Genomic DNA, 41,308 nt, shown 5'->3' on the forward strand with positions numbered 1-41,308 from the left:
CTCGAAAGCCCGGATGGCATCCCGGGAGGTCTCGCGGAGGGTCACGAAGACCATCGCCCCGAACCCCAGGCCGACCTTGCCCGGGTCCACCTCTGCCCGATAGCCGCGGATCACCCCGCTCGACTCGAGATCCTTGAGCCGGCGGTGGCAGGGCGCGACCGTCAGGCCGACCTCCGAGGCGAGCGCCGTCGCCGTCATCCGCCCGTCCTTCTGCAGGGTGCGCAAAATACTTCTGTCGAGAGCATCGATCACTCTCAGAATCTATCTCACAAGGGCCGCCAAGCACGATAATCGGCGAGCACTTCTTCCCCGATTCTCCGTACTCTTGCTGGCATGGACCTGACCCCGTTCCTCGGCTTCGCCGGCATCTCGCTCACCCTCGCCCTCACGCCCGGGGCAGACTGGGCCTACACGATCGCCGCCGGCCTCCGCCCGGGATCGCCGGCGCCGTCGGTCGCGGGGCTGTGCGCGGGCTACATCGTCCACACCGCGCTCGTCGCAGCAGGCCTCGGGGTCCTGCTCGCGGCCCGTCCGGATCTCGTGGCATGGCTCTCTGTCGCCGGAGCGGTCTACCTCCTCTGGCTCGGGGCGACGACGGCGCGGGGCTGGCGCCGCGCAGGCTTCACCGGAGGCGAGGCCACCCTGCCGTCGGGGGGATCCCTCGGCGACGCCGTGGACACCCGGGGCGGCGCCGCAGGCACCCGCGGCCCCGTGCTCGACTTCCTCAAGGGCCTGGGCACGAGCGGGATCAACCCGAAGGCGCTGCTGCTCTTCGCCGCCGTCATGCCGCAGTTCATCCGGACGGACTCCCCGCTGCCGGTCGTCGCCCAGACGACCACCATGGGACTCACGCACCTGGCGTTCACCGTGGTCGTCTACAGCCTCGTCGCGGTCGCGGCGCGGCGCCTCCTGGCCGCCAAGCCGAAGCGCGCGCAGGCCGTCACGCTCGTCAGCGGCGTCCTCATGCTCGGCATCGGCGGACTGCTCCTCGTCGAGCAGGCCGTGGGCCTCGCAGCCGCCGTCGCCTGACGCGCGGCGCGACGCCGCGCAGCAGCCCGCGCTACGCCCCCGGGAGCGCCGCCGCGGCTGCCCTGGAGGCCGCCGGGAGGGCCTCGATGATCCGGTTCATCGCCGCGTCGTCGTGCGCGGCGGAGAGGAACCACGCCTCGAAGACGCTGGGCGGCAGGTACACGCCGGAGTCGAGCATGGAGTGGAAGAACGGCCTGTAGCGGAAGGCCTCCTGGGCCTGGGCGTCGGCGTAGTTCGCGACGCCCCGCTCTGAGGTGCCGAACGCGACGGAGAAGAGGTTGCCGGCCCGCTGGATCGTGTGGTCCACGCCCTCGTCGGCAAGCGCCTTCGAGAGGGCGTCGGAGAGCTCGAGGGAGCGCGCATCGATGTGGGCGTACACGGCGTCCGTCGCGAGCCGGAGCGTCGCGACGCCGGCTGCCATCGCCACCGGGTTCCCGGACAGTGTGCCGGCCTGGTAGACGGGTCCGAGGGGGGCGAGGTAGTCCATGATCTCCGCGCGGCCGCCGAGCGCAGCCACCGGCATCCCGCCGCCGATCACCTTGCCGAACGTGAACAGGTCCGGGGCCCAGCCCTCCCGCTGCCCCGTGAGGCCCCAGTACCCCGCGGGGCCGGTCCGGAAGCCCGTGAGGACCTCGTCCATGATGAACAGGGCACCGTGCTCTGCCGTGATGCGCCGCAGGCCCTCGTTGAAGCCCTCCCCCGGCGTCACGACCCCCATGTTGGCCGGAGCCGCTTCGGTGATGACCGCAGCGATGCGGTGGCCGTGGTCGGCGAATGCGGCCTCGACCGCGGCCAGGTCGTTGTACGGGAGCACGAGGGTCTCCGCCGCCGTCGCCGCCGTGACGCCGGCCGAGCCGGGCAGGGCGAGGGTCGCGACGCCCGACCCGGCGGACGCGAGCAGGCCGTCGACATGGCCGTGGTAGCAGCCCGCGAACTTCACCACGAGGTCCCGGCCGGTGAAGCCCCGCGCGAGCCGGATGGCGGTCATGGTCGCCTCCGTGCCGGTGGAGACCATGCGCAGGCGCTCGACGGCCGGGACTCGCCCGATCACGAGCTCGGCCAGGGCCGCTTCGTCGGGGGTGGACGCGCCGAAGGAGAGGCCGCGGTCAACGGCGGCGTGGACGGCTTCGAGCACCTCGGGGACTGCGTGGCCGAGCAGCGCCGGCCCCCACGAGCACACGAGGTCCGCGTAGTCGCGGCCGTCGGCGTCCGTCACGTACGCGCCCTTCGCGGAGACGAGGAAGCGGGGCGTGCCGCCTACCGAGCCGAAGGCGCGCACGGGCGAGTTCACCCCTCCCGGCATGAGCGAGCGGGCGCGGGCGAAGAGGTCCTCGGACGTGGTCATGCCCCCCATTCTCTCGCACGCCAGGCGGTGGGCCGGAACCGGGAGGGGCGCACCCGCCGTCGTCCGCGCCACACGGACGACGGCGGCGCGGCGCCTACGCGAGCATGTCCGCCACGAGCGGGGCGACCTTGGTGCCGAAGAGCTCGATGCTCTTCATCATCGCGCTGTGCGGGAGGGTCCCGTTGGAGTACTTGAGGTCGAAGCGCTCCGTCCCGAGGGCCCGATGGGTGTCGGCGATCTTGCGGGCCACGGTCTCGGGCGAGCCCACGTAGAGCGCGCCGGGCCGGGATGCCTGGGCGTTGAACTCCGTCCGGCTGCCGGGGCCCCAGCCGCGCTCCTCGCCGAGGCGGTTGCGCATGGCGAGCCAATGCGGGAAGAGCTCTTCACGGGCCTGCTCGTCGGTGTCGGCGACGTGCCCGGGCGAGTGGGTCGCGAGCATCGTGTAGGGCTTGCCGAACTTCTCGAGGGAGCGCTTGTACAGCTCGACATAGGGCGCGAAGCGGGCGGGCTCGCCTCCGATGATCGCGAAGCTCACGGGGTAGCCGTAGTGCGCCGCGCGCACGACCGACTGCGGGGTCCCTCCGACGCCGATCCAGGCAGGCAGCAGCCCGTGTTCGAGGTGAGGGTAGGCGGTGAGGCCGTTGATGGGCCCGCGGTGCCGGCCTTCCCAGCGGACCGGATTCTGCGAGCGGACGCGGTCGAACAGCTCGAGCTTCTCCTCGAAGAGGGTCTCGTAGTCCTCGAGGTCGAAGCCGAACAGCGGGAACGACTCGACGAAGGACCCGCGGCCCAGGATGACCTCGGCGCGCCCGCTGGAGACGGCATCGAGGGTCGAGAAGCGCTGGAAGACGCGGACCGGGTCGTCGGACGAGAGGACGGTGACGGCGGACCCGAGCCTGATGCGCTCCGTCCTGGACGCGATGGCCGCCAGGACCACCTCGGGCGCCGAGACCGCGAAGTCGCGCCGGTGGTGCTCGCCGACATCGAACGAGTGGAGGCCGACCTGGTCGGCGAGCACCGCCTCGTCGACGATCTCGCGGATCACCTGCGCGTGCGGCTTGGGCGCACCGTGCTCGTTGAGCCCGACGTCGCCGAAGGTGTTGAGGCCGAGGAGGACGGGAGCACCCGGATCAGTTCCATGCATATGCATTCAAACCCCGGCCGCTCCGCCTTCATTCCCTCGACACCGGAGCGGTCAGGCCTCCGTGAGCCAGCGTGCGATCTCGGGGGCCCAGTAGGTCAGGACCATGTTGGCCCCGGCCCGGCGGATGCCGAGGACGGACTCGAGGATGGATGCCTTCCGGTCGATCCAGCCGTTGGCGGCTGCAGCCTCGATCATCGAGTACTCGCCCGAGATCTGGTACGCGGCCACCGGCACAGGACTCATCGCGGCGACGTCGGCGAGGATGTCCAGGTAGCTCATCGCCGGCTTGACCATGACCATGTCCGCGCCCTCCTCGAGGTCGAGTTCGACCTCGAGCAGCGCCTCGCGTCGGTTCGCCGCGTCCATCTGGTACGTGCGGCGGTCGCCCTGGAGCTGCGAGTCCACCGCCTCGCGGAAGGGCCCGTAGAACGCGGAGGCGTACTTCGCGGCGTAGGCGAGGATGGAGACGTCCTGGTGCCCGGCGGCGTCGAGCGCCTGCCGGATCACGGCGACCTGGCCGTCCATCATGCCGGAGGGCCCCAGCACGTGGGCGCCCGCCTCCGCCTGCGCCACCGCCATCCGGCCGTAGACCTCGAGCGTCGCGTCGTTGTCGACGCGGCCCTGGGCGTCGAGGACGCCGCAGTGGCCGTGGTCGGTGAACTCGTCCAGGCAGACGTCGCTCATGACCACGAGGGAGTCGCCGACCTCGTCGCGCACGGCCCGGATGCCGGCGTTGAGCACGCCGTTCGGGTCGAGGCCCGCGGACCCCTCGGCGTCGCGCTCCTCGGGGACGCCGAAGAGCATGATGCCGCCGAGGCCCGCCTCGGCCGCCTCGGCGGCGGCGCGGCGCAGCGTGTCGGTGGTGTGCTGCACGACGCCGGGCATCGCCTGGATCGGCTGGGGCTCCGTGAGGCCCTCGCGGACGAACGCGGGCAGGATGAGCTCAGCCGGGTGCAGGCGCGTCTCGGCGACGAGCCGGCGCAGGGCCGGGTTCTGGCGGAGCCGGCGGGGCCGGTGCTGGGGGAAGCTCACGGTGTCTCCTTCGGGACGGTTGGATGGGAGGCCAGTGCGCGGGCCACGGCGTCCACGATGCCCTCGGGAGTCGGGGTCGCGGCCGTGGCGCCGACGGCGAGGCCCAGGCGGTTCAGCTCCCCGGCGGTCGGCTCGCCGATCGCGATGAGGGCGGTCGCGTCGAGGGGACTCAGCACGGCGTGGATGCGCCGGGCAGCGCTCGGGGAGGCGGCGACGACGGCATCGAGCCGGCCCGCCTGCAGGTCCGCGTTGGCCTCGTCTGGGGCGAGCACGACGGCGCGCGCCTCCTCCCCTGCCGGCTCGCCGGCCGCGAGGCTCGCGACAAGCCGGAGGTCGGGGTCAGCGGGGTAGTCCACCGTGCGGTAGGCCGTGACGGTCTCGACGTCCCAGCCGCGAGCGTCGAGGCCCTCGGCGAGCGTGGGGGCGGCGATGTCGCTCTGGGGGATCAGCACGCGGACGGTTCCAGCGCCGTCGGCACCGGAGGCGCCGGAGTCGTCGGCGTAGGCCCAGAGCTCGACGAGTCCCTCGGCGGACTGCTTGCCCTCAGGGGCGAGGTCCACGCGGAGCCCTTCGGCCTCGAGGACACGGCGCGAGCTGGGCCCGATGGTCGCGACGTGCACACCGGGCGGGACGATGGCTGCGAGCTCGCGGCCCTGGGCGGCCGCGACCTCTTTGAGCGCGCGGACCGTGGTGATGCTCGAGATGACGAGCCAGCCGTACTCTCCCGCGGCGAGCCGGTCCAGGGCCGCGGACAGCGCGGTCTGGTCGGGGGCGCGCTCGAAGTCGATCACGGGAAGGAGCAGCGGTTCGGCGCCCGCGTGGGCGAGGGCCCGTGCCATGGCACCCGCGCGGTCGGGGCTGCGGGTCAGGAGCACCCGGCGGCCGGCGAGAGCCGCGCCCTCGACGCCGGGATGCGCCCCCTCGGCACCGGAGGCCATCAGGCGCCGAGGTCCGCGAAGTCGGCCACGCCCTGGGCGAGGAGTTCCTCCGCGAGCTCGATGCCGAGGAGCGTCGCGCCGACCTCGGTGAGCCCGTCCGTGGCCTTCGCGAGGCGGACGGACTTGGTCCCGTCGACCGCGCACACCACAGCCTCGAGCCGCAGCATGCTGCCCTTGCGCCGTGCGAGCGCGCCGACCGGGGCAGCGCAGCCTGCCTCGAGCCGGGCCAGGAGGGCGCGCTCGGCGGTCACGGCGAGGCGCGTGTCGGCGTCGTCGATCGCGGCGAGCGCCTGGGCGAGCACGCCCTCGGCGCTGGCGGCCGCTCCCCCGGCGGGGCGCTCGGGCGCGTCCTCGAGACGGCACTCGACCGCGAGCGCGCCCTGCCCCGGGGCGGGCAGCATGACCTCGGGCTCGAAGTACTCGGTCACGACCTCGGTCCGGCCGAGCCGGGCCAGCCCGGCGGCCGCGAGGACGACGGCGTCGAGGTCGCCGGGTGCCTCGGGGGCGTTCCCGGGGAGGCCGGGAACGCGGCCGAGCCGCGTGTCCACGTTGCCGCGGATGTCCAGGACCTCGAGGTCAGGGCGCAGGGCGCGCAGCTGGGCCGCCCGGCGCGGCGAGCCGGTGCCGACCTTCGAGCCCGCCGGGAGCCCGGCGAGGGTCAGCCCGTCGCGGGCGCACAGGACGTCCCGCGCGTCGGCCCGGACCGGGATGGCCGCGATGGACAGTCCGGGCTCCCCGGAGGTCGGGAGGTCCTTGAGCGAGTGGATGGCCACGTCGCAGCGGTCGGCCAGGAGCGCCTCGCGGAGGGCAACGACGAACACGCCGGTCCCCCCGAGTGAGGCGAGTGAACCGGTCTTGACGTCGCCCTCGGTCTTGATCCGGACGAGCTCGGTGGCGAAGCCTCCCACAGCGGCCAGGCGGTCCGCCGTCTGCTGGGACTGGGTCAGGGCGAGCGCGCTGCCGCGCGTGCCGATGCGCACAGACATGCTCAGGCCTCAGCACCCTTCCCCGCAGCCGGGGAGCGGCCGTCGTGGGCGGTCCCCAGCTGGACGCCCTCCTCGGCGATCACGGGCTTCGCACCGCGGAAGTTCTCGCAGCAGCCCGGACGGCACACGTCGTACCACGGGCCGAGCTCGGTCACGTGCGGACGGTCCGTGACGGTGCCCTGCGCAGTCCGCTCGCGGATGAGCTCCACGAGGCCGGCAACGAAGTCGCGGTGGACCCCGGGAGTCGGGACACGGACGGCCTCGACGCCGAGCTCCCTGCAGGTTTCGAGGGCCTCGGTGTCGAGGTCCCAGGCGACCTCCATGTGGTCGCTCACGAAGCCGAGCGGGACGATGACCGCGCCCTTGACGCCTTCTCCGTCAGCTCCGGCGATGGCCTGGAGACGGTCGTTGATGTCCGGCTCGAGCCACGGGATGTGCGGGGCGCCGGAGCGGGACTGGTACACGAGGTCCCACTTCACCCCGGGGGCGACGGCCGCCATGATGGCGCGCGCGTTCGCGAGGTGCTGGGCCACGTAGGCAGAGCCGCCCTCGAAGGAGCGCGGCTCGGCCTCGGAGCGCCCGGCGGCCTCCGCGTCCCGCGTGGGGATCGAATGGGTCGAGAAGAGGACGCGGATCTCTGCGTCGCGGGAGCCGTCCGCTGCACCGAGCGCCTCGCGCACGGTCGCCAGGCCGGCGGCGGTGCCCTCGACGAATGGGGCGACGAAGCCGGGGTGGTCGAAGTACTGGCGGATCTTGTCGACCCGCAGCCGCCCTGCGAGTCCGGTCTCGGTCAGCGCGACGCCGATGTCCTCGCGGTACTGGCGGCAGCTCGAGTAGCACGAGTACACGCTCGTGGTGAGCATCAGGACCGTGCGGTGCCCGGCGTCGTAGATCTCCTGCAGCGTCGCGGGGATGTAGGGCTCCCAGTTCCGGTTGCCCCAGTACACGGGGATGTCGATGCCAGCGGCGGCGAGCTCGGCTTCGAGGGCCGCCTTGAGCTGGCGGTTCTGCCCGTTGATGGGGCTCACGCCGCCGAAGGCGCGGTAGTGGTGGCTGACCTCTTCGAGGCGCTCGTCGGGGATGCCGCGCCCGCGGGTGACGTTGCGCAGGAACGGGATGACGTCGTCCTGTCCCTCCGGGCCGCCGAAGGACGCGAGGAGGATCGCGTCGTACCCGGTCGGCGCCACGCGGCCCGCGGAGGTGACCGGGTTGGGAGCCGTGCTGACCGCGAGCGGCGCGACGGCGCCGTCGACCGCGGTCTCGGGGCTGCCGGCGTTCACGCGAGCACCTCGGCGATCTCTGAAGCGGTGATCCGGCGCCCGGTGTAGAAGGGCACCTCCTCGCGGACGTGGTTGCGGGCGTCGGTGTAGCGCAGGTGGCGCATCATGTCGACGAGGTCCACGAGCTCGGGAGCCTCGAGCGCGAGGATCCACTCCCAGTCGCCGAGCGCGAACGCGGAGACGGTGTTGGAGAGGACCTGCGGGAAGTCGCGGCCGAGGATGCCGTGGTCGCGGAGCATCCGCCCGCGCTCCTCCGCCGGGAGGAGGTACCACTCGTAGGAGCGGACGAACGGGTAGACGGTGAGCCACGTGCTCGGCTCGACGCCGCGGGAGAACGCGGGCGTGTGGTTCTTGGCGAACTCGGCCTCGCGGTGCACGCCCATCGCGGACCAGACGAGCTCGGTGCCCGAGAAGAGCGCGGTGCGGCGCAGGTCGCGGACGGCCTGCTGCAGGGCCTCGGGCGCGGCGCCGTGGAACCAGACCATGACGTCGGCGTCGGCCCGCATGGCCGAGACGTCGTATGCGCCGCGCAGGGTCACGCCGGAGTCGCCGAGGCGGGCCACGAAGGCCTCGAAGTCGGTCACGGCGTCCTCGGTCGGGGCTCCGGCCCCGGGGACGCGGCGGAACACCGTCCAGAGCGTGAAGTACAGCGTCTCGGCTGCCTCCTCGCCCGTCGGGCTTTTGGTGACAGATTCGGCGGAAGTGTGGCTCATGGTCTCCAGTGTGCTCCTAACGCATCGGCAAATCGAAATCAGATTCTTCTACGAAGTGTAGAAGTGCTGAAGATCACCCGTCCGCCTCGCGGGCGAGTGCGGCAGCCAGGGCGATCGCCTGCGCCCGGGCGTCGGGGATGACGGCTGCGAGGCCGTTCCCCGCGGCCCATCCGCCCACGACAGCGAGCCCCGGCCGCGCGGCGACGAGGCCGCGGATCGCGGTCACGCGGTCGCGGTGTCCGACAGCGGCGAACGGCAGCGACCCTTCCCAGCGGACCACGTCCCACCCCAGCACGTCCTGCGGGGTCAGCACGACGCCGAGGAGCGTCGACGCGTCCCCAAGCGCGGCCTCGAACAGCTCGTCGTCCGACTCCGGGTCCCAGCGCTCCGGGTTCTCGCCACCGTCCGGCTCGCCCGCGCGCCCATAGGAGAGGCGCACAACGTGGGTGCCCGGTCCCGCCGCCGCCTGGACCCACTCCCACTTCGCGCTCGCGTGCGTGAGGGCCTTCGCGGCCACGCCGGGGACCTGGGGGGCGACGAGGATTCCCGTGCCGCGCGGGCGCGCATCCAGAGCCGGGCAGTCGATGACGAGGGTCACGAGCTTGACCTCCGGGCCGGGGATCGGCTCGTGGCCTGCGAGCTCGGGCACGGCGTCGGACAGGAGCTCGACGGCGGCGGGTCCCCCGAGCGCGACGACGACCACCTCGGCGTCGTAGGTGCCACCGGACCCGCCGACCGTGCCCGGTGTGGAGCCGACGCGCCAGAGGCTCCTGCCGGCGTCGTCCGTGGTCCGCTCGAGGCGCTCGGCGCGCTCACCGAGCCGAAGCCGCACCTGCTCGCGCTCGAGCCGATCCACGAGGGCGCCGACGATCCGGTGCAGGCCGCCGCGGATCCCGGCCACCGCGGAGCCGGCCTTGGCCCCACGGGACGCACCGCGCTGGGCGGCGACGGCGGCGGCGAGCGAGCCCTTCTCCCCCATGAGCTGCCTCAGGCCCGGCGCCACCATGTCGACGTCCAGGAGGGCAGGGTCGGCCGAGTGCACTCCGCCGACGACGGGCGCCACGAGCCGGTCGAGGACCCGCCGCCCCATGCGGGCGCGCACGAGCTGGGCCACGCTCTGGTGCGCCCTGCCGGCCCGCACCGGAAGCCAGCGGTCGAGGGACGCCCGCAGCGATCCCCACAGGCCCAGGGCGGAACGGACTTCCCGGTCCCAGGGATTGGCCGGAATGCCGAGCACGCCGGTCTTGGGCAGCTCCTCGGGCCCGTCGGGGAGGAGCACCCACGCACCCGAGGGATGCGGCGGGATGATGTCGCGGGAGAGCCCGATCTCGTCGACGAGGGTCCGCACCGCGTCGGTGCGGGTCGCGAACGACTCGGCCCCGGAGTCGAGCGTGAGGCCGGCGACCTCGTGCTCGCCGATGCAGCCGCCCCAGCGGTCGGTCGCCTCCAGGACGGTCACCTCGAGGCCCGCGCGCCGGAGCTCGAGCGCCGCGACGAGTCCCGAGATCCCCCCGCCGACCACGACGGCGCGCGCCGGCTCGCTCCCGGGCATCAGTAGGTGATCGAGTGGACGAGCTCGACCACTCGGGTCAGCACGTCGGGGTCGGTCTCCGGGGGGACGCCGTGGCCGAGGTTGACCACGTGGCCGGGGGCGGACGCTCCGGCGCGCACCACCTCGCGGACGTGCGCCTCGAGCACGTTCCAGGGCGCGGCGAGGAGTGCGGGGTCGATGTTGCCCTGCAGCACCACCCGGCCCCCGAGCCGACGGTTGGCCTCGTGCAGCGGCAGGCGGTAGTCGACGCCGACGACGTCGACCCCCACCTCGTACATGGCCCCGAGCAGTTCCGAGGTGCCGGTGCCGAAGTGCACGAGCGGGGCGCCCAGATCGCGCACGTGGTCGAGGGTCCGGGACGAGTACGGCGCAACGCTGCGGCGGTAGTCCTCCAGGCCGAGCGAGCCCGCCCACGAGTCGAACAGCTGGCCCGCCGAGGCTCCGGCCTCGATCTGGGCACGCAGGAAGCGGCCCGAGGCATCCGCAGCCCACTCCATGAGGGCGGCCCACGTCCCCGGGTCACCGTGCATCATCGTGCGTGGCCCGAGGTGGTCACGGGACGGCTTGCCCTCCACCATGTAGGCGGCGACTGTGAAGGGTGCTCCTGCGAACCCGATGAGCGGGGTGTTCCCGAGCTCGGCGACCGTCAGGCGGACGGCCTCCCGGATGGGCTCGAGTGCCGCCTCCTGCAGCCGGGGCAGCGCTGCAACGTCGGCTTCGGTGCGGATTGGCGTGTCGAGGACGGGCCCCACGCCGGGGACGATGTCCACGCCGACGCCGGCGAGCTTGAGCGGGATGACGATGTCCGAGAAGAAGATGCCTGCGTCGACGTCGTGGCGGCGCACGGGCTGGAGGGTGATCTCCGAGGCCAGCTCGGGGCGCAGGCAGGAGTCGAGCATGCCGACGCCCTCGCGGGCCTTTCGGTACTCGGGGAGCGAGCGCCCTGCCTGGCGCATGAACCACACGGGCTTCCGGCTCGGGCGGCCCCCGCGGTATGCAGTGATGAGGGGCGACTGAGCCGTCCGCCCGTCCTTGAGGGGGTGGTCTGCGCTGAGATTCATATCCGCGATTCTCTCAGAGGGCCCGGTGGCCGATGGCGACAGGCTGTCACGGACATTGTGCCCTACGCCTCACTTTCTACACGCGAGCGAAAAGCTATGATGGGAGGGCTGTGGTTGTTTTCTCCTTGGTGGCGACTCACGCCGATACAGACCTTGAAACCGTTGCCCAACTGAGCAACGGCGCTTCCGCCGTGGCCTCGGCCGCCACCCAGTCCGGGGCCCTGAGCGGCGCGGTGGTGCTGGCGACCTGCAACCGCTACGAGATCTACGCCGAGGCGCCCACCCCCGCGGACGTCGACGCCGCCCGCTCGGCGCTCGTCGCCGAGATCAGCGCGCGCAGCGGCCTCCCCGAGGACCGGGTGTCCTCCTCCTTCAGCCTCAACCACGGACCGGACGTCACGCGGCACCTGTTCGCGGTGAGCTCCGGGCTCGACTCCGCCGTCGTGGGCGAGCGGGAGATCGCCGGCCAGGTGCGCCGGGCCCTGATCTCCGCCCAGCAGACCGGAACGGCGAGCCCCTCCCTCGTCAGGCTGTTCCAGACCGCGTCGAAGACCGCGAAGGACGTCGGCGCCCAGACCGCGCTGGGAAGCCGGGGCCTCTCGATCGTCTCGGTGGCCCTGGACCTCGCCGAGGACGTCGCCGTCGACCCCGCGTGGACCTCCAAGAAGGCCGTCCTGTTCGGCACGGGGGCCTACGCGGGCGCCACCATGGCCCTCCTGCGCGAGCGCGGGTGCGCGAATGTGGCGGTCTACTCCTCCTCCGGCCGGGCCGAGGAGTTCGCAGCCGCCCGGGGCGCCGCCGCACTGACCGCCGAGCAGCTGCCCGGGGCGATCGCCGAGGCAGACGTCCTGATCGGCTGCAGCGGATCGGACAGCGCGATGGAGGCCGTGGAGCTCGCGGCGATCCGCGAGGAGTCCCCCCAGCCGCTCATCGTGATCGACCTTGCCCTCACGCACGACTTCGACCCCGCAGTGGGCACGCTCGACGGCGTCGAGCTCATCACCCTTGAGTCGGTCCGTCTCGCGGCTCCGCAGGAGCAGTCGGAATCCCTCGCCCAGGCCAGCGCAATCGTGTCCGCGGCGACCGAGGACTTCGAGTCCCAGCGCCAGGCGCGTCAGGCCGACGCCGCCATCGTCGCGCTCCGCCGGCACACCATGGCGGTCCTCGATGCCGAGATCGAGAAGGTCCGGGCGCGCCACGGCTGCACAGCAGCCTCCGAGGAAGTCGAGTTCGCGATGCGCCGCATGGTCAAGCAGCTCCTCCACACGCCCACCGTGCGCGCCCGGCAGCTCGCCGCCGAGGGCCGCGAGGACGAGTACCTCGCCGCTCTGGAAGCCCTGTACGGAATCAGCGTCGCGCTGCCGGGAATGATCTCCCAGGACGGCCGGGACGCGCCTGCCGAGGACCCCGCAGACTGCCCGGTGGACCACAGCCGCGTGAGCTGACACCGCCTTCCTGACGCACTCCAGGGCCGCCCCGCACTCGTGGGGCGGCCCTCGTGCTCAGGAGGCCGGCCTCGCGCTCAGTAGACCGGCTTGCCCGGCTCCACGTCCCGGACCCAGGCGAGCACGCCGCCTTCGAGATGCTTGACGTTCGTGAATCCGGCCTCGTGCGCGGCGGCCAGGACATTGGCGGAGCGCACCCCGCCCTTGCAGTGGAAGACCACCTCGCGGTCCCGGGGGAGTTCATCCCAGGCCTCGCCGGAGAGCAGGCGGCCCTGCGGGATGAGGCGCGCGCCGGGGATCGCCACGATGGAGGCCTCGCCCGCCTCGCGCACATCGATGAGCTCGAAGTCCCTGAGCCCGGCGCCTCGCGCGGCGAGCATCGTGGCCAGCTGCGCGGCGGTCACGGACTCGTCCGTGCCCGGGGAGGACGCAGGGGCCACGCCGCAGAAGGCCTCGTAGTCGGTCAGTTCGGTGATCGGCGCGGCATCCGGGTCCTTGGCGACCTTGATCTCACGCCACGTCGCCGTGAGCGCGTCGTAGAGCTGGATCCGCCCGAGAAGCGTCTTCCCCACCCCGGTGATGAGCTTCACGGCCTCCGTGACCATGGAGGCGCCGATCGCGGCGCACAGCATCCCGTACACCCCGCCCTCACCGCAGGAGGGCACGGAGCCTGCCGGCGGCGGTTCCGGGAACACGTCCCGGTAGGTGGGACCGTGCTCCGCCCAGAAGACGCTCACCTGCCCGTCGAAGCGGAAGATGGAGCCCCAGACGTAGGGCTTTCCGAGGATCGCGGCGGCGTCGTTGACGAGGTACCGCGTTGCGAAGTTGTCAGTGCCGTCGAGGATGAGGTCGTAGCCGGCGAAGACCTCCAGGGCGTTGGCCGAGTCGAGGTGGACCTCGTGGAGCCGGACCTCCACGTGGGGGTTGAGTTCGAGGATCTTCTCCCGCGCGGACTCGGCCTTGGGCCGTCCCACATCGGCAACACGGTGGATCACCTGCCGCTGGAGGTTGGTGAGGTCCACCAGGTCGTCGTCGACGATCCCGAGCGTCCCCACCCCGGCGGCGGCGAGGTAGAGCAGGGCCGGCGACCCGAGCCCTCCGGCACCGATGACGAGCACCTTCGCGTTCTTGAGGCGCCGCTGCCCGACGTCGCCGATCTCGGGGATGATCACGTGGCGGGAGTACCGCTGCACTTCCTCCGGCGTGAGCGCCTCCGCCGGGTCGACAAGGGGAGGCAGAGTGGTGTTCTCCTGAGATGCCATACAGACAATCTAGGCCCCAGCTGCGCGGCTCCCCCAGTCGGGTCCGCGTCCCGGAAGGCCTGCCCGCAGGACACGGCGCATGCCTGCACCTCCCCGCGAGTAGAGTAGGACTACCGTTTGGGCCATGCTCCACACGCCCGAACCCCCAGGAAGGCACCACCAGTGAGCACCGAACCGCGAGCCGCTACCGCACGATCGCCCCGCCTCCCCCGCGACGAACGGCGGGCGCAGCTGCTCGCTGCCGCCCTCGAGGTCTTCGCCGCCAATGGATACCACGGTGCGGCCATGGACGAGATCGCCGAGACCGCCCAGGTCAGCAAGCCCGTCCTCTACCAGCACTTCCCCTCGAAGCGCGAGCTGTACCTCGCGCTCCTGGACAGCCACCTCGCGTCCCTGACCGACCTCATGCGGTCCGCGCTGGCCTCCACCGACGAGAACCGGGAGCGGGTCAACGCGGTCATCCGCGCCTACTACGACTTCATCGCCGCGGACGACCAGGCCCACCGGCTCGTCTTCCAGTCTGACCTCGTCAACGATGCCGAGGTCGCCGCCCGGCTCGAAACGTTCAACCGCGGGTTCTCCGAGGCCATCGCCCAGGTGATCGCCTCGGACACGAAGCTCCCGCTCGTCGAGGCCCAGCTCCTGGGCCGAGCCCTTGCCGGCATGGCGCAGGTCAGCGCCCGGTACTGGCTCGAGAAGTCCAACGACCTCGACATCGACGTCGCGGCCGACCTCGTCTCCCGGCTGGCATGGCGCGGCATCTCGCGGTTCCCCAAAGAGGCCGGCGCCGGGAACGAAAAGGCCTAAGGTACATAGAGAGCCCGCGCAGGGCCTGCACCGTCATCAGAACCAAGGAGTCAACGGCGTGGAAATCAAGATCGGCATCCAGAACATCGGCCGGGAGATCGTGCTCGATTCCGCCAAGGACGCGGACGAGGTGGCCGCGCTGGTCTCCGAGGCGATCTCGGGCGGCAAGGAGCTCCGCCTCGAGGACGAGAAGGGCCGTCAGGTGATCGTCCCCGCCGGTGTCATCGGCTATGTCGAGCTCGGCGCCCAGGAGCAGCGCCGCGTGGGCTTCGGCGCACTCTGAGGCAGCGCGTGGAGACCGTCTGGTCCCTCGTCATCGTCGTGATCGTGGCGGTGGCTGCGGGCCTCGTGGTGTGGGCCGTGGACAAGCGGCACTCGGCGTACGGGATCATGCTCCCGATCGCGTCGGCGGTCGCTTCCGCGTGTGTCCTCTGGATCATCCTCGTGTGGGCCGGAACCGGCTATCTGACCGGCCTCACCTGGATGCCCTGGGTCCTCCCCATGGCGGCCGCGGTGGCCGCCGCTGCGGCCGTGCCCACGCTCGTGGGCCGGCGCCGGGTGAAGCACGACGGCGAGGCCCTCACCCAGCTGCTGCGGAGCTTCCGGGCCTGAGGGCGGTGCCCGCCGCATCACCGAGGGCACCGGGCGCCTAGGCGTCCGGCAGCCTCTCGGGCTGCGCCACGGCGTCCAGGGCCGCGGCCCGGAGCATGCAGCGGTGAGCAGCCTCGATGTCGTTGCCGGTCACCTCCGAGCCGGCCTCGTGGGTGCTGAAGCGCAGGACGACCCGGTTGTAGCGCCAGTCGAGATCCGGGTGGTGGTTGAGCTCTTCGGCGACCTCGCCCACAGCGGCGATGAACGTCAGCGCGGCCGCGGGGCCGGGCAGCCGGTACACGGTGGCAAGGGCGCCGCCGACATGCCGCCAGCCGGGCAGCCGCTCCATTTCCGCCTCAATCTGGGCCGGGCTCAGCGCAGCATTCTCTCCCATGGACCACAGGGTAACGCCGGCGGGAGTCAACAAACCGCGACATCCGGTACGGATTCTGTGACACCGTGCGACAATGGGATCAACTAACCGGTCACAGGCTTGCGCTCCAGGAGCTTAGGGGATCCCATGCGAACGGTCACACATTTCCTCCGACGAGTCGCTGCCGGCGCCGTGGCAGCCATGGCTGTCGCCGCGGCGCTCGCCGCCCCCGCCCACGCGGTCACGGACCCCGCACCGCCGGTCCTCCAGGGCGAGGCCTCCGTGGGCTCGGTGCTCACCGCGTCCTTCGACCCCGCATCCTACCGGGGCTGCGGGCAGGGAGCAGGCCCCGACTACCGGGTGGAATGGTACAGGGACGGCGTCCGGGTCTATCCCCCCGCCGGGGTCTCCCAGTACCCGCTCACCACGGCCGACCTCGGCGCGCAGTTCACCCTGACGGTGGCCGCCAACGGAGCCTGCTGGGGCATGGAGGCCACGAGCGCGCCGACCGAACCGGTGGCATCCTCGAGCAGGAACAGCGGCTTCACCGGCCGGGATACTGCCGAGCTCATGGCCCGCACCTCCGACGGCGCGCTCGTCCTGTACCCCCGGGGCTCCGGCTGGGAGGCCCCGCGGACCGTCGGACCCGGCTGGAACGCGATGTCCATCATCCTCTCGCCCGGCGACTTCGACGGCGACGGCGTCAACGACCTTCTGGCCCGATCGGCGGACGGAACGCTGTACCTGTACCCGGGCACCGGCTCGGGCGGCCTCGGGAGCCCACGCGCCATCGGCTGGGGCTGGAACCGCTTCGACGCCATCCTCGGCCCGGGCGACTTCGACGGGGACGGCGCGAACGACATCCTCGCCCGCGAGCCCGGCGGCGCCCTCATCCTGTACCCCGGTGACGGCCGCGGCGGCTGGGGCGCAGCCCGTCAGGTCGGCCAGGGATGGGATGCCCTGAACGCGCTCGCGACGCCGGGCAACATCGACGGCAGGCCGGGACGCGACATCATCGCGCGGGACCGCGCCGGCAACCTGCGCCTGTACAGCGGCGACGGCGCTGGCGGCTGGAGCGGTTCGAGCATCGTCGGCACCGGCTGGGGCGGCATGCAGAGGATCGGCGGCAGCGGGGACTTCGACGGCGACGGCACCCCGGACCTCTACGCCATCGACTCCGCCGGGACCCTCCTCGTCTACTACTCCGACGGCGCCGGCGGCTGGACCCGCTCGGAGGCGGTCGGGTGGGGCTGGGGCGGCTTCACCGCGCTCGTCTGACGGCCCTCGTCTGAGGAGCCCCGGCACGGGGCCCCGAGTGGACGCTCAGAGGAACTGGGCCCGGCCCTCCATGGGACTCGAGGCGAGGGCATGCTCGCGCCGCGGAATGCGTCCGGCGCCCGCGGCGAGCCGTCCGGCGGCGACGGCGTGGCGGAACGCGTGCGCCATGCGCACCGGATCCTGTGCCCTCGTGACCGCGGTGGCCAGGAGCACGGCGTCGCACCCCAGCTCCATCGCGAGCGCCGCGTCGGAGGCCGTCCCGATCCCGGCGTCGAGCACCACGGGCACCTCGGCGCGCGCGACGATGAGCTCGATGTTGTGGGGGTTCAGGATGCCGAGGCCGGTGCCGATCGGCGCCCCAAGGGGCATGACGGCGACGGCGCCGAGCTGCTCGAGCCGACGGGCCAGCACGGGATCGTCGTTGGTGTAGGCGAAGACCTTGAAGCCCCGCCCGACCAGCTGTTCGGCCGCGTCGGCGAGCTCGATGGGGTCCGGGAGGAGCGTTGTCTCGTCGGCGATCACCTCGAGCTTGACCCAGTCGGTCTCGAGGGCCTCGCGGGCAAGCTCGGCGGTCAGGACCGCATCGCGGGCCGTGAAGCATCCTGCCGTGTTCGGGAGGACGCGGATCCCCCTGTCGACGAGGAGCTGGAACAGGGAGCCCTGCTCCGCGGGCGAGTAGCGGCGCATCGCCACGGTTGTCAGCTCGGTCCCCGACGCCTCGAGCGCGTCGCCGAGTCCCTCGAGGCTCGGCGCCCCACCCGTGCCCATGATGAGCCGCGAGCCCAGCGTCACCCCGTCGACCACGAAGGGGTCGTCCCCCAGCACCTGCCCTGCGGCGGCGTTGATTCCTGTCTGCGTCATGTCAGCCTCCCTGCATCGCCGTGACGAGTTCGACGGCGTCCCCCGCCTCGAGGACGGTCCCTGCCCAGCGGCCCCGCGGGACCACCTCGGAATTGAGTGCGACGGCGACCCCGAGCCGGCCGCCGTCGGCTGGCCGCCCGTCGTCGCCGATCTCCCGCCCGATCGTCTCGGCCACGAGGGCCCGGACGGTGGCGGGCCGCGGGAGGGCCCGCGGCTCGCCGTTGACGGTGATGTTCATCGGATGCCTCCTTGAGGGGCCGCGCTGCGTGCGGCGGCGGAGCGCTCCGCCAGCGGCCGTGTCGTGCTCGTGAATCGGTCCGGGCGGAAGCCCTGCCAGCGCGGGTCCGCGACGCCCTCGAGGAGCCCCCGGCACACGCTCGCCGCGCCGGGCGTGAGCAGGACCCCGTGGCGGAAGAAGCCCGTGGCGACGATGAGCCCCGGGACGCACCCGGCGCCGTCGTGCGCCTCGCCCGCGGCAGCGGGGACGCGTCCGAGCAGCGGCGCGTTGTCCGGGGTGCCGGGGCGTGCCCGGGCGGTGGTCTCGTAGAGCTCGAGCTCGGCGACGGCCGGGACGAGGGCCTGGGCGTCCCGCAGGAGCTCGTACACGCCGCCGGCCGACACCGCGTCGGAGCCGTCTTCGCGCTGGGTCGCCCCGATCACCACCGTGCCGTCCTCGCGGGGGACGATGTAGACCGGCCGGCCACGGACTAGCCCGCGCACGGTCGCCGTCACGAGCGGCCGCACGCGTGCCGGCACCCGCAGGCGCAGCACGTCGCCGTAGACGGGACGCAGCGGCAGGGACACGGGAAGCCCGGCCAGGTCGCGGGCGCCCAGGCCGTTCGCGACCACCGTCTCGGCTGCGCGCAGCTCCCGGCCGTCCTCGAGCACGACGCCGGCCACCCGCCCGCCGTCCCACGCGAGCCGCGCCGCGCGGGCCCTGACCACGGACTCCACGCCGAGCCGGGCGAGCAGCGCCGCGACCAGCCGGCGCGGGTCGACCTGGTGGTCGGCCTCGATCTCGAACGCGCCCGCGAGCGCGGGGGCAAGCAGCGGCTCGCGCGTGCGGGCCTCGCGGAGGGTCAGGGGGCGGACGTCGAGGCCATGGGCCTGCTGGACGGAGCGCAGGTCGGCGAAGGCCTGCCTGTCGGCGGCATCGCCCGCGAGGCACAGGGTCGGGGTGCTGAGGTAGCCGCACCCTGGGCCAGCCGACGCGGCGAACCCGGGCCAGAGCGCGGCGGAGTGCACCATGAATTCGAGGAGCTGCTCCTCCTGGTAGTGGTACTCGCTCACCGCCGCGAGCATCCCGGCCGCGGCGAAGCTCGCCCCGCTGCCCGGCGCGGGGTCGACGACGGTGACGCGCCGGCCGCTGCGGGCGGCTTCCCACGCAATCCCGAGGCCGATGACGCCTGCCCCCACGACGATGACGTCGGCGTGGACTTCCTCCATGGTTCCTTCCCTCCGCCGGCATGACCCGGATCAGGTGTGGCGGTCGGCATCGCGCCCTCTCAGCCCGGCGTCGTGGCGTCCGGCGCGGCCCGGTAGGGCCGTCTGCCGGGGCGTCACAGTCACGGGCTCCCGCAGTACTGCCGACTAGTCTAGTTCCATGCCCGCTCTTGACGCCCAGCTCTATGTCTGCACCGATGCCCGCAGGGACCGCGGCGACTTCGAGTCCTTCCTCGACTCGGCCTTCTCCGGCGGCGTGGACATCATCCAGCTGCGCGACAAGCAGATCGAGGCAGCCGAGGAGCTCGAGCTCCTCGGCGTGCTCCGGTCGGCGGCCGAGCGCCACGGGAAGCTGTGGGCGGTCAACGACCGCGCCGACATCGCGCTCCTCTCGGGCGCGCCGGTGTTCCATGTGGGCCAGAAGGACCTGCCGGTGCCGGCCCTGCGCCGCGTGGTCGGCGACGTGCCGCTCGTGGGCCTGTCGACCAACTCCCCGGCCCTCGTGGACGCGGCCCTCGCTGGCGCCCAGGCCCCGGGCGCCCGCCTCGACTACTTCTGCACCGGGCCGCTCTGGGCCACCCCGACCAAGCCGGGCCGCGCCGCGGTCGGGCTCGAACTCGTCGAGCACGCCGCGCGCCGTGCCCGTGAGGCGCTCGACGCCGGGCTCTCCCCCCTTCCGTGGTTCGCGATCGGGGGCATCGACCACTCGAACGTGGCCCAGGTGGTCGAGGCCGGGGCGAGCCGGGTCGTCGTCGTGCGCGCGATCACCGACGCCGACGATCCGGCCGACGCCGCCGCCCGCCTCCGCGCGCAGCTTCCGGCGCTGTCGTCCACCCGCGCATGACGACGGTCGCGTACCAGGGCGAGCCCGGCGCCAACTCGCACATGGCGGCGATCGAGGCGTTCCCCGAGGCCGGGACGCTCGCCTGCGCGACCTTCGAGGATGCGTTCGCCGCCGTGACCTCGGGCGAGGCCGATCTGGCGATGATCCCGATCGACAACACGGTGGCGGGCCGCGTCGCGGATATCCACCTGCTCCTTCCGGACACGAGCCTCCAGATCATCGGCGAGCACTTCCTGCGCATCCGGTTCAGCCTCATGGGCATCCCGGGAGCGACGCTCGAGGGCGCTCTCGAGGTGCACAGCCACGTGCATGCGCTCGCGCAGTGCCGCGGGTTCATCCGCGAGCACGGGCTGAAGCCCGTCGTCGCGGGCGACACGGCCGGATCGGCGCGGGAGGTCGCCGAATGGGCCGATCCCGCGAAGCTCTCGATCGCACCGCCGCTGGCCGCCGAGCGCTACGGGCTGACCGTGCTGGCCAGCGACATCGAGGACCACCAGCACAACACGACACGGTTCGTGGTCCTGGCCCCGCCGCGCGAGTACACCCAGGCCGGAGGCGGCCCCTTCGTGACGAGCTTCGTCTTCCGGGTGCGCAACATCCCCGCGGCGCTGTACAAGGCCCTCGGCGGGTTCGCGACGAACGGCGTCAACATGACCCGGCTCGAGAGCTACATGGTCGAGGGGAAGTTCGCCGCGACGATGTTCATGGTCGACGTCGAGGGCCACCCCGACGAGCCGCCCCTCGCACGCGCCCTCAAGGAGCTCACGTTCTTCTCGACCGAGCTGCGGATCCTCGGCGTCTTTCCCGCCCATCCCCGGCGCTTCGGGGGCCACGGCGCCTAGTCGGGGCTAGGCTGGCCGTCATGGGCCACTCTCACGTCACCCCGAAGGCAGGCCGCCCCGAGGGGCCCCGGGCGGAGGCTGGCGGCGCCGCCCTCGCCGAGGCCTTCGCCGCGCTCCGCGAGGAGTTCCAGCTCGCCTCCGAGTACCCGGCCCCGGCGCTGCGGGAGGCGGAAGCGGCCATCGCGGACCTGAGGCTGCCGGAGGCCGACGCCACTGGGGTGGAGTTCGTGACGATCGACCCGCCGAGCTCGACCGACCTCGACCAGGCCCTCCACATCGAGAGGGACGGTGCCGGGTACCGGGTCCGCTACGCGATCGCGGACGTCCCGGCCTTCGTGCGGCCCCACGGGGAGCTCGACGCCGAGACCCGCCGACGGGGCCAGACCGTCTACGCACCGGACGCGAAGGTTCCCCTCCACCCGCACGGGATCTCCGACGACGCCGGGAGCCTCCTCGAGGACGCCGTGCGCGGAGCCTTCGTATGGGACTTCTCGCTCGGCGCCGACGGGGCGGTGACACGGGTCGGCCTCGCCCGTGCGCGGGTCCGCAGCCGCGCGAAGCTCTCCTATGCCCAGGTGCAGGAGGAGATCGACGCCGGCACCGCCGTCGAGCCCCTGCTGCTCCTGCGCGAGGTCGGCGTGAAGCGGATCGAGCTCGAACGCGCGCGGGGAGGCGCCAGCCTGAACATCCCCGACCAGGAGATCGTCCCGACCGAGGACGGCGGGTACCGGATCGCCGCGACCGCGCCGCGGCCGGTGGAGGACTGGAACGCCCAGATCTCGCTCATGACCGGCATGGCTGCCGCCCAGCTCATGCTGGACGCGGGCGTGGGGATCCTGCGCACCATGCCCGCACCGGACGAGCGCTCCCTTCGGCACTTCCGCAGGCAGACGCAGGCGCTCGGCCGGCCTTGGGACGAGGGCCAGGCGTACGGCGAGTACCTGCGCTCGCTCGACGCGACGGATCCCCGCCAGCTCGCGATCCTGCACGCGGCCGCGGCGCTGTTCCGCGGCGCCGCCTACACCCCGTTCGACGGCGAGCTGCCCTCCGAGCGCGTGCAGGCGGCGATCGGGGCGCCGTACGCCCACACCACCGCACCCCTGAGGCGGCTCGTGGACCGGTTCGTGCTCGTGCTGTGCGAGGCGATCGCGAACGACGGCGAGGTCCCCGACTGGGTGCGCGCGGCCCTGCCCGAGCTGCCGGGCCTCATGGCGTCCTCGGACCAGCTCGCGGCGCGCGTGGACCGGGCCGCGATCGACATCGTCGAGGCGGCGCTCCTGACGAACCGGATCGGGCACGAGTTCGACGCCGTGGTCGTGTCCGGGTCGAAGCCGGCTGCAGAAGGCGGCGGCAACGGCGGCGACGGGCGCCCGGCGCAGCCACTGGACCGCATCGCGAGCTCCCAGAACGGCAGGCACGCGAACGGCGCGGCGGAGTCGAAGCCGTTCGGGACGGTCCAGCTGTCGGAGCCCCCGGTCACGGCGCGCTGCGAGGGCGAGATGGAGTCCGGCACGACCATCCGCGTCCGCCTCGTCGAGGCCGACGTGCGGCGGCGGAAGGTCCTGTTCGAGAAGGCATGAGGGTGTGTCGCGGGCCACGATTCCCGGGAATCCACGGGCTCGCGGTATCCTTGGACAGTTATTGGATGCCCGATCGTACCGCCGCGATCCTCTTTCATTTTGCCGGCCGGCACGCCGGCACCCTGATAGCCCGCGATCGGCTTCCGCTGGATGGCCGGCGCGTTCCTGCTCCGGACGCCGACAGCGTCAGGCTGTGCTGCGTCCGTCGAGCCAGACCCGCTCGGGCCCCGATGGAGAGGGACCCTACCCCTTGAACGAAGTTCACACGCACGAACTCCTGACCGACGATTCGGGCACGGAGGTCCTCGAGACCGAGGAGACCATCACCAACGACGCCCCCGTGCGCAAGGAGAGCCAGAAGACGTTCTCCGACTACGGCGTGGCGCCGGAGATCGCCCAGTCCCTCGCGGACGCGGGCATCCTCCACCCGTTCCCCATCCAGTCGATGACGCTCGGCGTCGCCCTCGGCGGCCACGACATCATCGGCCAGGCCAAGACGGGCACGGGCAAGACCCTCGGCTTCGGCATCCCCGCCCTGCAGCGCACGATTCCCGCCGAGCACCCGGACTACGCCCGGCTCGCGGTTCCCGGCGCGCCGCAGGCCCTCGTCGTGGTGCCGACGCGCGAGCTCGCGATCCAGGTCGGCAAGGACCTGCAGACCGCGGGCAAGCGCACCACCCTGCGCGTCGAGGTCATCTACGGCGGCCGCGCCTACGAGCCGCAGATCGAGTCGCTCCAGCGCGGTGTTGAGGTGGTCGTGGGCACCCCCGGCCGGCTCATCGACCTGCACCGCCAGCGTCACCTGAACCTCAAGAACGTCCGGATGATCGTGCTCGACGAGGCCGACGAGATGCTCGACCTCGGCTTCCTCCCCGACGTCGAGACGCTCATGGCCGCGGTCCCCCCGGTCCGCCAGACGCTCCTGTTCTCGGCGACGATGCCCGGCCCGGTCGTGGCCATGGCCCGCCGCTACATGACGCAGCCGACCCACATCCGGGCGAGCGACCCCAACGACGACTCGATCACCAAGAAGGACATCCGCCAGGTGATCTACCGCGCCCACCAGCTCGACAAGGACGAGGTCGTGGCGCGCATCCTCCAGTCCGAGGGCCGGGGCCGCACGATCATCTTCACAAAGACCAAGCGCACCGCCGCGAAGCTCTCGGAGGAACTCGTCGACCGCGGCTTCGCCGCCGCGGCGCTCCACGGCGACCTCGGCCAGGGCGCCCGCGAGCAGGCCCTGAGGGCGTTCCGCAACGGCAAGGTGGACGTCCTCGTCGCGACCGACGTCGCGGCGCGCGGCATCGATGTCGAAGACGTCACGCACGTGATCAACTTCCAGTGCCCCGAGGACGAGAAGGCCTACCTGCACCGCGTGGGCCGCACGGGCCGCGCGGGCCACAAGGGCACCGCCGTGACGTTCGTCGACTGGGAGGACGTCCCGCGCTGGACCCTCATCAACAAGGCGCTCGGGCTCGATGTGCCGGAGCCCGTCGAGACGTACTCGTCGTCGCCCCACCTGTACACGGACCTCGACATCCCGGCCGGCACCAAGGGACGCCTCCCCCGCAACAAGCGGGTCCTCGAGGGCGTCGACGCCGAGGTCCTCGAGGACCTCGGCGAGCCCGGGAAGAAGAAGCGCGGCCACCGCGAGGGCAAGACGGGCGCAGAGTCCCGCGAACGCCGCCGTCGGCCCAAGGCCGCTGAAGGCGAGGCGCACGACGCCGCCGCTGCCGCCGGCTCTGCCGAGGAGCCCGCCGAGGGCGCGGGGAAGGCCGGCCACGGCCACGGGCGCGCTGACCGCCAGGCGCGAAGTGAGACGAACGGCGAGGGCCGTCGCCGCCGTCGCCGCCGGGTCGCCGGGGAGGAGGGCGCGCCCGAGGGCACCGAGGCCGCCGGCTCGAAGCAGGCCCCGTCTGAGGCGCCGGGCGAGCAGAAGGCACCCCGGCGGACCTCGAGTGCCGCCGCTGTCCGCCTCTCCGATGCCGGGGACGGCACTGTGGTGGACCGCGGAGTCGCGGCGGCCCGGCGCCGTCGTTCGCGGACGCGCCGCATCGACGGCGAGGTCGTCTCCCGTACCGAGTCCGAGTAAGGCGCGGTGGCCGCAGAGCGTCCCGCGGAGGCCGCCGGCCTCGCGGCCGCCAGCATGCCCTCGGGGCTCTTCAGTCCCGAGGGCCCGGACCTCGTCGTCCACGGTGACAACGCAAGCGTGCTCCCGGACCTGCCCGGCGGCGCCTTCACGATGGTGTACATCGACCCGCCGTTCAACACGGGGCGGGTGCAGAAGCGCCAGGAGCTTTCCATGGTCCGCAGCGCGGACGGCGACCGGACGGGCTTCTCCGGCCAGCGGTACGAGACCGTCAAGGGTGCCCTGCACCGGTACGACGACGCGTTCAGGGACTACTGGTCGTTCCTCGAGCCGCGGCTCATGGAGGCGTGGCGCGTCCTCGCCGACGACGGAACGCTCTACCTGCACCTCGACTACCGCGAGGTGCACTACGCGAAGGTCATGCTGGATGCGATCTTCGGGCGCGACTGCTTCCTGAACGAGATCATCTGGGCGTACGACTACGGCGCCCGGACCAAGCGCCGCTGGCCCACGAAGCACGACAACATCCTCGTGTACGTCAAGGACCCCTCCGCGTACCACTTCGACTCGGCCGAGGTGGACCGCGAGCCGTACATGGCACCCGGCCTCGTGACCCCCGAGAAGCGCGAGCTCGGCAAGCTTCCCACCGACGTGTGGTGGCACACGATCGTCTCCCCCACCGGACGGGAGAAGACCGGCTACCCGACGCAGAAGCCCGAGGGGCTCGTGCGGCGCATGGTCGCTGCATCGAGCCGCCCGGGCGACTGGGTCCTGGACTTCTTCGCCGGCTCGGGAACGCTGGGGGCAGTCGCCCAGCGGCTCGGGCGGCGGTTCGTGTGCGTGGACGAGAACCCGCAGGCCGTGGAGATCATGGCCAGCCGCCTCCCGTCCGCGCGGGTCGTCAGGGTCTGACGTTCGTCACTGTCCGCAGCCGGACTGGATTCCGTGCGACGTCTGCCGCGCGGTATTGCCGTTGGCGCAGACGCCGTTTTCGAGGAGCCACGAGAAGCCGCCACGATCGTTGAGGTAGTTGCCGCTGCCTCCGGGGAACCCGAACCCTTGGGAGATCCCTGAACCGGGGGTGGCAAACCCCCATGCCGCGGGTGCGCTTGGGTCGACGCTCGGGAGCCACACCCAGTTGCCCTCAATGACGGGGCCTTGCGTGCAGTCCGTGCCACAGGGGGCAGGCGCACGGGAGACGTTGACGCAGTCGTCGGCGTACGCCGCTGATCCGGCAAGGAGCAGAGCAGCGGTCGTACCTGCCACCGCAAGGAGTCGTCGCATCATGGTTTCGTCCTGAAGAGTCGTCCGAGACCATCGGAAGTTTCCCCAAGCAACGAGAATGATAGACCCGGTCGCAGCCCTGCGGCCATACTCGCCTCAGCGCACGACCGCGGCGCCGCGCCCCTGCCGCTCGATCTCGGCGAGCGCTTCGGGGGTCGTCGTGTTCTCCCCGAGCCGGTTGGGCTTGCCGGTCCCGTGGTAGTCGGACGAGCCGGTGACGAGGAGCCCATGCTTCGCCGCGAGGTCCAGGAGAAACGGCCGCCGGGCCTCGGGATTGTCGCGGTGGTACACCTCGAGCCCCGCGAGTCCGGCGTCGATCATGTCCCGGTAGACCTCTTCGCCCACCGTCCGCCCCCTGGCGGACGCGACGGGGTGCGCGAACACCGGGACGCCGCCTGCGGCGCGGATGAGCTCGACGGCGAAGGCCGGCTCGGGCGCGTAGTGCTGCACGAAGTACCGCGAGCGCGAGGACAGGATCGTGGCAAACGCCTCTGTGCGGTCGCCGACGAGGCCCGCAGCGACGAGGGCGTCCGCGATGTGCGGCCGGCCCACGGTGGCGCCCGGTGCGACGTGCTGGGTGACGTCGTCCCACGAGAGCGGGTAGTCCTCGGCGAGGAGGGAGACCATGTGCTCCGCCCTGGACAGCCTGGCGTCCTTGGCCTTGGTGATCTCCTCGAGCAGGCCCGCATGCGTGGGGTCCTGGAGGTAGGAGAGGACATGCACGCTGATGCCCTCGGGGGTCCGGCACGAGACCTCCATGCCGGGCACGAGTTCGATGCCCAGCTCCCGCGCAGCCGCCGATGCCTCGGCCCACCCGGCTGTGGAGTCATGGTCGGTGATCGCGAGCACGTCGATGCTCGCCGTCGCTGCGGCAGCGACCAGTTCACGCGGTGTCTCCGTGCCGTCCGAGACGGTCGAGTGGGCGTGCAGATCGATCCTCACGCCCCCACCATAGCCCGCGCCGCGTGCGGCGGCGGTGCTGTCGCCTGACCGTGCCGCTGGACATCGCGGAACCCGGTGGAAGAATGGCCCAGTGAGTGTTTCAGATCCCGCACCCGGCACCGGCTTGCCCACGAGCGAGCAGCAGCACACCTCCGAGCAGCCGCTCACCGAGCGCGTGAACAACCGCTCCCAGCGGCCCACGTCGGAGGCCTTCAAGGCGTTCATGGCGTCGCAGTGGGCCCCGGCCGACGGCTCGCTGCCTCCCCGCGATGCCGTGGCGGACTACGCCGCCCGCCGTCGCCGGGCGATCTCGGACCGCTTCCCGGGGGAACGCCTCGTGCTGCCCGCCGGGCCGCCCAAGGTCCGCTCCAACGACACCGACTACCGCTTCCGGCCGCACTCGGCCTTCGCACACCTCACCGGCCTCGGCGTCGACCACGAGCCCGACGCCGTCCTCATCCTCGAACCCGTGGACGAGGGGACGGGCGACGACGGCGGCCACCACGCCGCGACGCTCTACTTCCGTCCGCTCGCCGGCCGCGACACCGAGCAGTTCTACGCCGACGCCCGCACCGGAGAGTTCTGGGTCGGGGCACGGCCGACCCTGGCCGAGCTCGAGGCACGGCTCGGAATCCACACCGCCGACCTCGACGGCCTCGAAGCGGCCGTCACCAAGGGCGTAGGCGCGCCGGAGATCGGCGGAATCTCGGTCCGCCTGGTCCGCAAGGTGGACGAGAACCTCGACGCCCTCGTCGACACTGCCCGCTACAACACCGCCCAGGACCCCGAGTCCTTGGACCTGAGCGTCTACGACGCCCTCGACGACCAGCTGGCCGAGGCCCTCTCGGAGCTCCGCCTGCTCAAGGACGAGTGGGAGGCCGGTCAGCTGCGCGAGGCCGTGGCGGCCACGGCGGCGGGCTTCGAGGAGATCGTCCGGGCCCTCCCGCGGGCGCTCGCACACCGCCGGGGCGAGCGCGTGGTGGAGACAGCCTTCTTCGCCAAGGCCCGCGAGGAGGGCAACGACCTCGGCTACGACACGATCGCCGCCTCGGGGAACAACGCGACCGTCCTGCACTGGATCCGCAACAACGGCCCGGTCCGGGAGGGCGAGCTGCTTCTCGTCGACGCCGGCGTCGAGGCTGAGTCCCTCTACACGGCAGACGTGACCCGGACCCTGCCGGTGAACGGCCGCTTCAGCGAGGTCCAGCGCCGGGTCTACCAGGCCGTCCTGGACGCCGCCGACACCGCCTTCGCCGCCGCGCGGCCCGGGGTGAAGTTCCGCGAGGTCCACGCCGCCGCGATGGAAGTCCTCGCCGCGCGCCTCGAGGAATGGGGCATCCTGCCGGTCTCCGCCGCAGAGGCGCTCTCCGATGCCGGCCAGCAGCACCGCCGCTGGATGCCCCACGGCACGAGCCACCACCTCGGCCTCGACGTGCACGACTGCGCCCAGGCCCGCCGGGAGCTCTACCTCGACGGCGAGCTGGCCCCCGGCATGGTCTTCACCATCGAGCCCGGCCTGTACTTCAAGGCCGAAGACCTCGCGATCCCCGAGGAGTACCGCGGGATCGGCGTGCGCATCGAGGACGACATCCTCATGACGGCCGAGGGCCCGGTGAACCTCAGCGCCGCACTCCCCCGCACACCGCAGGACGTCGAGGCCTGGATGGCCCGCCTCAGCTGACCGCGTTATCCACCGCTAGGCCTGGTGGGAGCCGCCCTCGGGCTTCTCCTGCGGGCGCTCGGTGTCCGAGTCCTCGGCGGGACGGGGCCGCTCCTCGGCGGGGTGGTCCCGCTCGTCTGCCGGGTGCTCGGGCTCGACGCGCACCCCGTACTGCGGCCGGCCATCGGGGAGGTCCGGATAGCGCGACGAGTGGGGCTGCTGGGGCTCCTGCGGGGCCTGCGGTGCGGACTGCGGGTACCCGGGCTGCCCCTGCGGGTGCTGCTCCTCGCCGGCGTTCACGCCGTACGGGTCGGTCCAGCCGGAGGGGCGCTTGGGCTCCTGCTCGTGCGGCGGCTGCCACGTCTGGCCGGGCTGGTTCCAGCCCTGCTGGCCGGACTGGTTCCACCCGTCCTGCCCCGGCTGGTTCCAGTTCTGGTTCCAGCCCTGGTGGACGGTGCCGGAGCCCATGGGCAGCTGGGCGAGCAGGCGGCGGGCGTCGTGGGCGACGTCGCGGCCGACCACCACGTCGTAGTTGCTCGCGACAACCTGGCTGGTGGACGTGAAGTCCCGCTTCCCGCGCTGCATCGCATAGGTCACGATGCCGAACAGCATGAAGAACGCCGCGCCCATGAGGACGGACGTGATGATCGAGAAGTAGCTCCCGTTCGGGGTGAAGAAGGAGAGCAGCACGCCGACGAAGAGGCCGAACCACATGCCGGAGAGGGCCCCGTTGAGCGCCACGCGGGGGTAGCTGAGCCGGCCGGTCACCCGTTCGACGAGCTTGAGGTCGTTGCCGACGATGGCGACGAGCTCGACCGGGAACTGCTGGTCTGCGAGGTAGTCCACGGCCTTCTGCGCATCGAGGTACGAGACGTAGGAGCCGACGGTCTCGCCCTGGGGCAGGGCCCGGGCCTCGTCGAGGGGCTTGGCGGAACCGAACATGTTGGACATATCCCTATTCTTACCCGCGTTGCCGCCACGGACTCGGGTTTCAGCTCAGAGTGAGCGGGGAGTTTGCGCTGGAGTAGCCTAGACCCGTGAGTTGGACCCCCACCCGTGTCTTCGTCGCCAGGCTGCTCGGCCTCGACGTCTTCGACCCCGCCGGCGACCGCGTGGGTCGACTCCGCGACGTCGTCGTGATCCCCCGAGGGACGCGGCCGCCGCAGGCGGTCGGCATCGTCGTCGAGGTTCCCGGCAAGCGGCGTGTGTTCGTCCCGATGACGCGCGTGACCAGCATGGACCAGGCACAGATCATCACGACGGGACTGATCAACCTTCGGCGCTTCGAGCAGCGGGGCGCGGAGCAGCTCGTGCTCGGGGACATGTTCGACCGCCACGTGGTGCTCGTCGAGGACGGCACCGAGGCCACCGTGGAGGACGTCGCGATGGACCAGCAGCGCAACGGCGACTGGTTCGTGAGCAAGCTCTTCGTGCGGACGGAGGCGGCAGGCCGCGGCTTCCGCAGCCTGCGGCGCGGGGCGACGCAGCTGGTGGACTGGGAGGACACCCGGCATGCCGCCGGCCAGATGCGCGGCGCGGCGAACTTCCTCGCCACCCACGAGGACCTCAGGCCTGCCGACTTCGCGGACGCGATGCAGGAGATGAGCGACCAGCGCCGCTTCGAGGTGGTCTCCGAGCTGCAGGACGAGCGCCTCGCCGACGTCCTCCAGGAGCTGCCCGAGGACGACCAGGTCGAGATCCTCTCCGCGCTCGACATCGAGCGGGCCGCGGACGTCCTCGAGGAGATGGACCCGGACGACGCCGCCGACCTCCTCGCCGATCTGCCGGCGGAGAAGGCCGAGGAGCTCCTCGCCCTCATGGAGCCCGAGGACGCCGAGGACGTGCGCCGCCTCCTGCAGTACGCCGAGGGCACCGCGGGCTCGGTCATGACCCCGGTCCCTGTCGTCCTGCCGCCTGAGGCGAGCGTCGCGGAGGCACTGGCACACGTCCGCCGGGAGGAGCTGAGCCCGGCCCTGGCGTCATCGATCTTCATCTGCCGCCCGCCGCTCGAGACCCCCACCGGCCGCTACCTTGGGACGGTGCACATCCAGCAGCTCCTGCGCTCGGCGCCCCCGGAGCAGCTGGGCTCGATCGTCGACAAGGGCCTGGATCCTGTCTCCGACCTGGATTCGATCAGCGACGTCGCGCGCATCATGGCCCAGTACAACCTGAACGCTATCGCCGTGGTCAACGCCGACGGCCGCCTGGTGGGGGCGGTGACTGTTGACGACCTCCTCGACCACCTCCTGCCGGACGACTGGCGCGTGCACGAGGACGGCGAGCCCCTGAAGAAGCTTGGAGGACGCTTTGGCTGAGCCCCGTAGGCTGCCCGGTCTCGACACGCCGCTCGAGCAGCGCGGGAGGCTCATTCCCCGGTTCAACCCCGACCCGGACGCGTTCGGCCGCTTCGCCGAGCGGTTCGCCCGCTATATGGGAACCCCCCAGTTCCTCTTCTACATGACGGTGTTCTGCATCGTGTGGATCGCGTGGAACACCTGGGGCCCCGAGGACCTCCAGTTCGACCCCAGGGCCCTCAACTACACCCTCCTGACGCTCCTGCTCTCGCTGCAGGCCTCCTACGCCGCGCCCCTCATCCTGCTCGCCCAGAACCGGCAGGACGACCGCGACCGGGTCCAGATCGAGCAGGACCGGTCCCGCAACGAGCGCAGCCTCGCGGACACCGAGTACCTCACCCGCGAGCTCGCGTCGCTCCGGCTCGCCCTCCGCGAGGTCGCAACCCGCGACTTCGTGCGGGCCGAGCTGCGCACCATCCTCGAGGAGCTCGCGGACCAGGGCAGTGCCGTGGAGCCCAGCCCGCCGAAGCGGCGCAAGGACAAGAAGACCCGGGCCCCGCGCACCCAGGCCATCCCCACGACCGCCCCGGCCGCTCCCCCGGGCCCCGGCGCCGAGGGAGGCCAGGAGTGACCGGAGTCGACCTCCGCGCCGTCCGCGCGGCGCTCCACGGCGTGCTCGACCCCGAGCTGCGCCGCCCCATCGACGAGCTCGGGATGCTCGCCGACGTCACGGCCGACGCCGGGCTGGTCACCGTGCGCGTCCTGCTCACCATCGCCGGCTGCCCGCTCCGCAGCACGATCGACGCGGACGTGCGCGCGGCCCTGGCACGGGTTCCGGGCGTAGACGCCGTCGCCGTCGAGCTCGATGTCATGTCCCCGCAGCAGCGGCAGGAGCTCCGGGAGCGGCTTCGCCCGGAGCGCGGCATCCCGTTCAGCAGGCCGGACTCGCTCACGAAGGTCTATGCCGTCGCGAGCGGCAAGGGCGGCGTGGGCAAGTCCTCCGTCACCGTGAACCTCGCGTGCGAGCTCGCCTCGCGCGGCCTGAGGGTCGGCATCGTAGACGCTGACGTCCACGGGTTCTCCGTGCCCGCCCTGATCGGAGCCACGGGGACGCCGACCCGGGTCGACGAGATGATCCTCCCGCCCGTCGCCCACGGAGTGAAGGTCATCTCGATCGGGATGTTCGTCGCGGGCAACCAGCCTGTCGCGTGGCGCGGCCCCATGCTCCACCGCGCGCTCGAGCAGTTCCTCGCCGACGTGTACTTCGGGGACCTGGACGTGCTCTTCCTGGATCTCCCCCCGGGGACGGGCGACGTCGCGATCTCCGTCTCCCAACTCCTCCCCTCCGCGCAGCTGCTCGTGGTCACCACTCCCCAGGCGGCGGCCGCCGACGTGGCCGAGCGGGCGGGCACGGTCTCCGCCCAGACAGGGCAGACGGTCGCGGGCGTGATCGAGAACATGTCCGGGCTCACGCTTCCCGACGGCACGGTCATGGAGGTTTTCGGGACCGGCGGGGGCCAGCGCGTCGCCGACCGGCTCTCAGCGTCGCTGGGCGTGCCCGTCGAGCTGCTGGGCACGGTGCCCCTCGACGTCGCGCTCCGGGAGGGCGGGGATGCGGGAACCCCGATCGTGCTGTCGAGCCCTTCGTCGCCGGCCGCCGTCGCACTCAAGGCAGTCGCGGATCGGCTCGCGACTCAGCCCCGCGGGCTCGCGGGGCGCAGCCTGGGCGTCACGCCTGTGGGGTGAACCTGCTCAGGTCGCCTCGGTGTCGAACGGTGCCGCCTCGCCTGCCGGAAGCCGTTCGATCGTCCGCGCCGGGGCGGGCGGGACGGCGGCAGCGACCGCCGGCGCCGCGGACGCTGCAGGAGCGGGGGCCGCGTCCTCGAGGAGGGCGTCGCGGATGATCTTGCGAGGGTCGTACTGGCGCGGATCGTACTTGCGCCAGTCCACCTCGTTGAGGTCGACGCCGGTCTCCTCCTTGAGCTGGTCCTTCGCCCCGGCGGCCATGCGGCGCAGTTCCCTGACGATGTTCGCGAGCTTCTGGGTGTATTCGGGAAGCCTCTTCGGGCCGATCACGAGGATGCCGATGATCAGCAGAACGAGGAATTCAGGGCCATTGATTCCGAACACGCGAGCAAGACTACCTTCTGCCCGATCGCGCGGGCGATTCGATGGTGGCGGCGCCGATCACGGCCTCCAGGACGCTCCGAACACCATGCGGAGGCCCCGCCCGATCCGCTCGATCGGGTCCTCGGTCCGGGCCCCGTCCGGGGCCGCGGCGGCTTCCCTCTCGCCGGGCGCGTTCGACGCTGGCCCCGGGGGCAGTGCCGTCGGGGAGCCCTTCGCGGTGCGGACGAAGGCAGCGGACGTGCTCTCCCCTGGGGCGGGTCCCGGTGCCTCCCCGGCGACGGTGTAGGCAGTGACGGCGAGGGCCCCGGTGGCAGCCGCAGCTCCGAGGAGGACGGACAGCCCCGTGCGGGCGGCGGCGCGCCCACGACGGCTCGGGCCCGAGTCCTCAGCCGAGTCCGCTTGGGCCGCGAGGTGCCTGGTCTGCTCCAGGAGGCGCTCCTGCAGCGTGCTGCTGGCACGGGGGATCTCGGACTCCCGCAGCGCGGCGAGGTAGCGGCGCTCGGTTTCGAGGCGTCCCCGGCAGTCCGGACAGGACCCGACATGCCCGGAGGAATCAGGATGGCTGCCCGACAGGAGGCGGCTCCACCGCGGAGATGGCATGCCGGTCTTCCTCAGCGGAGGCCGCGGGCCACGCGCGGGAGGCCCAGACGCTTCTTCGCGGCGCCCCGCCGGGGATCGCGGTGGGCAAGCTTCTCCCTCAGGAGCGTGCGGCCCCGGTGGATGCGGCTTCGGACCGTGCCGAGCTTGACACCGAGCGCGTCCGCCACCTCGTCGTAGGCCAGGCCCTCGAGGTCGCACAGCACGACCGCGGCGCGGAAGTCCGGCGGAAGCTCCTCGAGGGCTGCCTGCACGTCGAGGTCGAGGTTGTTCATCTCGAAGCTGCGCTCCGGGCCGGGCTCGCGCCCAGGGAGCCGGGACTCGGCGTCGTCGGCGAGCGCGTCGAAGCGGATCCTGCCCTTGCGACGCGCCTGGTCGAGGAACAGGTTGGTCGTGATGCGGTGCAGCCAGCCGTCGAGCGTGCCGGGCTTGAAGTTCTCGAGCGAGCGGAAGACGCGGACGAAGACCTCCTGGGTGAGGTCCTCGGCGTCGTGCTGGTTCCCCGTCAGGCGGTAGGCGAGGCGGTACACCTTGGCGGAGTGCTGGGTGACGACCTCTTCCCACGTGGGAGGAACCCACCCCTGCGCATCGGTCGTCTCGGACGGGTAGTCGGTCGGGGACTGGGTGGCCGAAGCCGATCCAGCTGACACGTCCACGCACCTGCCTTCGCTCACTTCAGTGCGGCCCTGGCGTGCTGCGGTGGTCCCGCGGGCCGGGCCGCTCGGACCACCAGTGTGCCAGCTTTGCCTGAGAGTTGCCTGTCCGTTCCGCCGCCAGCGAAGAATTTCCGCCCGCCGGCCGGGCGATAGGCTGGGAGGGCTCCCCGATCGAGAAAGCGTGGCCATGAGCTCCGACAAGTCCTCCAGCTGGTCCTACGCCGAGGGCTTCCCGGTCGAGGACGCCGTGGTGGCACGGGCACGGGACAGGTCGTTCGAGCTCGGCATCTCGCCAGTCAGCCCCGGCGTCGCCTCGGTCCTGGCGGTGCTCGCGGCGACGTCGAAGGCGCACGCCGCCGTGGAGATCGGCACCGGAGCGGGGGTGTCGGGCGTCAGCATCCTGCGTGGGCTGCCCCGCGAGGCCGTGCTGACGACCATCGAGCGCGACGCGGAGCACCTCAAGGCCGCACGCCAGGCCTTCAGGGAGGCGGGCGTGCCCGCCAACCGCGTGCGGATGATCCCCGGTCGCGCGGGCGAAGTCCTTCCGCGCCTGACCGACGGCGCGTACGACCTGGTGTTCGTGGACGCCGACAAGCCCGCGACGGTCTCGTACGCCGAGCACGGCATCCGGCTCCTGAGGACAGGCGGCCTGCTGGTCGTGAACGACGCGCTCGACCGGGACCGGGTGTCCAACCCCGCCCACCGCGAGCCCATCACCGTCAGGCTCCGCGGCCTGCTCCGCGCGCTGAGGACGGACGAGCGCGTCACGGTCTCGATCGTGCCCTCGGGCGACGGCCTCCTCCTGGCGGTCCGCCGCTGACACAGCGAGGGCCGGCCCCGCAGGGGACCGGCCCTCGCTGGAAGGCTGATGGGCGACTACTCGGTCACTCCGACGAGGCACTCCTTGAGCTCGGCAGCCTCGTCCGCGTTGAGCTCCACGACCAGGCGTCCGCCGCCCTCGAGTGGCACGCGCATGATGAGGCTACGGCCCTCCTTGGTAACCTCCATCGGACCGTCTCCGGTACGCGGTTTCATGGCTGCCATGCGCTCATCCCTCCAGTTGATCGTGTGCACTGTGTGCTGCTGACAACATTACCAGCCGGCGTACCCCGGGGTAGGACCCACCGGTACGGGCGTGCCGATCCTGGGATGGCCGAGGCGTCCGCGTCAGGGCGGCCAGTCCCCGCCCCCGGGCAACTGTGACCAGACCCACAGCCACACCACCCATACGATCTCCAGGAGCACGAAGAAGACCACGGTCACCCAGCGGTACGCGGCGGACCGCGAGAGCCCCGCCGCCGCGAGGGCCAGCGGGAACAGCGGCAGCATCATCCGGAACGTGCTCGTCTGGGGGTGCAGGACAGCGAGGAGGTACAGGATGTACGCCCCGGACCACAGCTGCATCTCGACCCCCAGCCGCCGCACGGGCGTGCTCGTGAGGCACAGCGCGGCCATCGCGACGAGGACGAGGGGCGCGATCAGGCCGAGCACCGGGCCGAAGAGGAAGACGCCGGTGTCGAACCACGGCACGAACAGCTCGAGCGGGCCTCCCCGCCAGACCGTCTCGGTCTGGGTGTAGGCGGTCGGTTCGCCGGTGCCCGCCCAGGCGATGGCCGGCCACGCAAGCGCAGAAGCCCCGCTGACGACGGCGAGCCCCGCCACCCGGGCGAGCTCGCCCGCCGTCGTGCCCTCGGCGCGCCGGTTCCACCAGCGCACGGCGAACAGGCCCGCGACCATGAGCGCGAAGGGGACGCCGACGGGGCGCGTCAGGCACATCGCAGCCACGACCGGCATCGCGGCGAGGTAGCGGCGCTCCACGACCCACAGGAGCGCCCAGGCCAGGAGGGCGAGGCCGAGCGATTCGGCGTAGGGGACCTGGAGGATTGCGGAGACCGGGAAGAAGGCCACGAAGGCCACGCCCCAGAGTGCGGTGCGGTGTTCGGCGCGGTGCCGGAAGAGCCGGTAGACGATGAGTGCCGCGGCAAAGCCCGCCGCGACGGCGACGGGCTGGGCAACGGCCTGCCACGGCAGCCCGCTCGCGGCGGAGAGCCCCTTCACGAGCAGCGGGAAGACGGGGTAGAACGCCCAGGCATTCTCCTGGACGGTGCCGGTCGCCGATCGGGGCAGCTCGGCTGGGTACCCGTTCTGGATGATCCGTCCGTACCACTCGGAGTCCCAGATCTGCACGAAGCGCCAGTAGTCCGGCTGCGGTGGGAACCAGGGATTCACCCCCTGCTGCAGCGCGGCCGCGGAGAAGACCAGGAAGCCGACCACGCGCGACGCCGCGTACACGGCGAGGACCTGGAGCCACCAGGGGCCGGTTACGAATCGTGAGGCCGCTGCGCGCACTGCTCCCCCGAGCGCCGCGTGCACCCGATACGGCGCCGGGGTCGGGTCCTGCTCAGTCACGCGGCTCTCGGGACGCGTTCACCTGATTCGTGAGGGCCTCGATGAGCGCCGCCTGGACGCTGATCCTGTCCCGCAGACGCTCGAGGACCTCGTCGACCTGGTCCATGCGGTAGCCGCGGAAGGCCAGGGAGAAGCGGACACGGTCGACATCCTCGGGGCGGGGATGTTCGGGAAGCAGGACGGGGGCCAGCGACGTGTCGGGCTCCTCCAGTCCCTCCAGCACCGCCGCGTCCGCTGACCGCCTGCCCCTCGCGACGCCGACGGCGAACCAGGCGAGGCCCGCTGCCAGGACGATGGCGAGGAAGACGAGGAAGAAGCTCACTCGCCGTCCGCCGTCCCCGGCTGCTCCGGCCTGCCGTACCACCCGGTCTCGTCGGCGTCAGCCCACTCCTCCTCGGCGCTGCCGAACATGCCCCCGCGCCGCTCGTCCTCCTCGAAGCCGGCGAGCACGAGCTTCACAGCCTCCTCCGGGGTGTCCGCGACTCCGACGAGGTCCATGTCCCGCTCGGAGATCATGCCCTCGGACACCAGCGTCTGGCGGAGCCAGTCCAGGAGCGGGCCCCAGAACCGGCTGCCCACGAGCACGATGGGGAACGACGTGACCTTGCCGGTCTGGACGAGGACCATCGCCTCGAAGAGCTCGTCGAGCGTGCCGAGGCCCCCGGGAAGCACGACGAACCCATGGGCGTACTTGACGAACATCGTCTTGCGCGCGAAGAAGTACCTGAAGTTGATGCCGAGATCGACCCACGGGTTGAGGCCTGTCTCGAACGGCAGCTCGATGCCCAGGCCGACCGAGGTGCCCGAGCCCTCGACGGCGCCCCGGTTGGCGGCCTCCATCGAACCGGGTCCTCCGCCCGTGATCACGGCCACCCCCCGCGAGGCGAGCAGCCGGCCGATCTCCACCCCCGTGTCGTAGTAGGGGCTCCCGGGGACGGTGCGCGCCGAGCCGAAGACGCTGACGGCGGGGCCGAGTTCGGCGAGCGCACCGAACCCTTCCACGAACTCGCTCTGAATCCGCATCACGCGCCAGGGGTCGGTGTGGACGAACCTGCCGGCCCCGTGGGTGTCGAGAAGATGCTGGTCCGCAGTGCCCTGCTGCGTCTGCCGGCGGCGAAGTTCGATCGGCCCCTTGCGCCGCCACGGGACGTGGCCGCCGGGCCTCGGCGCTTCGGCTTCGTCTGACGGCTCGGATTCAGTGCTCATGCCTCAAGGCTAGTCTCGCTTCAATCACGATTGGGGCGCCGCCGTGCCCGGCTCGGAGTGGGATCCGATAATCTCCGTTACATTTTCCCTATGACTACCGACACAACGGCGACTGCGCTCGTCTCTGTCAAGGGCGTGAACAAGCATTACGGCCAGCTCCACGTCCTCAAGGACATCAACCTGGAAGTCAGCAAGGGCGAGGTCGTCGTCGTGATCGGTCCTTCCGGTTCCGGCAAGTCCACGCTCTGCCGCGCGATCAACCGGCTCGAGACGATCGAGGGCGGCGAGATCCACATCGACGGGAAGAGGCTTCCCGAGGAGGGAAAGGAACTGGCGCGCCTGCGCGCCGACGTCGGAATGGTGTTCCAGTCCTTCAACCTCTTCGCGCACAAGACGATCCTCGAGAACGTCACCCTCGGGCCCATCAAGGTCAAGGGCGTGGACAAGGCGACGGCTGAGAGGGACGCGATGGCGCTGCTCGAGCGCGTCGGCGTCGCCCAGCAGGCACCCAAGCTGCCGGCGCAGCTCTCCGGCGGCCAGCAGCAGCGCGTGGCGATCGCCCGGGCGCTGGCCATGAAGCCGAAGGTCATGCTCTTCGATGAGCCGACCTCCGCCCTCGACCCCGAGATGATCAACGAGGTCCTCGACGTGATGGTCCAGCTCGCCAAGGAGGGCATGACGATGATCGTCGTGACCCACGAGATGGGGTTCGCGCGCAAGGCCGCGGACCGGGTCGTGTTCATGGCCGACGGCCAGATCGTGGAGCAGGCCGCTCCCGAGGAGTTCTTCACGAACCCCCAGAGCGGCCGCGCGAAGGACTTCCTCTCCAAGCTGCTCACCCACTGAGCACCCACCTGCATCACCTCCGCTCGCACCTGGGCCGGCTGGCCCGTGAAGAAAGGAATGCTCGAATGGCACTTCTCGGCAAGAAAAAGGCCGTGCTGACCGCCGCCACCGCGGCGCTCGCACTGGCCCTCTCCGCCTGTGGCGGCAGCTCCGGCGGGGGCGGAACCGGCGGCGGTTCCTCCGAGTCCGCCGCCCCCTACTCGGTGGCGAACAACGTCTCCCTCACGGGCAGCCCGACCTTCGACAAGATCAAGTCGGCGGGCAAGGTCGTCATCGGCGTCAAGCAGGACCAGCCCGGGCTCGGCTTCAAGGATGCCGCGACCGGCGAGTACAGCGGCTTCGACATCGAGATCGCGAACTGGATGGCGGCGTCCCTGGGCTATGGCAAGGACAAGATCGAGTACAAGGCGATCCCCTCCGCGAACCGCGAGTCCGCCATCCAGAACGGCGACGTCAACTTCTACGTCGGCACGTACTCGATCACCGACAAGCGCAAGCAGCAGGTCGACTTCGCCGGACCGTACTTCGTCACCGGTCAGGGCCTGCTCGTGAAGAAGGACAACTCGGCGATCAAGAGCGAGAAGGACCTTGCGGGCAAGAACGTCTGCTCGGCCACGGGCTCGACGCCGATCCAGAACATCAAGGCCAACTACACGCAGACCAAGACCACCGAGTTCGAGACCTACTCGCAGTGCGTCGAGGCGCTCAAGAACGGCCAGGTCGACGCGGTCACGACGGACCAGGCCATCCTCCTCGGCTACGCCGCCCAGGAGCCGGACGCCCTCAAGGTGGTCGGCCAGCCGTTCACCACGGAGAAGTACGGGATCGGCCTGCCGAAGGGCGACACCTCGCTGCGCAAGTTCTTCAACGACACGCTGACCAATGGCAAGGACACGTGGCAGAAGATCTACGACTCGACCCTCGGCAAGTCCGGCACCAAGGTCGAGCAGCCCGCCGTCGAGAACTACTGACCGTTCGGTGGGCGGGGCTCCCTGGCCCCGCCCACCGCCGTTCCGGCTAGAAAGCGAAGGCTGCTGTGAGCACCCTCCTCGACAATCTCGACCTCTTCACCACCGGATTCAAGAACACGATCATCCTGTTCGTCGTGTCCGGCATCTTCGCCCTCATCCTGGGGACGATCATCGGCGCCATGCGCGTCTCTCCCGTCCCAGCCATGCGGGCCTTCGGAACCCTGTACGTCAACGTCGTGCGCAACACGCCGCTGACCCTCGTCCTGTTCTTCTTCGCCCTCGGGTACCCCAAGCTCGGGCTTCCCGAGATCGACTTCATGACCGCGGCGACCATCGGCCTGAGCCTCTACACCGCGAGCTACGTGGCCGAGGTGCTCCGCTCCGGCATCAACACCGTGCCTGTCGGGCAGGCCGAAGCCGCCCGGGCGATCGGGCTGCCGTTCACGCAGACGCTGACCCTCGTGGTCCTGCCGCAGGCGTTCCGCTCGGTGCTCCCTCCGCTGTTCAGCGTGCTGATCGCCCTGCTGAAGAACACGACTGTGGCCGCCGGCTTCTCGGTGGCGGAGGCCGGCGCCATCCGTGCCAACCTCTCAGAGCGTGGCTACCCGGCCATGGAGGGCCTGCTCTGGGTGGCCCTGTTCTTCGTGATCCTCGTCCTGATCCTCGCGCAGCTCCAGCGCTACTTCGAGAACAAGTGGAGGGTTGCCCGATGACCTCTGTCCTCTATGACGCCCCCGGGCGGAAGGCCCGCAGCCGTCATCTCATCCTGGGCATCGTCGCGACCCTGGCGATCCTCGCCGTCATCGCCTTCGTGATCCTGCGCTTCGTCGACTCGGGGCAGTTCACGGAGGCGAAGTGGAAGATCTTCACCTTCCCCCTCGTGCAGCAGACCCTCCTGCAGGCCGCCGGCGCGACGCTGTCGGCCTTCGGCGTGGCCGCGGTCGGAAGCCTCGTGCTCGGCATGGTCCTCGCGATCGGCCGGCTCTCGGACCACAAGGCGGTCTCAGCCCCGTTCCACTGGTTCACCGAGCTGTTCCGCGCGATCCCGGTCCTCATCCTCATGATGATGATCTACTACGGGCTCCCGCCGCTGGGGGTCAGCGGGATCACCCCGTTCACGGCCGTTGTCGTGGCCCTCATCCTCTACAACGGCTCCGTGCTCGCCGAGGTGTTCCGCGCGGGCATCGAGGCGCTCCCGAAGGGCCAGAGGGAGGCGGGCTTCGCCATCGGCATGCGCAAGTCGCAGGTCATGCAGAGCATCCTGCTCCCGCAAGCGGTGCGCTCGATGCTTCCGGTGATCATCTCCCAGCTCGTGGTGACCCTCAAGGACACGGCGCTCGGCTTCATCGTGACGTACAACGAGATCCTGTTCCAGGCCAAGTACTTCGGCTCGCAGGCCCAGTACGGGTCCCCGATCGTCCCTGCTGCGATGGTCGCCGGCGCGCTCTACGTGGGCCTGTGCCTCATCCTGTCCGGCCTCGCGAAGTACGCCGAGAGCCGCCTCCGCAGGAGCCAGCGCGTCTCGGGGCCGAAGAAGGGCACCACGGCGATGGCCGCTGCCCAGCAGGCCTCGACGAACATCTGACCCATCCCCCCGTCTGGGGGTCACCTTCTGGGGGTCACCTCCGGATGGCCGGGAGTCCGCCTCCCGACCAGCCGGAGGTGGCCCCCAGCCGTCTGTCCGGACCGTTCCCTAGCTGTACCCGGCCAGGACGTTGGTAGCGGCGAGTCTGGTTGAACAAGGGAGAACCTCCGGGTGGGATGTGGCTTGTCTAAGGCCCACTCCAACCCGGAGGTTCTCGTGTTCCACCGTAGCGC

Annotated in this window: 45 protein-coding genes (1 of these 45 only partly in view); 20 read left to right on the forward strand and 25 right to left on the reverse strand. The window is 71.6% G+C overall.

All coding sequences use genetic code 11. The features are described 5' to 3' along the window. Positions 1–252, reverse strand: the 5' portion of a protein-coding gene (locus ACQ5BE_RS04460; protein WP_430295663.1) for an Lrp/AsnC family transcriptional regulator. 204 nt of this gene lie to the left of the window's left edge; only the first 252 of its 456 coding nucleotides appear in the window; its start codon is at positions 250–252; the stop codon falls past the left edge of the window. An 81-nt stretch (positions 253–333) separates the two neighbouring features. Here ACQ5BE_RS04460 and ACQ5BE_RS04465 point away from each other — a divergent pair, with 81 nt between their 5' ends. Continuing rightward, on the forward strand, positions 334–1,029 hold the full coding sequence (locus ACQ5BE_RS04465) for a LysE family translocator (RefSeq protein WP_208709451.1): 696 nt from the start codon (positions 334–336) through the stop codon (positions 1,027–1,029). Between the two features lie 31 nt (positions 1,030–1,060). Here ACQ5BE_RS04465 and hemL read toward each other — a convergent pair whose 3' ends face one another. The 9 genes from hemL to hemE all read right to left on the reverse strand — a co-directional run bounded on the left by hemL (position 1,061) and on the right by hemE (position 11,080). Continuing rightward, on the reverse strand, positions 1,061–2,383 hold the full coding sequence (hemL, locus tag ACQ5BE_RS04470) for a glutamate-1-semialdehyde 2,1-aminomutase (RefSeq protein WP_430295665.1): 1,323 nt from the start codon (positions 2,381–2,383) through the stop codon (positions 1,061–1,063). A gap of 85 nt (positions 2,384–2,468) precedes the next feature. Then, the gene (locus ACQ5BE_RS04475) at positions 2,469–3,518 is read right to left on the reverse strand and encodes an LLM class flavin-dependent oxidoreductase (protein WP_430295667.1); all 1,050 of its coding nucleotides are present in this window, start codon (positions 3,516–3,518) and stop codon (positions 2,469–2,471) included. A 51-nt stretch (positions 3,519–3,569) separates the two neighbouring features. Continuing rightward, positions 3,570–4,550, reverse strand: coding sequence for a porphobilinogen synthase (gene hemB / locus ACQ5BE_RS04480; RefSeq protein ID WP_430295669.1), 981 nt, complete (start codon positions 4,548–4,550; stop codon positions 3,570–3,572). Beyond that, positions 4,547–5,488, reverse strand: coding sequence for a uroporphyrinogen-III synthase (locus ACQ5BE_RS04485; protein WP_430295670.1), 942 nt, complete (start codon positions 5,486–5,488; stop codon positions 4,547–4,549). The genes hemB and ACQ5BE_RS04485 overlap by 4 nt, the downstream gene beginning before the upstream one ends. Next, positions 5,488–6,474, reverse strand: a complete 987-nt coding sequence (hemC, locus tag ACQ5BE_RS04490) for a hydroxymethylbilane synthase (RefSeq protein ID WP_430295672.1) — start codon at positions 6,472–6,474, stop codon at positions 5,488–5,490. Before hemC ends, ACQ5BE_RS04485 begins: the two co-directional genes overlap by 1 nt. 2 nt (positions 6,475–6,476) lie before the next feature. Next, positions 6,477–7,754 (reverse strand): ferrochelatase, encoded by a 1,278-nt coding sequence (locus ACQ5BE_RS04495; RefSeq protein WP_430295673.1) that lies wholly within the window; start codon positions 7,752–7,754, stop codon positions 6,477–6,479. Next, the gene (gene hemQ / locus ACQ5BE_RS04500) at positions 7,751–8,467 is read right to left on the reverse strand and encodes a hydrogen peroxide-dependent heme synthase (protein ID WP_430295674.1); all 717 of its coding nucleotides are present in this window, start codon (positions 8,465–8,467) and stop codon (positions 7,751–7,753) included. Before hemQ ends, ACQ5BE_RS04495 begins: the two co-directional genes overlap by 4 nt. Before the next feature lie 73 nt (positions 8,468–8,540). Next, on the reverse strand, positions 8,541–10,019 hold the full coding sequence (hemG, locus tag ACQ5BE_RS04505) for a protoporphyrinogen oxidase (RefSeq protein ID WP_430295676.1): 1,479 nt from the start codon (positions 10,017–10,019) through the stop codon (positions 8,541–8,543). Beyond that, on the reverse strand, positions 10,019–11,080 hold the full coding sequence (gene hemE / locus ACQ5BE_RS04510) for a uroporphyrinogen decarboxylase (protein WP_430295678.1): 1,062 nt from the start codon (positions 11,078–11,080) through the stop codon (positions 10,019–10,021). Before hemE ends, hemG begins: the two co-directional genes overlap by 1 nt. Positions 11,081–11,190: 110 nt before the next feature. Between hemE and ACQ5BE_RS04515 the strand changes: the two genes are divergently transcribed. Then, entirely contained in the window at positions 11,191–12,525 is a 1,335-nt protein-coding gene (locus ACQ5BE_RS04515) for a glutamyl-tRNA reductase (RefSeq protein ID WP_430295679.1), read from the forward strand. 77 nt (positions 12,526–12,602) lie between these two features. Here the strand turns inward: ACQ5BE_RS04515 and moeB are convergent, their stop codons facing one another. After that, entirely contained in the window at positions 12,603–13,787 is a 1,185-nt protein-coding gene (gene moeB / locus ACQ5BE_RS04520; protein WP_430295680.1) for a molybdopterin-synthase adenylyltransferase MoeB, read from the reverse strand. Between the two features lie 162 nt (positions 13,788–13,949). Between moeB and ACQ5BE_RS04525 the strand changes: the two genes are divergently transcribed. From ACQ5BE_RS04525 to ACQ5BE_RS04535, 3 genes are read left to right on the forward strand one after another with little or no spacing between them, the layout of a single operon-like run. Next, positions 13,950–14,594, forward strand: a complete 645-nt coding sequence (locus ACQ5BE_RS04525; RefSeq protein ID WP_413248171.1) for a TetR/AcrR family transcriptional regulator — start codon at positions 13,950–13,952, stop codon at positions 14,592–14,594. A gap of 58 nt (positions 14,595–14,652) precedes the next feature. Beyond that, positions 14,653–14,877 (forward strand): DUF3107 domain-containing protein, encoded by a 225-nt coding sequence (locus tag ACQ5BE_RS04530; protein WP_430295681.1) that lies wholly within the window; start codon positions 14,653–14,655, stop codon positions 14,875–14,877. An 8-nt stretch (positions 14,878–14,885) separates the two neighbouring features. Next, complete coding sequence (locus ACQ5BE_RS04535) at positions 14,886–15,206, forward strand: hypothetical protein (protein ID WP_430295682.1); 321 nt, start codon at positions 14,886–14,888, stop codon at positions 15,204–15,206. 37 nt (positions 15,207–15,243) lie between these two features. Here the strand turns inward: ACQ5BE_RS04535 and ACQ5BE_RS04540 are convergent, their stop codons facing one another. Then, positions 15,244–15,579, reverse strand: a complete 336-nt coding sequence (locus tag ACQ5BE_RS04540; RefSeq protein WP_430295683.1) for a 4a-hydroxytetrahydrobiopterin dehydratase — start codon at positions 15,577–15,579, stop codon at positions 15,244–15,246. 126 nt (positions 15,580–15,705) lie between these two features. On the opposite strand from ACQ5BE_RS04540, the gene ACQ5BE_RS04545 reads away from it, so the two are divergent. Beyond that, on the forward strand, positions 15,706–16,836 hold the full coding sequence (locus ACQ5BE_RS04545; protein ID WP_430295684.1) for an FG-GAP repeat domain-containing protein: 1,131 nt from the start codon (positions 15,706–15,708) through the stop codon (positions 16,834–16,836). A gap of 45 nt (positions 16,837–16,881) precedes the next feature. Here the strand turns inward: ACQ5BE_RS04545 and ACQ5BE_RS04550 are convergent, their stop codons facing one another. From ACQ5BE_RS04550 to thiO, 3 genes are read right to left on the reverse strand one after another with little or no spacing between them, the layout of a single operon-like run. Beyond that, the gene (locus ACQ5BE_RS04550; RefSeq protein WP_413248175.1) at positions 16,882–17,697 is read right to left on the reverse strand and encodes a thiazole synthase; all 816 of its coding nucleotides are present in this window, start codon (positions 17,695–17,697) and stop codon (positions 16,882–16,884) included. Between the two features lies 1 nt (position 17,698). Further along, complete coding sequence (gene thiS, locus ACQ5BE_RS04555) at positions 17,699–17,935, reverse strand: sulfur carrier protein ThiS (RefSeq protein ID WP_430295686.1); 237 nt, start codon at positions 17,933–17,935, stop codon at positions 17,699–17,701. Next, complete coding sequence (gene thiO, locus ACQ5BE_RS04560) at positions 17,932–19,143, reverse strand: glycine oxidase ThiO (RefSeq protein ID WP_430295688.1); 1,212 nt, start codon at positions 19,141–19,143, stop codon at positions 17,932–17,934. The genes thiS and thiO overlap by 4 nt, the downstream gene beginning before the upstream one ends. A gap of 157 nt (positions 19,144–19,300) precedes the next feature. Here thiO and thiE point away from each other — a divergent pair, with 157 nt between their 5' ends. The 5 genes from thiE to ACQ5BE_RS04585 all read left to right on the forward strand — a co-directional run bounded on the left by thiE (position 19,301) and on the right by ACQ5BE_RS04585 (position 25,407). After that, the gene (thiE, locus tag ACQ5BE_RS04565; protein WP_430295689.1) at positions 19,301–19,984 is read left to right on the forward strand and encodes a thiamine phosphate synthase; all 684 of its coding nucleotides are present in this window, start codon (positions 19,301–19,303) and stop codon (positions 19,982–19,984) included. Continuing rightward, the gene (locus tag ACQ5BE_RS04570; protein WP_430295691.1) at positions 19,981–20,826 is read left to right on the forward strand and encodes a prephenate dehydratase; all 846 of its coding nucleotides are present in this window, start codon (positions 19,981–19,983) and stop codon (positions 20,824–20,826) included. Before thiE ends, ACQ5BE_RS04570 begins: the two co-directional genes overlap by 4 nt. Positions 20,827–20,846: 20 nt before the next feature. Next, complete coding sequence (locus ACQ5BE_RS04575) at positions 20,847–22,406, forward strand: RNB domain-containing ribonuclease (RefSeq protein WP_430295692.1); 1,560 nt, start codon at positions 20,847–20,849, stop codon at positions 22,404–22,406. 250 nt (positions 22,407–22,656) lie between these two features. Beyond that, positions 22,657–24,498 (forward strand): DEAD/DEAH box helicase, encoded by a 1,842-nt coding sequence (locus ACQ5BE_RS04580; protein WP_430295694.1) that lies wholly within the window; start codon positions 22,657–22,659, stop codon positions 24,496–24,498. 54 nt (positions 24,499–24,552) lie between these two features. Next, positions 24,553–25,407 (forward strand): DNA-methyltransferase, encoded by an 855-nt coding sequence (locus ACQ5BE_RS04585; protein WP_430295771.1) that lies wholly within the window; start codon positions 24,553–24,555, stop codon positions 25,405–25,407. Positions 25,408–25,413: 6 nt separating this feature from the next. On the opposite strand, the gene ACQ5BE_RS04590 is transcribed toward ACQ5BE_RS04585, so the two are convergent. Together ACQ5BE_RS04590 and ACQ5BE_RS04595 are read right to left on the reverse strand one after the other, a co-directional pair. Beyond that, positions 25,414–25,782 (reverse strand): hypothetical protein, encoded by a 369-nt coding sequence (locus ACQ5BE_RS04590; protein WP_430295696.1) that lies wholly within the window; start codon positions 25,780–25,782, stop codon positions 25,414–25,416. A 93-nt stretch (positions 25,783–25,875) separates the two neighbouring features. After that, entirely contained in the window at positions 25,876–26,721 is an 846-nt protein-coding gene (locus tag ACQ5BE_RS04595) for a PHP domain-containing protein (RefSeq protein WP_430295698.1), read from the reverse strand. Positions 26,722–26,845: 124 nt separating this feature from the next. Here ACQ5BE_RS04595 and ACQ5BE_RS04600 point away from each other — a divergent pair, with 124 nt between their 5' ends. Continuing rightward, complete coding sequence (locus ACQ5BE_RS04600) at positions 26,846–28,402, forward strand: aminopeptidase P family protein (RefSeq protein WP_430295772.1); 1,557 nt, start codon at positions 26,846–26,848, stop codon at positions 28,400–28,402. A 15-nt stretch (positions 28,403–28,417) separates the two neighbouring features. On the opposite strand, the gene ACQ5BE_RS04605 is transcribed toward ACQ5BE_RS04600, so the two are convergent. After that, positions 28,418–29,332 carry a general stress protein gene (locus ACQ5BE_RS04605; RefSeq protein WP_430295700.1) on the reverse strand — a complete coding sequence of 305 codons (915 nt, stop codon included), beginning with the start codon at positions 29,330–29,332 and terminating at the stop codon, positions 28,418–28,420. A gap of 86 nt (positions 29,333–29,418) precedes the next feature. Between ACQ5BE_RS04605 and ACQ5BE_RS04610 the strand changes: the two genes are divergently transcribed. From ACQ5BE_RS04610 to ACQ5BE_RS04620, 3 genes are read left to right on the forward strand one after another with little or no spacing between them, the layout of a single operon-like run. After that, positions 29,419–30,696, forward strand: coding sequence for a magnesium transporter MgtE N-terminal domain-containing protein (locus ACQ5BE_RS04610; RefSeq protein ID WP_430295701.1), 1,278 nt, complete (start codon positions 29,419–29,421; stop codon positions 30,694–30,696). Beyond that, a complete protein-coding gene (locus tag ACQ5BE_RS04615; protein WP_430295702.1) occupies positions 30,677–31,306 on the forward strand; it encodes a DUF1003 domain-containing protein in 630 nt (209 codons plus the stop codon). The genes ACQ5BE_RS04610 and ACQ5BE_RS04615 overlap by 20 nt, the downstream gene beginning before the upstream one ends. Beyond that, on the forward strand, positions 31,303–32,421 hold the full coding sequence (locus tag ACQ5BE_RS04620) for an Mrp/NBP35 family ATP-binding protein (RefSeq protein WP_430295704.1): 1,119 nt from the start codon (positions 31,303–31,305) through the stop codon (positions 32,419–32,421). The genes ACQ5BE_RS04615 and ACQ5BE_RS04620 overlap by 4 nt, the downstream gene beginning before the upstream one ends. 6 nt (positions 32,422–32,427) lie before the next feature. On the opposite strand, the gene ACQ5BE_RS04625 is transcribed toward ACQ5BE_RS04620, so the two are convergent. From ACQ5BE_RS04625 to sigE, 3 genes are read right to left on the reverse strand one after another with little or no spacing between them, the layout of a single operon-like run. Continuing rightward, positions 32,428–32,805, reverse strand: coding sequence for a twin-arginine translocase TatA/TatE family subunit (locus ACQ5BE_RS04625; RefSeq protein ID WP_430295706.1), 378 nt, complete (start codon positions 32,803–32,805; stop codon positions 32,428–32,430). Between the two features lie 57 nt (positions 32,806–32,862). Further along, a complete protein-coding gene (locus ACQ5BE_RS04630; protein ID WP_430295708.1) occupies positions 32,863–33,405 on the reverse strand; it encodes a hypothetical protein in 543 nt (180 codons plus the stop codon). 11 nt (positions 33,406–33,416) lie between these two features. Further along, positions 33,417–34,052: an RNA polymerase sigma factor SigE gene (gene sigE / locus ACQ5BE_RS04635; protein ID WP_430295773.1), complete on the reverse strand. Its 636-nt coding sequence runs from the start codon at positions 34,050–34,052 to the stop codon at positions 33,417–33,419. Positions 34,053–34,245: 193 nt separating this feature from the next. On the opposite strand from sigE, the gene ACQ5BE_RS04640 reads away from it, so the two are divergent. Next, positions 34,246–34,878, forward strand: coding sequence for an O-methyltransferase (locus ACQ5BE_RS04640; protein ID WP_430295710.1), 633 nt, complete (start codon positions 34,246–34,248; stop codon positions 34,876–34,878). A 56-nt stretch (positions 34,879–34,934) separates the two neighbouring features. Here the strand turns inward: ACQ5BE_RS04640 and ACQ5BE_RS04645 are convergent, their stop codons facing one another. The 4 genes from ACQ5BE_RS04645 to ACQ5BE_RS04660 all read right to left on the reverse strand — a co-directional run bounded on the left by ACQ5BE_RS04645 (position 34,935) and on the right by ACQ5BE_RS04660 (position 37,673). Next, complete coding sequence (locus tag ACQ5BE_RS04645) at positions 34,935–35,102, reverse strand: DUF3117 domain-containing protein (RefSeq protein ID WP_208709512.1); 168 nt, start codon at positions 35,100–35,102, stop codon at positions 34,935–34,937. Between the two features lie 123 nt (positions 35,103–35,225). Further along, the gene (locus ACQ5BE_RS04650) at positions 35,226–36,467 is read right to left on the reverse strand and encodes a hypothetical protein (RefSeq protein WP_430295712.1); all 1,242 of its coding nucleotides are present in this window, start codon (positions 36,465–36,467) and stop codon (positions 35,226–35,228) included. Next, positions 36,460–36,789 carry a DivIVA domain-containing protein gene (locus tag ACQ5BE_RS04655; protein ID WP_430295714.1) on the reverse strand — a complete coding sequence of 110 codons (330 nt, stop codon included), beginning with the start codon at positions 36,787–36,789 and terminating at the stop codon, positions 36,460–36,462. The genes ACQ5BE_RS04650 and ACQ5BE_RS04655 overlap by 8 nt, the downstream gene beginning before the upstream one ends. Continuing rightward, positions 36,786–37,673, reverse strand: coding sequence for a TIGR00730 family Rossman fold protein (locus ACQ5BE_RS04660; RefSeq protein ID WP_430295716.1), 888 nt, complete (start codon positions 37,671–37,673; stop codon positions 36,786–36,788). The genes ACQ5BE_RS04655 and ACQ5BE_RS04660 overlap by 4 nt, the downstream gene beginning before the upstream one ends. A gap of 90 nt (positions 37,674–37,763) precedes the next feature. Here ACQ5BE_RS04660 and ACQ5BE_RS04665 point away from each other — a divergent pair, with 90 nt between their 5' ends. From ACQ5BE_RS04665 to ACQ5BE_RS04680, 4 genes are all read left to right on the forward strand, one after another. After that, positions 37,764–38,519 (forward strand): amino acid ABC transporter ATP-binding protein, encoded by a 756-nt coding sequence (locus tag ACQ5BE_RS04665; RefSeq protein WP_430295718.1) that lies wholly within the window; start codon positions 37,764–37,766, stop codon positions 38,517–38,519. A gap of 65 nt (positions 38,520–38,584) precedes the next feature. Then, on the forward strand, positions 38,585–39,490 hold the full coding sequence (locus ACQ5BE_RS04670; RefSeq protein WP_430295720.1) for a glutamate ABC transporter substrate-binding protein: 906 nt from the start codon (positions 38,585–38,587) through the stop codon (positions 39,488–39,490). Positions 39,491–39,555: 65 nt separating this feature from the next. Next, positions 39,556–40,203 carry an amino acid ABC transporter permease gene (locus ACQ5BE_RS04675; RefSeq protein ID WP_208709522.1) on the forward strand — a complete coding sequence of 216 codons (648 nt, stop codon included), beginning with the start codon at positions 39,556–39,558 and terminating at the stop codon, positions 40,201–40,203. Beyond that, entirely contained in the window at positions 40,200–41,075 is an 876-nt protein-coding gene (locus ACQ5BE_RS04680) for an amino acid ABC transporter permease (protein WP_430295722.1), read from the forward strand. The genes ACQ5BE_RS04675 and ACQ5BE_RS04680 overlap by 4 nt, the downstream gene beginning before the upstream one ends. Positions 41,076–41,308: the final 233 nt, after the last annotated feature.

It is taken from the genome of Sinomonas sp. B1-1 (assembly GCF_050474465.1).
In the GTDB taxonomy this organism is placed as follows: domain Bacteria; phylum Actinomycetota; class Actinomycetes; order Actinomycetales; family Micrococcaceae; genus Sinomonas; species Sinomonas flava.

Coding starts and splice junctions, on each gene's coding strand:
- ACQ5BE_RS04465 (WP_208709451.1), top strand. CDS start 334: ATGGACCTGACCCCGTTCCTCGGCTTCGCCGGCATCTCGCTCACCCTC.
- hemL (WP_430295665.1), bottom strand. CDS start 2,383: ATGGGGGGCATGACCACGTCCGAGGACCTCTTCGCCCGCGCCCGCTCG.
- ACQ5BE_RS04475 (WP_430295667.1), bottom strand. CDS start 3,518: ATGCATGGAACTGATCCGGGTGCTCCCGTCCTCCTCGGCCTCAACACC.
- ACQ5BE_RS04485 (WP_430295670.1), bottom strand. CDS start 5,488: ATGGCCTCCGGTGCCGAGGGGGCGCATCCCGGCGTCGAGGGCGCGGCT.
- hemC (WP_430295672.1), bottom strand. CDS start 6,474: ATGTCTGTGCGCATCGGCACGCGCGGCAGCGCGCTCGCCCTGACCCAG.
- hemQ (WP_430295674.1), bottom strand. CDS start 8,467: ATGAGCCACACTTCCGCCGAATCTGTCACCAAAAGCCCGACGGGCGAG.
- hemG (WP_430295676.1), bottom strand. CDS start 10,019: ATGCCCGGGAGCGAGCCGGCGCGCGCCGTCGTGGTCGGCGGGGGGATC.
- hemE (WP_430295678.1), bottom strand. CDS start 11,080: ATGAATCTCAGCGCAGACCACCCCCTCAAGGACGGGCGGACGGCTCAG.
- moeB (WP_430295680.1), bottom strand. CDS start 13,787: ATGGCATCTCAGGAGAACACCACTCTGCCTCCCCTTGTCGACCCGGCG.
- ACQ5BE_RS04540 (WP_430295683.1), bottom strand. CDS start 15,579: ATGGGAGAGAATGCTGCGCTGAGCCCGGCCCAGATTGAGGCGGAAATG.
- ACQ5BE_RS04545 (WP_430295684.1), top strand. CDS start 15,706: ATGCGAACGGTCACACATTTCCTCCGACGAGTCGCTGCCGGCGCCGTG.
- ACQ5BE_RS04550 (WP_413248175.1), bottom strand. CDS start 17,697: ATGACGCAGACAGGAATCAACGCCGCCGCAGGGCAGGTGCTGGGGGAC.
- thiS (WP_430295686.1), bottom strand. CDS start 17,935: ATGAACATCACCGTCAACGGCGAGCCGCGGGCCCTCCCGCGGCCCGCC.
- thiO (WP_430295688.1), bottom strand. CDS start 19,143: ATGGAGGAAGTCCACGCCGACGTCATCGTCGTGGGGGCAGGCGTCATC.
- thiE (WP_430295689.1), top strand. CDS start 19,301: ATGCCCGCTCTTGACGCCCAGCTCTATGTCTGCACCGATGCCCGCAGG.
- ACQ5BE_RS04570 (WP_430295691.1), top strand. CDS start 19,981: ATGACGACGGTCGCGTACCAGGGCGAGCCCGGCGCCAACTCGCACATG.
- ACQ5BE_RS04575 (WP_430295692.1), top strand. CDS start 20,847: ATGGGCCACTCTCACGTCACCCCGAAGGCAGGCCGCCCCGAGGGGCCC.
- ACQ5BE_RS04585 (WP_430295771.1), top strand. CDS start 24,553: ATGCCCTCGGGGCTCTTCAGTCCCGAGGGCCCGGACCTCGTCGTCCAC.
- ACQ5BE_RS04590 (WP_430295696.1), bottom strand. CDS start 25,782: ATGATGCGACGACTCCTTGCGGTGGCAGGTACGACCGCTGCTCTGCTC.
- ACQ5BE_RS04605 (WP_430295700.1), bottom strand. CDS start 29,332: ATGTCCAACATGTTCGGTTCCGCCAAGCCCCTCGACGAGGCCCGGGCC.
- ACQ5BE_RS04630 (WP_430295708.1), bottom strand. CDS start 33,405: ATGCCATCTCCGCGGTGGAGCCGCCTCCTGTCGGGCAGCCATCCTGAT.
- ACQ5BE_RS04640 (WP_430295710.1), top strand. CDS start 34,246: ATGAGCTCCGACAAGTCCTCCAGCTGGTCCTACGCCGAGGGCTTCCCG.
- ACQ5BE_RS04645 (WP_208709512.1), bottom strand. CDS start 35,102: ATGGCAGCCATGAAACCGCGTACCGGAGACGGTCCGATGGAGGTTACC.
- ACQ5BE_RS04660 (WP_430295716.1), bottom strand. CDS start 37,673: ATGAGCACTGAATCCGAGCCGTCAGACGAAGCCGAAGCGCCGAGGCCC.
- ACQ5BE_RS04665 (WP_430295718.1), top strand. CDS start 37,764: ATGACTACCGACACAACGGCGACTGCGCTCGTCTCTGTCAAGGGCGTG.
- ACQ5BE_RS04670 (WP_430295720.1), top strand. CDS start 38,585: ATGGCACTTCTCGGCAAGAAAAAGGCCGTGCTGACCGCCGCCACCGCG.
- ACQ5BE_RS04680 (WP_430295722.1), top strand. CDS start 40,200: ATGACCTCTGTCCTCTATGACGCCCCCGGGCGGAAGGCCCGCAGCCGT.